The following is a 55,966-nucleotide window of genomic DNA, read 5'->3' as shown; positions in this document are numbered from 1 at the left end:
TCGATGCGCGCGTGGCCGCATCGCCACTGGGCTGGCGCATGGAGGGCGCGCTGGTGCCGCGCATCGCCGATACCGCGCTCACCCACCTCATCGCCCGTTTTGGCCCCGTGCGGCCGGACGGCTCCGTTTCCCTGGCCCGCAAGGCCGGGCTCGCCCCCGCGGTATCCCCATGACCGATACGCTCGACAAGGCCCTTTCCGCCGCCCGCGACGCCGCGGGCGCGGCAGCCGAGATCATCCAGCACTACTGGCGCGCCGGCGTCGATGTCATCACCAAGGGCGATGACACGCCGGTGACGGTGGCCGATCGCGAAAGCGAGCTGGCCATCCGCGGCATCCTCGCCGCGGCGCTGCCCGAGGCGGGCATCTATGGCGAGGAGTACGGCGCCGATGACACCACGCGCGAATGGCTCTGGCTGGTCGACCCGCTCGACGGCACCAAGAGCTTCGTGCGCCGCACGCCGTTCTTCTCGACGCAGATCGCGCTGATGCACCACGGTGAACTGGTGCTGGGCGTGTCGTCCGCGCCGGTGTACGGCGAGCGCATGTGGGCGGTGAAGGGCCGCGGCGCGTGGCTCGACGGCGAACGCGTGCAGGTGGCGGGCACGCAGGCGCTCGCGCAGGCCGCGCTCTCCACGGGCAACGTCAAGACGCTTACCGCCGATGCGCGCTGGGGCGTGCTGGGCGAACTCATCCGCGAGAGCAACCGTATCCGTGGCTATGGCGATTTCTGCCACTACCACCTGCTGGCACGCGGCGGCCTCGACCTGGTGCTGGAATCCGATGTCAGTATCCTCGACGTGGCCGCGCTGGCCGTCATCGTCCGCGAAGCGGGCGGCGTCTTCACGCAGCTCGACGGTGGCGCGCTGGGGCTCGCCAGCCGTGATGTGCTCGCCGGCACGCCCGCGATCCACGCCACGGCGCTCGAACGGCTGCGCGGCGCTACAATCGCGTGATGAACAAGCGCCCCACCATCCTCGCCACGCGCGACGCGCCCGATAGCCCCCTCCGCAAGGCGGAGCAGGTCGACCTCGAATTCTCCAACGGCGAGCGCCGCACGTACGAGCGCCTGAAGGGCAGCGGTTTCGGCGCGGTGCTCATCGTGGCCATGCGCGATGCCGACACCGTGCTGCTGGTGCGCGAGTACGGCGTCGGCGTCGATCGCTACGAGCTGGGGGTGCCCAAGGGCCGCCTCGACCAGGACGAGACCACCGAGCAGGGCGCCAACCGCGAACTGAAGGAAGAAGTGGGCTACGGTGCGCGCAAGCTGAAGATCCTCGGCACCTTGTCGCTGTCGCCGTCCTACATGACCCACCTGGCGCACGTGGTGCTGGCCGAAGATCTCTACCCCGAGCGCCTGCAGGGCGACGAGCCCGAGGAACTGGAAGTGGTGCCGTGGCGCCTGGATGCACTCCACGAGCTGCTGGCGCGCGACGATGTCACCGAGGGCCGCTCCATCGCCGCCCTCTTCATGGCCCGCGAGTACCTCGCCGGCCGCTACCAGCCCGCGTGAGCGCGCCGCGCCCGCAGGCCTGGCTCGACGACGTCTGCGCCATCGCGCGCGAGGCCGCCGGGGCCATCCTCGCCATCTACGCGCAGGATTTCGAAGTCATCCAGAAGGCCGATGCCTCGCCGGTCACGGCGGCCGACCTCGCCGCGCAGAAGGTCATCGCGCAGGGCCTGCAGGCCATCGCGCCGGGCGTCCCGGTCATCTCCGAGGAAGCGCTGGCCGCGCCCTGGGCCGAGCGCCGCACATGGCGCCGCTACTGGCTGGTCGATCCGCTCGACGGCACCCGCGAGTTCGTGAAGCGCAATGGCGAGTTCACGGTAAACATCGCGCTCATCGAAGACCACCGTGCGGTGCTCGGCGTGGTGCTCGCGCCCGTCACGGGCGATCTCTACGCCGCGGCGCAGGGGCACGGTGCATGGCGCGAGGCCACGCCTGGCGCGCCGCGCGAGGCGATCCACACCCGCCGGGCCAACGGCCTGCTGCGCGTCACGGGCAGCCGCTCGCACGCGGGCGTCCGCGCGGCCACGCTGCTGGGCCGGCTGGGCGAGCACGAGACCTTCGCGCTGGGTTCCTCGCTGAAGTTCTGCGTCATCGCCCGCGGCGACGCCGACGTGTACCTGCGCCTGGGCGCCACGTCCGAATGGGATACGGCCGCGGCGCAGTGCGTGCTGGAGGAGGCCGGCGGCGCCGTGCTCGATCTCGCCGGCCGGCCGTTCCGCTACAACACACGCGATTCGCTCATCAACCCCGAATTCATCGCCTGCGGCGACACCAGCATCGACTGGGCCGCACGGCTCATCGACCCGGACGCCTGACGCATGCCACGACCCATCGACGACCTCCTCGCGATCATGGCGCGCCTGCGCGATCCGACCGACGGTTGTCCCTGGGACGTGAAGCAGAGCTTCGCCACCATCGCGCCGTACACCATCGAAGAGGCGTACGAGGTGGCCGACGCCATCGACCGCCACGACATGCACGACCTGCGCGACGAACTGGGCGACCTGCTACTGCAGGTGGTGTTCCATGCGCGCATGGCGGAAGAAGCCGGCGAGTTCGCGTTCGCGGACGTGGTCGCGGCCATCTGCGACAAGATGGAGCGCCGGCACCCGCATGTGTTTGGCGACGTGACGCACGAAAGCGATGCCGCGCGCTCGCGCGACTGGGACCGGTTGAAGGCGGAAGAACGCCTTGCGAAGGGCGGAGACGACACCAGCGCGCTGGCCGGGATTTCGCGCGGCCTGCCCGAATGGCAGCGCGCGGTGAAGCTGCAGAAGCGCGCGGCGAACACGGGCTTCGACTGGCCCGACCACCGGCCTGTGCTGGCGAAGCTCGAAGAAGAGCTCGACGAGGTGCGCCACGAGTTCGAGCACGGGGCCGACGACGAGCGCCTCGCGGATGAAATCGGCGACCTGCTGTTTGTCGCCGCCAACCTCGCACGCCACGCGAAGGTCGATGTCTCGCGTGCGCTACGCGGTGCGAACCAGAAATTCGAACGCCGCTTCCGCGGCATGGAAGCCCTGGCCGAAAGCGAGGGGCGCACGCTGGCTTCTTACTCGCTGGAGGAGCAGGAAGCCCTTTGGCGAAAGGTCAAAGCGCAGGAACCGTAGGAGCCCACACCCGTGGGCGACAGCTTTTCGCGAAGAGGCAACGGGTGCGGTTACACCGCTTCGTTGGCTTTTCGCGCACGGGTGTGCGCTCCTACATTTTCTTATTGCGCGCTGGGTGCCGTCTGCGTGCGTTGCTGCATGCGGGCCTTGAACGCCGCCATTTCCTCGTGGCGCTTCTGGTCGTTGGCGAGGTTCTCGTCCAGGCTCTTCTTCATGGTGGCGATGGCGGCGTCGACATTGGCCGGTGCCATCTGCGCGCGGGCGAGGTGGCGGTAGGCGTAGTCGCGCACCATGGGGTTCTGCGACTTGGCCAGCACGCTGTTGTACAGCGCCGGCAGTTCCTTCTGGCGGCCGCTCATGATGTACAGGCGCTCGAGGCCGCGCAGGTCACCGATGACGCCGCTCATTTCGTGGCCGCGGCCGTGGCCCCACTGGCCGTGGTCGCCGCGCGGGCCGCCGTGGTCGTGGCCCCACTTCGGGCCGCCGTCACGCTGCTGCGGGGCCGGCTGGGTGGTGTTGGCCGCCGGGGCGGCGGGGGCCTTGGGGGCGGCGTCCTGCGCGAAAGCGAAGGCGGCCGAACCGGCAAGGAGGAGGGAGGCGGCGCTGGCGAGCAGGGTCTTGCGTTGCATGGGGTGTCTCTCCGGGTGGCTGTTGCACGGGAGAAAACGTGGCTGCCCGCCCGCGGTTGACTGCCCGGTTGCCGTCCGGTCAGTTTCGTGTGAAAACGCGCATTGCAACCTTCTGCGGGCGGGCTGCATCCATGACCGGCACACCGCATCATCACCGGAGGGCACCACCCATGCGTCACCTCATTTTCGCCGCGCTACTGCTCACGCCGCTGGCCGCCATGGCCGACAACCCCGAATGCAAGTTCCACGCGGACCGCAACCTCGATTTCGACCTGTCGTCGGTCAAGGCCGTCCGCTTTGTCGTGAACTCGTTCGACCTCAAGGTGAACGGCAGTGGCGGTGGCAAGCCGGGCGCGCATGGCCGCGCCTGTGGCTCCACCCAGGCCATCGCCGATAACCTCGAGGTCGTGCAGTCGAAGCAGGGCGATACGCTGGTCGTCGAGCTGCGCAACAAGGACAGCGGCTGGCACATGAACTGGGGCGGCTCCTACGCCGAGCTGAAGGTCGAGGCCAACGTGCCTGCCAACCTCCCCGTCATCGTCGAGGTCGGCTCGGGCGATGCCGAGGTGCGTGGCGTGGCGTCGCTCGAGAGCGCCGCCGGCTCGGGTGACCTCATCGTCGATGGCGTGCGCGGCCGCGTCAAAGCCAACGTGGGCTCCGGCGACGTCAAGGTCTCCAACAGCGGCCCCATCGAAGTGGGTAGCGTTGGTTCCGGCGATTTCACCGCCCGCACCATCAACGGCGGCGTCAGCATCGGCACCGTGGGCTCGGGTGACGCCAAGCTCACCGACATCACGGGCAACGTCGATGTCGGCACCATTGGCTCGGGCGACCTCGACGTGGACGGCGTGAAGGGCGACCTGCACGTCCGCACCGCCGGCAGCGGCGATGTCGACCACAAGGGCGTCACCGGCAAGGTCGATATCCCCGACAAGTTCCGCTGAGGGTGCCCGTAGGAGCCCGCTTGCGGGCGACATCTTTCGCGATACTGCTGCAGGGCCTGCTGCGTTTGGGCGAAAGATGTCGCGCGCAAGCGCGCTCCTACAGTTCGACGACATACCGGTTCGCTATGATCCACCTCACCTTGAGGTCGGATCCCCCGGATGACGTGGCTGCCTGAGTCGTTGCGCAACCTGCGCCGCGACGTGTTTTTCCTCGTGCTGCTCGGCGTGGCCATCCTCTTCGCGGTGGCCATGCCGGCGCGCATCGCCAGCTGGCCGTCGCTGGTCGACTGGCCCACCATCGCGGCGCTCGCCGGCCTGCTCATCCTCACCAAGGCCGTGGAGCAAAGCGGCGCCCTGGCGCATGCCGGCCGCTGGCTCATCGACCACACGCCCACGCGCCGGCTGGCCGCGCTGGGCCTCGTGGGCGCCACGGCGTTGCTGTCGATGCTGCTCACCAACGACGTGTCGCTGTTCGTGATGGTGCCGCTCACGCTCAGCATGTGCCGCATCGCCCGGATACCGGCCATGCGCCTGGTCATCTTCGAGGCCCTGGCCGTGAACGCCGGCTCCATGCTCACGCCCATAGGCAACCCGCAGAACCTGTTCCTTTGGCAGCAGTGGGGCATCGGCTTTGGCGGCTTCGTCTGGCAGATGCTGCCGGTGGTGGCCATCGCCATGGCGCTGCTGCTGGCGCTCACGGCCGTGGCGTTCCCGGGCACGCCGCTGGAGGTGCACGAGCACGTCGACAGCGGGCTCGACCGCGCCATGCTCATCGTGGGCGCCGTGCTTTACATCCCCTTCCTGTTCCTCGCCGACGCGCACCACGCCGCCTGGGGCCTGCTTGGCCTGTTCGTGGCATTCGCGCTGTTCCGCCGCAAGGTGCTCGCCGCCATCGACTGGGGCCTGCTGCTCACCTTCGTGCTGATGTTCATCGACCTGCGCATGCTGGCGGGCCTGGGCATCATCAGGCAATGGCTGGGCGCGCTTGACCTGCACCAGCCGCTGCACCTGTTCGCCACGGGAGCGCTGGCCTCGCAGGTGGTGAGCAACGTGCCCGCGGCGATCCTGCTGGCCGAGTATTCACACGACTGGCGCACGCTGGCGTGGGCCGTGAACGTCGGCGGCTTCGGCTTCATCCTGGGCTCGCTGGCCAACCTCATCGCGCTACGGCTGCTGGGCGAGAAGCGCGCCTGGGGCGCGTTCCACGCGTGGTCGGTGCCGTTCTTCGTGGTGATGGCCGCGATAGGCGCGCTGCTCTTGTAGGAGCGCGCTTGCGCGCGATCGCGCGCAAGCGCGCTCCCACATGGCGGCTTTTTCAGGCCTTGCGGGTGCCTTGCGCGCCGGTGTTGCTGTTGCCTTTGTCGTACTGCTTGATGAAGTCGCGCACGTGGGGGTACACCACGTCGCGCCAGCGGCGGCCGCTGAAGATGCCGTAGTGGCCGGCGCCTTCCACGGTAATGTGCTTCTTGCGCTTCTTGGTAATGCCCTTGCACAGGCCGTGCGCGGCTTCGGTCTGGCCCAGGCCCGAGATATCGTCGAGCTCGCCCTCGATGGTGAGCAGGGCGGTGTCCTTGATCTTCGCGGGCTTGACCAGCTCGCCGTGCACTTCCCACGTGCCCTTGGGCAGCCGGTGTTCCTGGAACACGGTTTCGATGGTGTCGAGGTAGTACTCGGCCGGCATGTCGAGCACGGCGTTGTACTCGTCGTAGAACTTGCGGTGCGCCTCGGCGTCGTCCAGGTCGCCCTTGCGCAGGTTCTCGTAGAAATCCCAGTGCGACATGACATGCCGGCTGGGGTTCATGGCAAGGAAGCCCGCGTGCTGCAGGAAGCCCGGGTACACCTCGCGGCCCGCGCCGGGGTACTGGTAGGGCACCTTGTGGATGAGCTGGTTGCGGAACCACGAGAGCGGCCGCGTGGTGGCCAGGTTATCGACGCTGGTGGGGCTCTCGCGGGTATCGATGGGCCCGCCCATGAGGGTGAGCGTGGCGGGCGTGGCCTCGCCGCGCGCGGCCATGAGCGATACCGCGGCCAGCACCGGCACGGTGGGCTGGCACACCGAGACCACGTGCGCGCGGTGGACGCCCACGTGGCGGATGAAGTCCTCGATGTACGACACGTAGTCGGCGAGGGAGAACGAGCCCTCCTGCAGCGGCACCATGCGGGCGTCGACCCAGTCGGTGATGTACACCTTGTGGTCGCGCAGCAGCGTGCGCACGGTATCGCGCAGCAGCGTGCTGTGGTGGCCGGAAAGCGGCGCCACGACGAGCACCGCCGGGTCGTGCTTCATCTTGTCGACGGTGGCCTGGTCGTCGCTGAAGCGCTTGAAGCGCTTGAGCGTGCAGAACGGCTTGCTCATCGCCACCTGCTCCACGATGGCCACGTCGTGGCCATGCGCGTGCACGCTGTGGATGTCGAACTCGGGCTTCTCGTAGGCCTTGCCCAGGCGGAACATCAGCTCGTAGCCGGCAGCGGCGCGGTCGGCGCCAGGCATGCGGGCAAAGGGGCTGGCGAGGTCACCGAACATCTTGGCGCCGGCTTCGGCCCAGTACGACAGCGGGCTGAGCATGGACCGCTGCCATTCGTGCATCAGGTAGAGCATGCCGCTTCAATCCGGGGGACGTGGAGGTGGCGCATCATAACCAGTTGCGCCGCGCCATATGTAAAGCCCCTGTTTTTGCTCGATTTAAGTAATTGCCTTGCGGCAGACCAGCAGGACCTCGTCGACGCCGGGGGCCGGGTCGAAGCCCGGTTTGAAGGCCAGCGGCTTCTGGAACCGCATGCCCAGCGGCATGAACACGCGGTTGTACCACCACATGGCGCGGGCCCGGTGGTGGGTGAGGAAATACTGGCCCAGGTCGAGCAGCTTCGACGACTTGGGCTGCATGCCGTAGACGGCGCTGCGCTCGATGGTGAAGCCATGGCGCGCGAGCAGGGCGCGGATGGCCTCGGGCTCGTAGCGGCGGTAGTGGCCCACGAAATCGTCGAACGGGGTCCAGGCGTCGGGGTGCAGCGGGGTGGACAGCAGCAGGCTGGCCCCTGGCACCGCCACGCGGGCCAGTTCACCGAGGGCACCGTCGTCGTCCACCACGTGCTCGAGGATGTCGAAGGCGCAGACGAAATCGAACGCGCCATCGCGGAACGGCAGGGCACCGATCATGGCGTTGGCCACCCGCGCGCCGGCCCGGCGCAGCTCGGACAGGGCCGGGCGCGACAGGTCGACGAACTGGGTATCGGCCAGCGGCAGGCGCGGGCGCAGGCCCGGCGCCACCTCCAGGCGGCTGGTGGCGCGGGCGGCCAGCTCCGAGACCAGCGGCCAGGTGTTGAAACGCTCGGGCGCGCACAGGCGGGCATCGGCCCACAGCGCATCGTAGAAGCGCTTGTTGCCGGCGATGAGGTCGGCGTCGGTGCGGCGTGGCGCGGCGGCTCCCGAGGTGAATGATGCGGTGGACATGCTTTACCCCGGGGACGTTCGTTGATTAACGCAGGCGAGCCAGCTCGCGCAGCAGGGGCAACCTGCGGACGCGGACGGCGGTGGCGCGGAACACGGCATTGGCCAGCGCCGGTGCCGCCGAGGGCATGCCGATGACGCTGGCGCCGGCAGGATCGGCCGTGGACGGCACGATCACGGTCTCCACCTCGTAAGGCATCGGCTGCGTGGCGGACACAGGGTAATCCTTGAACCCGGCCTGCTGCACCTTGCCGTCCTTCACGGTGATGGCGAGGTTCAGCGCGGTGGACAGCGCATCGAGCGTGGCGCCCTCGAGCTGGGCGGCCAGGCCCAGGGGGTTCACGGCGCGGCCCACGTCGGCGACGCACACCACGCGGTGGATATCGATGCCGTCCTGCGTGGGGGCCACCTCGATGGCATGCGCCACGTAGGTGCCGAACACGTAGGCGCAGGCGATGCCCAGGCCGTTTTCGCTGCGCAGCCAGCGGCTCCAGTCGAGCTTGTCGGCGGCGAGCTTCAGCACGTTGGCCATGCGGGCGGTATCGATGGGACCGCCGCGGCCGTTGTACGGCAGCTGGCGCGCGTCGCCCAGCATCTGCAGGCGGTAGTCGAGCGGGTTGGCGCCTACCGCGTGGGCCAGCTCGTCGATGAAGCTTTCGCTGGCGAACGTGGGGGTAACATGCGGCGAGCCGCGCCACTCGCCGCGCGCCAGCAGGGAATCGAGCGGGTAGTAGTCGCTGCGGTAGTTCGGCACGAGGCCGGCCGGCAGCGCATCGGGCACCAGCTCGGACTGCCAGAGGCGGTCGGGCGGGGTGGCGCGGCCGGCGAGCACGGAGGGGCTGGCCATGCGCTGGTGCCAGCCGACGATGGCCTTCTTCTTGTCGAGCGAGGCGTTGAGGCGGTGCACCGCGAACGGCCGGTAGTAGTCGTGGGCCAGGTCGTCGTCGCGGGTCCACAGCACGCGCACCGGGCGGTTCTGGATCTCCTGCGGCTTCTTGGCCTGGGCGATGGCCACGGCCTCGGCGATGTAATCGGATTCGAGCCGGCGGCCGAAGCCGCCGCCGCCGCGCGGCACGCGGATGTAGACCTGGTCGGGGCCGAAGCCGGTCATCCGCTGCACCACGGCGTAGACCTGGCGGGGCGATTGCGTGGCCGCGACGATGGTGATGCTCGTATCCGGGTCGAGGCGCACCAGGCAGTTGGGGGTCTCGGCGGTGGCATGCGCCACCCATGGCTGCACGTAGGTGGATTCGAGGGCGCGCGCGGCTTTCTTGCGTGCGGTGGCGACATCGCCATCGTTGCGCACCGTGCTGGGCGTGGCGGTGTCGTCGTCGAACAGCGCAAGCGCTTTCTTCTCGAGGTCGCCGGCGGAGGGCTCGGTGGCCTGGCCCGGTTTCCACGTGGCCTTGAGGGCCTCGCGGCCTTTCAGCGCGGCCCACGTATCGCGCGCGATGACGGCGATGGCGGGCGCCTGCGCGGCCATGCCGGGCGCCTGGCCCTGTTCGGGGGTGACGTCGACCACCGCGAACACGCCCTCGACCTTGCCGGCCGCGTCGCGGTCGGCGCCATCGAGCGAGCCCCCCGGGTAGGGGCAGCGGGCCAGCACGGCGATGAGCGGCTCGCCGATGGATTCGTCGGCCGCGTAGCGCAGCGCGCCGGTGACGACGGCGCGGGCGTCGATATCGCCGGCCGGCTGGCCGATGAGGGTGTAACGCTCGGCGGCCTTGACCGGGGGCGGCGTGGCGGGCGCGTCGATGCCCGCGGCGGCGCTGGCGAGGTCGCCGTAGGAGATGCGGCGGCCGTCGGCGGCGACGGCCATGCCGCCCTCGCCGCGCAGCTGCTCGGCCGGCACGCCGAGGCGGCGCGCGGCCGCCTGCAGCAGCAGCCAGCGGGCGAGCGCGCCGGCCTGGCGCAGGTCGGCCCACGCGGCGGGGATGCTGGTGGCATCGCCGCTGCGCTGGCGGCCGTAGGTGAATTTGGGTTCGCCGTTGCCCTTCTCGATGCCCAGGCCGAGGTACTCGACCACGACGCGGTTCCAGTCGGCGTCCATCTCGTCGGCGATGATGCGCGCCAGCGACGTGGCCGTGCCTTCGCCGTTATCCGGGTCGCGCACGCCGATGAACGTGCGCCCATCGGCCGCCACGCGGATATAGGGCCCGACCTGGGCCCAGGCATCGCCCAGCAGCGCAAGCGGCACGGGGCGCTCGGCGGCCTCGACGGTGCCGATGCCGATGACAAGGGCGCCCGCGGTGCCCGCGGCGTACTTCAGGAAGCGGCGGCGGGAGAGTTTGACCTCGCCGCTCATGCCTTCTTTTCCTTCATGGTGCCGGCGGCGCGCTTGATCGCCTTGCGGATGCGGCCGTAGCTGCCGCAGCGGCAAAGGTTGCCGATCTTGTCGATGTCGGCATCGGAGGGGTTTTTCTGGCGGTTGAGGAGATCCACGGCGGCCATGACCTGGCCCGGCTGGCAGAACCCGCACATGATGGCGTCCTCGTCGATCCACGCCTGCTGCACCGGATGCAGCGTGCCGTCCTTGCCGGCGAGGCCCTCGACGGTGGTGACGCGCTTGCCGGCCATGGTTTCCATCTTCGCCTGGCAGCTGGCGACGGCCTTGCCGTCGACGATCACGGTACAGAAGCCGCAATTGCCCTGGTCGCAGCCGTATTTCGCCCCCGTGAGGCGCAGCACGTCACGCAGGTACCACAGCAACGGCATGGCCTTGTCGCCGGTGTGGCGGTAGCGCTCATCGTTGACGATCAGGTCGATGCCTTCGCGTACGGGCTTGGGCGGCACCTCGGTGGCGCCCTGCGTGGGGGGAACGGGTACGGGCGACGTCGGGCCTTGCTGTGCCATCTGCTTTCCTCAAGCTGAACCGGGCCATTGTGGCATCCGGGCCCCCGTTCAGCGAGCGAGTTTACTGAACAGGCGTCGCCACACGGCGTACACGGGCAGCCCGGCAAGCACCACGCCGCACACGACGGCGGCGCTGAGCGGCTTCGACCATGCATAGGCCACCACCACCGCGACGACGGTGGCCATGAACACGAGGGGCAGCAGGGGGTAGGCCGGCGTGACGAAGCTGGGGCGCTCCTTCACGTGGCGGCGGTACCAGAACAGGGTGGCGATGGTGACGGCATAGGCGGCCCAGTCGCCGAACGTGGCGAAATCGAGCAGCTGGCCGTAGTTGGCGGCCAGCACCAGCAGGATGGCCCAGCCCGAGAGGGCGCCCAGGGCGATGTTGGGCGTGCGGTGCACCGGGTGCAGGCGGGCCACGCTGGCGAAGAACAGGCCGTCCTCGCCCATCACCTGCAGCACGCGGGCGCCCGCCACGAGCGTGATGTTGCAGAAGCCCAGCGTCGAGATGGCGATGCCGATGGCGATGACCTTGGCGCCGGCGTCGCCAAAGACGCGGCTCATCACGTCGGCGGCCGGGGCGCTGCTGGCGGCCAGGCCGTCGTGGCCCAGCACGGCCAGGTAGGCGTAGTTGGTGAGCACGTAGGCCGCGATGACGACGAGCATGCCCAGCACCAGGGCGCGTGGCAGCGTGCGCTGCGGGTCGCGCACCTCGCCGGCCAGGTTGTTGAGGTAGCTGAAGCCCGAGAACGCGAACAGCACGGGCAGCAGGGCACCCGCGATGCCGCCCGCCCCGGGCGGCATCGGCGAGCTGCTGAAGGCCTGCGTGGTGCCGGCGCCCGCGAACGCGAGGCCGGTGACGACCAGCACGGCGATGGCGGCCAGCTTGAGGATGGCGAACACGTTCTGGATGCGCGCGCCCAGCTTGATGCCGAACAGGTTGATGCCGGTGACGAAGACCAGGGCGCCGACGGCCAGCGGCTTCACGAGGTTCGCGGGCAGGCCGAACACCGACGTGGCGTAGGTGCCGAAGATGGTGGCCACCGCGGCGGCGCTGCCGCTGTAGATCACCAGCAGCATCGTCCACCCGAACAGGAACCCGGCCAGCTCGCCGAAGGCCTCGCGCAGGTAGACGTAGCTGCCGCCGGCCTGCGGGCGGCGGGCGCCGAGCTCGGAGTAGCACAGGCAGCCCACCAGGGTGAGCAGGCCGGCCCCCACCCAGAGACCAAGCAGCACCAGCCCCGAGGAGGTGCGCTGCGCCGCGATACCCGGGTTCAGGAAGATGCCCCCGCCGATGATGCCGCCGACGACGATCAGCGCGGCGTCGAAGAGGGTGAGGCGGCGGGCGTATCCGGGGTTTTCCATGGGGCGCTTGGGTCGCGAGGTGGGTTGGGAGGGTGAGGATGGCCGGGATGGGGGGTGATGGGAAGAGGGGGATTGGGTCGGTCGCTCTAAGGGAGGTTGCCTCGTCGCCGCTTCGTTGGCTTTTCGCGCACGGGTGTGCGCTCCTACGGACGCCGCTTCGTCAGGTTGACGCCGCTTCGTAGGGGCGTTGCGTTTTGTGCGTTGCGGCGCAACACTCGGTCGGATTTTTCTTTGATTTCCCCAACCAACGCAAAGAGAACCGTGAGCGAGAACGCAAACGCGCCGTTGCCTGACAACGCGCCCTGGATCGTCATGAAGTTCGGCGGCACCTCCGTGGCCACCGCCGCGCGCTGGCGCAATATCCTCGAGCTGGCCGCCAGCCGCCGCGCCGAAGGCGCGCGCGTGCTGATCGTGGTCTCGGCCCTGTCCGGTATCACCGACGGCCTGAAACAGCTTTGCACGCACACGGAATCGAAACGCCGCTCGGATGCGGCCGCCGCACTGGCCGATCGCCACCATGCCCTGCTGGGCGAGATGTCGCTGGCCCTGCCGGAGACCCTGGGCGCGCGGCTCGACGGCCTCGCGGTGCTGGCCGAGGCCGGCCCGGCGGCGCTGGGCGAGCTGGCCTGGCAGGCCGCGGTGCAGGCGCACGGCGAGCTCATGTCCAGCGCGCTGGGCGCCGCGTTCCTCACCGCCAATGGCCTGCCCACCCAGTGGCTGGATGCGCGCGAGTGCCTCAACGCGGTGGCGCTGCCGAACCAGAACGAGCGCACCCGCCTGCTTTCGGCCATGGTCGAACCGCACCCCGACCCGGCGCTTTCCGCCGCCCTGGCCGCGCGTGGCGAGGTCTTCATCACGCAGGGTTTCATCGCCCGCGACGAAGAAGGCCGCACGGTGCTGCTCGGCCGCGGTGGCTCGGATACCTCGGCGGCGTACTTCGGTGCGCTGCTGGCGGCGGCGCGCGTGGAGATCTGGACCGACGTGGCCGGCATGTTCAGCGCCAACCCGCGCCAGGTGGCCAGTGCACGCCTGTTGCAGCGCCTGGACTATGAAGAAGCCCAGGAAATCGCCTCCACGGGCGCGAAGGTGCTGCACCCGCGCTGCCTGTCGCCGCTGCGCGAGCCGCGCGTGCCGCTGCTGGTGAAAGACACCAACCGCCCCGAGCTCGAGGGCACGGTCATCGGCCCCGAGGTGCGCGAGCACGCGCCCAGCATCAAGGCGATCAGCGCGCGCAAGGGCATCACGCTGGTGTCGATGGAATCGGTGGGCATGTGGCAGCAGGTGGGCTTCCTCGCCGACGTGTTCGATGCGTTCAAGCGCCACGGCCTGTCGGTGGACCTCATTGGCTCGGCTGAAACCAACGTCACGGTCTCGCTCGACCCGACCGAGAACCTGCTCGATTCGGACGCCATCGCCGCGCTCGCGGCCGACCTGGCGCGCGTGTGCCGGGTGAAGGTCATCGCGCCGTGCGCCGCCATCACGCTGGTGGGGCGTGGCATGCGTTCGATGCTGCACAAGCTTTCCGCGGTGCTCGCCGAGTTCGGCCAGCTGCGCGTGCACCTCATCTCGCAGTCGTCGAACAACCTCAACCTCACCTTCGTGGTGGACGAGGACGTGGTGGACGATATCCTGCCGCGCCTGCACGAGATGCTCATCGGCGCCGGCGCGCTGCGCACCGACGACAGCATGGTGTTCGGCCCGGCGTGGCAGGCGCTCTACGGCAGTGGCGAGGCCGCGCTGCCCGCCGCCGCGTGGTGGCAGGGCGAGCGCCCGCGCTTGCTCGAGCTGGCCGCGCAGCGCAGCCCGCGTTACGTCTACCACCTGCCCACCGTGCGTGCGCAGGCGCGCAAGGTGAAGTTGCTGCAGGCGGTGGACCGCGCGCACTACGCGGTAAAGGCCAATACCCACCCCGGCATCCTCAAGGTGCTGGCGGAGGAGGGCTTCGCGTTCGAATGCGTCTCGCCGGGTGAACTCGAGGCGGTCGCGGCCGTCGTGCCCGAAAGCGCGCCGTTGCTGTTCACGCCCAACTTCGCCGCGCGCCGCGATTTCGAGGCCGCGCTGGCCACCCGCGCCACCATCACCATCGATGCGCTGCACCCCATCGAGCACTGGGGCGAGCTGTTCCGCGGCCGCGCCATCGTGTTGCGCGTGGACCTGGGCCGTGGCCTGGGCCACCACCAGAAAGTGAAGACGGGCGGCACGGGCAGCAAGTTCGGCGTGCCCATCGAGCACGTGGACCGCTTCCTGCGCCTGGCCGACGATGCCGGCGCGCGGGTCATCGGCCTGCATGCGCACCTGGGCTCGGGCATCCTCGACGCGGCGCACTGGGGCGAGGTGTACTCGCAGCTGGCGGCGCTGGCCGAGCGCATCGGCACCATCGAGGTGCTGAACATCGGTGGCGGCCTCGGCGTGCCCTCGCACCCGGGCGAGGCGCCGCTCGACATGATCGCGCTCGATCGCGTGCTCACCTCGGTGCGCCAGGCCTACCCACAGTTCCAGCTGTGGATGGAGCCGGGCCGGTTCCTCGTGGCCGACGCCGGCGTGCTGCTGGCGCGCGTCACGCAGGAGAAGGAAAAGGGCGCGAACATCCGCTACCTGGGGCTGGACACGGGCATGAACAGCCTCATCCGGCCCGCGCTTTACGATGCGCGGCACGAGATCGCCAACCTGACGCGCTTCGGCGCGCCCGCCACCACGATGTACCAGGTGGTTGGCCCGATCTGCGAGACAGGCGATATCCTTGGCTCCGACCGGCGCCTGCCCGAATCGTTCGAGGATGACGTGATACTTATTGCACAGGGGGGCGCCTACGGCGCCGTGATGGCGTCGCGGTACAACCTGCGCGACGCCGCTGACGAGGTGCTCCTGCCGTGACCGACGTGCAAGCCGACCCGCGCGAAAGCCAGCGCTTCCGTTTCGTGCGCCATGCCTATGCCGATGGCGTGGCGGAACTGGCCTATGCGTTCGACGATGGCCCGGAACTGGTGGAGCGCATCACGTTCCCCGGCGCCCCGGCCATCCCGGCCGGCCGCGAGGCCGCGTTCGCCGCGGCCCTGCGCCTGCTGCACCTGGTCGCGGGCGTCAGCTACTACAAGGCCGGCATCCCGCCGGCCATCGTGGTGGAAGGCGCGCCGCTGGATGACGAAGGCGCGGCGATGTTCGATGCGCTGTACGTGCACGGCCTGGCCGAGTTCGCGTACCGCAACCGCCTCGACCTGCGCGGCCGCATCCGCTTCCCGTCCAGCGCGGCGAAACCGGTGGCGGCGCCGGCCATCGGCCTGCCGAAGCGCTCGTTGCTGCCCATCGGCGGTGGCAAGGATTCGGTGGTGGCGGTGGAGGCGGTCAAATCCATCGGTGCCGACGCCACGGCCGCGTGGGTGGGCAATTCGCCGCTCATCGCCGAGTGCGCCGCGCGCACGGGTCTCTCCACGCTCAACATCTCGCGCGAGCTGGCGCCGGGCCTGTTCGAACTGAACCGGCTGGGCGCGTGGAACGGGCACATTCCGGTCACCGCCATCAACTCCGCCATCCTCGTCGTCGCGGCCGTGCTCTACGGGTACGACTCCATCGTGTTCGCCAACGAGCGTTCGGCGTCGGTGGCCACGCTGGAATACGACGGCCAGGAAGTGAACCACCAGTGGAGCAAGGGCTTCGGCTTCGAGAAGACCTTCCACGATTACGTGCACTCGCACGTCGCCGCCGACCTCGATTACTGCTCGCTGCTGCGGCCGTGGTCCGAGCTGGCCGTCACCAGCGCGTTCGCCCGCCTGGGCGGCGAGTACTTCGGCGTGTTCTCCAGCTGCAACCGCAACTTCCGCATCCTCGGCCCCAAGCCGGCGGACCGCTGGTGCGGGCAGTGCCCTAAGTGCCACTTCGTGTTCCTCGCGCTGGCGCCGTTCATGCCCAAGCCGCGGCTCACGTCCATCTTCGGGCGCAACCTGCTCGACGATCCCGACCTGGCCGCTGCGTTCGACGCACTGCTCGAATTCCACGACCACAAGCCGTTCGAATGCGTGGGCGAGGGCGCGGAAGCGCGCGCCGCCATGTTCGCCCTCGCCAACCGGCCGGAATGGCAGGAGGACGCCCTGGTGGCGCGCTTCCGCCGCGAGATCCTGCCGCAACTGGATCCGTCCGAGCTGGCGCTGGAACCCTGGCTGCAGCCGGGTGCCTCGCACCTGGTGCCGGCGCGCCTGCTCGGAGCCCTGGATGCGCTGGGCTGATCTCGCGGGCAAACGCGTCGCCGTCTGGGGTTTCGGTCGCGAAGGCCGCGCCGCGCTCGATGCGCTGGCGCGGCGGCTGCCGGGGCAGGGCGTCGATATCTACCTGGGTGCCGATGAAGCCGAGGCCGCCCGCGCGGCGTACCCGCATGCGCGGGTGCACGCCACGCCGCCCGATACGGCCGCGCTGGCACGCTACGACGTCGTCATCAAATCGCCCGGCATCTCCGCGTACAAACCCGAGCTGCTGGGCGCGCAGGCGGCCGGCACGCGTTTCACCTCCGGCACCGCGCTGTGGTTCGGTGGGCATACGGGCGCGCGCACCATCGCCGTCACCGGCACGAAGGGCAAGAGCACCACGTCGGCGTTCCTCGCGCACCTTGCGCGTTCGCTCGGCGTGCGTACGGCGCTGGCCGGCAATATCGGCCTGCCACTGCTCGAGCTCGACGACGGCGACGCCGCGCTGTGGGTCATCGAGCTGTCGAGCTTCCAGACCGGCGAAGCCATGGGTGTCGACCTGGGCGTCGTCACCAGCCTCTACGAAGAACACCTCGACTGGCACGGCTCGCGCGAGCGCTATGTCGACGACAAGCTCAAGCTGCTGTGCGCCTCGGCGCGCGTGCTGGTGAATGGCATGCAGCCGGCGCTGGTGGAACGCGCCGCCAGCCATCCGGGCCTGCATATGTTTGGCGATGCTGCGGGCTGGCATGTCGCGGACGGCTGGATCCGCCGTGGCGACGACGACGTGATCCGCGCCGACCGCGTCGCGGCGCCGGGCCTGCACAACGCGATCAACGCATGTGCCGCGCTGGCGGCGCTCGAACTCATGGGGCTGGATGCGCGCGCGGCCGCGCCCGCGCTGGCCACCTTCGTGCCCCTGCCGCACCGCCTGCAGCCGCTGGGCGTGCGCGACGGCCTGCGCTGGGTGAACGATTCGATCAGCACCACGCCACTGGCCAGCCTCGCCGCGCTGGAAGCCGTGCACGACGAGCATGTCGCGCTCATCGTCGGCGGCCACGATCGCGGCCTCGACTGGTCGGTGTTCGTGCAGGCCATGCGCCAGCAGGGCTGCGACGCGATCATCTGCCAGGGCGCCAACGGCACGCGCATCGCCGACCAGCTCGAAGCGGCGGGCATTTCCAACGTCTACCGCGCCATCGACGTGGCGTCGGCCGTCGGTGCCGCGCGCCGCGTGCTCAACGGCCGCGGCACGGTGGTGCTGTCACCCGGTGCGCCGAGTTTCGACCAGTTCAAGGATTACGCCGACCGCGGGCGCCGCTTCGCGGAGATGGCGGGCTTCGAGGCCGATGCGGCGAGCATCCAGGGGCTGGGTATCCGGTAATCGCCGAACCCCTAATCGTGCGACGCCTCAAGCAACGTCCCCACCACGGCCGCCAGCGCGGCGTAAAGCTCCGCCGGCACATCCTCGCGCAGGCGCACCGCCGCCAGTAGCGTCGCGATCTGCGGATCCAGCTGGGGCGCCAGGCCAAGCGACTGCGCACGCTCGAGCAGGGCCTTCACCCCATCAGCGTCGATGCGCTGCGTGTTGCCGTTGCTGGTGGGCGTGGCCAGCCGCAGCGTGACGCTGCGGCGCGGGGAGGGTAGCGACTGACTCATGCGCGCGCTTCGAGCAGGACGGCGCTATACGCGCTGGTCGGCACGGGCAGGCCATGCATGCACGCGAAATGGTCGAGCTGCAGGTTGCTCTTCTCGAGCACCCGGCGCAGCGTCGTGAACGCGTTCTCGAGGCGGCCCACCGTTTCGGGGTACTGCGCCCACAGGCGCACCGACACGCGCAGCCCGCGCAGCTGGATCTCGCCCTGCACCGCGCCGAGCGTCGGCGGGTCGATGGCGAAGCCCACGGTCCACGTGCCCTCGGGTTCGCCCGGTGACGGTTTGCCTTCTTCGATGCGCAGCTGCAGCACGTCGTAGCCGCGCACGCCGGCCAGCGGGATCTCGACCATCCACAAGCCGGCCTGCGGCTGCGATTCGAGCTGGGTGATCTCCACGCGGGCGAGCGCTGCGCGCACGTCGGTACGCAGGTGCGAGACCAGGCCGTCGGCGTTGGTTTCGTCCGCCAGCAGCTCGGCCGCGCGCGGCTGCGCCACCAGCGCGCGCTGGGCAAGCGGCGGCGGGGTATCGGTGAACGGGCGGGACGGCGCCTGGATCATCGCCTGGCGGGTCTGCGGTATATCGGCCAGCGTGCGGCGCAGCGCCAGCAGCGCCGCCTTGAAGTCGTCGTTCGCCGGTGCCGGGTCGTGCGGGGCGGCAAGGTGGGCTTCGAGGAACGCACCGCTCTTGGCGATGGCCTGCTTCATGCCCTCGGGCGTGCCGAGCTCGGCGGGCTTGCTGATCGAGGCCTCGAGCGTGGCCAGCGCGGTGCGCAGCGGTTCCGGCAGCACCCGCGCCACCGGGCGGCGGGCGAGGGCGGAGAGCACGCTGAGTAGCTGCGAGTAGCCGTTCTGCTGGGGCAGGCGCTCGCGCAGGCCCTGCATGGCCACGCGCTCGTCAGTGTTCCCCGCCACGACTTCCAGCTGCGGCTGGGCGCCCTGGGTCATCACGCGCACCTGGAACTGCTGCGGCAACGGCGTACCCGCCGCGTCGGCCTCGACGGCCATGCCGCCGATGTCGAGGAGCACCTTGCCCACGTCCGTCTGGCCCAGCACGCGGGCGGCCAGCAGCGTGCCCACCGCCCAGGACTGGGCGGCGGCGGCCGTGGTACCCGCGGCCGCGCCGGCCCAGAGCTGGGCGGCGAGGCTGGTTGGCTGGATGATCAAGGGCAGGTCCTCCGAGGGCCTGGGCCCGCCCCGCATGGGCGAGCTCCTGTTGGGCGTAAGAATCGGCTGAGACGGGGAAAGCTTTAGAAGCGGCTCCCCGGCTAAACTAAGCGGCTATGAGTACTCTCCCCTTCGAACTCCTCGCCACCGACGGCGCGGCGCGGCGCGGCCGCCTGCGCTTCGGCCGTGGCACTGTCGAGACCCCGGCCTTCATGCCCGTGGGCACCTATGGCTCGGTCAAGGCCATGACCCCGCGCGATGTCCGCGATACCGGGGCCGAGATCATCCTCGGCAACACGTTCCACCTGTTCCTGCGCCCCGGCCTCGATATCGTCGGGGCCTTTGGTGGCCTGCATAAGTTCATCGGCTGGGACCGGCCCATCCTCACCGACTCGGGCGGTTTCCAGGTGTTCTCGCTGGCGCACAAGCGCAAGATCACCGAGGAGGGTGTCACCTTCGCCTCGCCCGTCGATGGCTCGAAGGTATTCCTCTCCCCCGAGGTCTCCATGCAGATCCAGACGGTGCTGGATTCCGACGTGGCCATGATCTTCGACGAGTGCACGCCGTACCCGGCCACCGAGAAGGTGGCCTCCGATTCGATGGAACTCAGCCTGCGCTGGGCCGAACGCTCGCGCCGGGCCTTCGACGACCTGAAAAACCCCAACAACCTGTTCGGTATCGTCCAGGGCAGCACCTTTGAGAACCTGCGCCGCCGTTCGGCCGCGCAGCTGATCGACATCGGCTTCGACGGCTATGCGGTGGGCGGCCTGGCCGTGGGCGAACCCGAAGCCGAGCGCAACCACACGCTCGATTTCACGCTGCCCCTGCTGCCGCCCGACCGCCCGCGCTACCTCATGGGCGTGGGCCGCCCCGAGGACATCGTGGAGGCCGTGCGCCGGGGCATCGACATGTTCGATTGCGTCATGCCCACCCGCAACGCCCGCAACGGCTTCCTGTTCACGGCCGAGGGCACCTTGCGCATCCGCAACGCGAAGTTCGCCACCGATACCCGCGTGATCGAAGAGGGTTGCGACTGCTACGCCTGCGCCAACGGCTTCAGCCGGGCCTACCTGCGCCACCTCGACCGCTGCAACGAGATCCTGGGCAGCCAGCTGGCCACGATGCACAACCTCCGCCACTACCAGCGCCTGATGGCCGGCCTGCGCGGCGCGATCGAGGCGGGGACCCTCGACGACTTCGTGGCCGCCTTCTACGAAGCGCGTGAGAAAGGGAAGCGTGAAGCGTGAAGCGGGGCGGGGCGGGTGCTTTTACGCTTCACCCTTGGCTGTTTCACGCTTCGCCCCCAAGCTTCTGATCGGCGTGGCATAATCCACGATCTTTTTACGCGAATGGCCGCTTTTCCTTGGCCGTTCCATGACTTGCGAGAAACCTGATGAGCACTCTCCCGTTCGCCGCCCTTGCACAGGCCGCCCCGGCCGCCGCCCCCCAGCAGGGTGCCCTCGGTTTTTCGCCGCTCATCATGATGGCGGTGCTGTTCGCCATCTTCTATTTCATGATGATCCGTCCGCAGATGAAGCGCCAGAAAGAGCACCGCGCCCTGCTGGCCGGCCTCGCCAAGGGCGATGAAGTGGTCATGAGCGGTGGCCTCGCCGGCCGCGTCGAGGAAGTGGGCGATGCCTTCGTCAAGGTCGAGATCGCCCCGGGCGTGGTCGTCCAGATGCAGAAGGGTGCCGTCACCCAGGTGCTGCCCAAGGGCAGCCTCAAGAAGAACTGAGCCAAACCTCAGACCCACGGAATCAAGGCATGAGTGATTTTCCACGCTGGAAGTACGCGCTGGTCGTTGTCGTGTTGCTGGTCGGCCTCGTCTATGCGCTGCCGAACGTCTTCCCGCCGCAGCCGGCGGTGCAGATCTCGGGCAACCGCGGCGCCGCCGTCGATGCAACGCTGAAGGCCAAGGTCGATACCCTCCTGGCCACCGCCAAGGTGCCGGCCAAGAGCATCGACGTCAATGAAAAGGATGGCCGCCTGCTCGCGCGTTTCAATGACGCCGACCAGCAGGCCCATGCCTCCGACGCGCTGCGCGTCGGGCTTGGCGATAACTACACGGTGGCGCTGAACCAGGCCTCCACCGTGCCGGCGTGGCTGCGTGGCATCAATGCCAACTCCATGCCGCTCGGCCTCGACCTGCAGGGCGGCGTGCACTTCCTCATGGAAGTGGACCAGAACGCCGTCGTCGACGCACAGGAAACGCGCTACACCGACGACATCCGTTCGCTGCTGCACGACAAGGGCGTGGCGTTCGACGCGGTGAACCGCAACGCGCGCGGGCAGGGCGTGGGCGTGGTGCTGCGCACCGATGCCGACCGGCAGAAGGCCGCGTCGCTCATCGGCGCCGACTACCCGGACCTCACGGTGGCGGACGGCACGGCCACGGGCAACCGCTTCATCCTCAATGCCACCATCAAGCCCACCAAGCTGCGCGAACTGTCGCAGGGCATGATCACGCAGAACCTCAGCACGCTGCGCCAGCGCGTCAACGCGCTGGGCGTGTCCGAGCCGCTGATCCAGCAGCAGGGTGCCAACCAGATCGTGGTGGAGCTCGCCGGCGTGCAGGATACGGCCGAGGCCAAGAAGATCATCGGTGCCGTCGCCACGCTGCAGTACCGCGCCGGCCTCTACACGCCGCAACAGGCCATGGACGCCGCCCGTTCGGGCAGCGTGCCGCCCGATGCCAAGCTGTACTTCGGCCGCGATGGCCGGCCGTACCTGCTCAGCAAGAAGGTCATCGCCAGCGGCGACGAACTCGTCAGCGCCACCTCGGGCCGCGACCAGCAGAACGGCACGCCCAACGTCAGCGTCACGCTGAACTCGGCGGGCGCGCGCAAGATGCAGGAGTTCACCAACGATAACGTCGGCAAGCCGATGGCGGTGCTCTACATCACGCGCACGACCGAGACCAAGATCGTCGACGGCAAGGAAGTGAAGACGCCGAAGACCACCGAAGAGGTCATCAACTACGCCAACATCAGCGGTCCGTTCGGCAAGACCTTCTCCACCAACGGCCTGCCGTCGGATTCGGAAGCCTCCGAGCTGGCCCTGCTGCTGCGCGGTGGTTCGCTGGCGGTGCCCATCGATATCGTCGGTGAAAGCGTCATCGGCCCGAGCCTGGGCGCCGACAACATCGACAAGGGCTTCAAGGCGGTGATGCTGGGCCTCGGCCTGGTGCTGCTTGCCGCGGCCATCTACTACAAGCTCTTCGGCCTGGTGGCCGATATCGCGCTGTTCTTCAACCTCGTGCTGCTCGTCGCCGTCATGTCGGCCATCGGCGTCACCCTCACCATGCCAGGCATCGCCGGTATCGTGCTGACGCTGGGCATGGCCATCGACGCCAACGTGCTCATCTGCGAACGCATCCGCGAGGAACTGCGCAACGGCTCGTCGCCGCACGCCGCCATCCGCACGGGTTACGACAAGGCGTGGGCCACCATCCTCGACGCCAACGTCACCCACCTGCTGGCCGCGCTTGGCCTCATGACCATGGGTTCGGGCCCGATCAAGGGCTTCGGCGTCACGCTGTTCATCGGTATCCTCACGTCGATGTTCACGTCGGTGACGCTCACGCATGCCATCACCGCGCTGATCCACGGCGGCCGCAAGCTCAAGACCCTGTCGGTCTGAAGGGGGGAACGCCATGGAAATCTTCAACCACAACGCCAACTTCAACTTCCTCGGCCTGCGCCGGTTCAGTATCGGCCTCGCCGTCCTGCTCATGCTGGCCTCCATCGGCCTGATCGTCACCAAGGGCTTCAACTACGGCCAGGACTTCCTGGGCGGCGTGTCGGTCTCGGTGGCCTTCCAGAACCCGGTCGATACCAACGAGGTGCGCGACGCGCTCGAGAAGCACGGCATCGCCGAGCCGCTGGTGCAGGCCGTCGGCGGCACCCGCGAGGTGGCCGTGCGCCTGCTGCCCAAGGATGACGCGAAAGACCCGGGCGCCGCCGCCGCGCCCAAGGGCGACGAGGCCGCCGCGCGCATCGCCAAGGATGTCGTCGCCGCCATCCAGGTCACCCGCCCCGATGCGTCCATGAAGGAATACTCCTTCGTCGGCCCGCAGGTGGGCGAGGAGCTGCGCTCGGACGGCATCTACGCCGTCATCTTCGTCATCGTCGGCATCATGGGTTACCTGTGGATCCGCTTCGAGAAGCGCTTCGCCATCGCGGCGCTCGCCACCGAAGTCCACGACGTGCTGGTCACCCTGGGCATCTTCGCCATCACCCAGCGCCAGTTCGACCTGACGGTGCTGGCCTCGGTCCTCGCCGTGGTGGGCTATTCCATCAACGACAAGGTGGTGGTGTTCGACCGCGTCCGCGAGCTGTTCCGCTCCAGCCGCAACGCCACCCCCGAGGAAGTGTTGAACCGCTCCATCAACAGCACGCTGTCGCGAACCATCATCACCTCGCTGTTCACGGGCATCACCATGGCCGCCCTGTTCTTCATCGGTGGCCCGGTGGTGCATGGCTTCGCCATCACCATGCTCATCGGCATCGTGGTGGGTACGCTGTCCTCGATCTTCGTGGCCAGCCCCATCCTGCTGTGGCTGGGTGTGTCCAAGCAGGACCTGATGCCCCGCGCCAAGGAAGACCCGGAGCTGGCGCGCCGCCCCTGAGGGCGTCGCCGCCGGCCCATGAAAAAACCCGCCTCACGGCGGGTTTTTTTTCGTCCATGAACGTCCCGGCCGTGGGATCAGAAATCTTCACTGTCCTCGATGGCACCCTCGGCGTCGTTCGCAAGCGAGACGACGACGTAGGCCGAGCCCACGAGCGAGCAGCAGAGCCACGCGTAGACCATCTGGATCGCCGTGTGGGGGATGGCGGCCGCGACGCGCGGTGCCAGTGCCAGGCCAACGATGCCTGCCACGCCCAAAACGGTAGCCATGGTCCACGCGAGGCGCCGAGGCGGCGTCGCGGTGGTGATGACGTTCAACATGATCTTGCCCCTGTACCCCTGTGTCGCGGTCTTCGTGAAAAGTATGTGAGGCCGCTTGGTTGTAGGAAATACCCTACAAGATTCTGCGGGGCAAGTGCCTCTTTGCTGAACGGGTTCCTTGCCTTTTCAGACCAAGCATGCAAGACGATCCACAAGCCCCGGGGTACGCTAAGATTTCCCGCCCAACCAGGCCCACGCCCATGGCAGAACGCGAGTTCCCCCACTTCACCCTGCGCAGCGGTGCCACCCGCGAGGGCTCCCGGTTCACGGCCTTGCTGTCGTCGCACCCGGCCGGGGGCGGGTACCCCACCTACTTCGCCGTTTACGAGAACCGCAGCTTCCGCGACGAGGCCAGCGCGGCCGCGGCCGCCGAGAAGGCGCTGGGCCTCGTCATGGGCGTGGAGGACGACGGCGCCCCCGTGTTCGCCGAGGGCGAGACGGGGTTCGACGACGAGCCGGCCAGCGAAGCCGGCTAGGCCGCCAGGGCGTCGCCCACGGCCTGCAGCAGCGAGCGGCGGTCGTAGGGCTTGGCGAGGAAGGGCGCCAGGTCGCCCAGCCTGTCGCAGGCATGCAGCGCGTCGCCGGATACCACGACGCAGCGCACGGGGTTGCCCGCGCGATGCAGCTCCCGCACAAGGTCGATGCCATCCATCTTGCCGGGCATGTTCACGTCCGTGAGCACCAGGCCCACCTCCGGGTGGCCCGAGAGCACGAGCAGGGCTTCGTCGGCATTCATCGCCGTCAGCACGGTGTACCCCGCCGTCTCCAGCACGAAGCTCGTGATGTCGAGGACGTTGCGATCATCCTCAACCACGAGGACGGGTGCGATGGCTGGGGTCACGGGCGGATCCGTCGTTGCACACGCTTTCACTGTAGGCCGGGGCCCCGTCGCGGCGGCGTGACAGTTCCGCCTTGACAGACGGCGCCCGCGCGGCGCGTCATAAGGGGGTCCGAGGGGCGTCAGACAAGGCCAGGGGCGCGGTGGCGATGAGTGAAGGGGAAGGGCGGTACCGACAATTCGTCGAGGCCTCCGCCGACTGCATGAAGGAGCTGGACCGCGACGGCGTCATCCGTTTCGTGGCCGGCCTGGGGTGCATGTCGCTGGCGCCCGGCGGTGGCGAGCAGCTCATCGGCACGAGGTGGCTCGACGTGTGGCCGCCCGAGGCCCGGGACATGGTCGCCCGCGTGCTCGAGCGCGCCCGCGCCGGCGAGCGCGTCGATTTCGTCGGCCCCCGTCGCACCGCGGCAGGCACGTCGCGCTGGTGGGAGGTCATGGTCGCCCCGGTCGTGGCCAACGACGCCATCGACCATTTCATCGTCATCAGCCGCGACGTGACCGAGCGCGTCGAGCTGCAGGCCGCCCTCGAGTCGATCAACGAGCTGCTCCAGGAGCGCCTCAACGAATCGGTGGCACGCTCGGCCAGCGCCAGCACGCAGTACGGCACCCTCATGGAGCGCTTCGAGGGCGAGCACTTCGCCCGCCGCGACGCCGAGAGCCGCCTGGCTGGCGTCAGCGAGCAGCTGGAAATGGCCGGCCGTGCCCGCGACCTGGCCGAGGCGGCGGCCCACCAGGCGCAGAAGCAGCAGGCCATCGGCCAGCTGGTGAGCGGCATCGCCCACGATTTCAACAACATGCTGCAGACCGTCATCGTCAGCCTCTCGGGCCTGCAGGACGAGGCCGACGAGCTCAGCCCCCAGCAGCGCCGCATGCTCACCTACGCGGTGGAGGGCGCGCGGCATGCCACGGCGCTCACCCGGCGGCTGCTGGCGTTCGCCCGCAACCAGCCCACGCGGCCGGAGCCGATCGACCTGGGCGACCTGGTCGAGAACTTCGCCGATTTCGCCCGGCACGGCATGGGCGGCCGCGTCGGCATCGACGTGCTGCGCCAGCCCGGGCCGTTGCCCATATGGATCGACCGCCACGGCCTGGAGCAGGCCCTGATGAATGTGTGCCTCAATGCCCGCGATGCCATGGCCGGCATGGGCACGCTCACCATCCAGGTCGGCGACCGGCTGCTCGAGGCGCACGCCGCCGAGAGCCTGCGCGAGCACCCGCCCGCCCGCCAGGTCTTCGTGTGTATCGCCGATACCGGCGGCGGCATGTCGGAGGAGGTGCGCCAGCGCCTGTTCGAGCCGTACTTCACGACGAAGGAGGGTGGCTCCGGCCTGGGCCTGGCCCAGGTCTACGGCACCGTGGCCCAGGCCGGTGGTGGCGTGGAGATCGAGAGCGATGCCGGAATCGGTACGCGTATTCGGCTGGTTTTCCCAAGGTACGCCGGAGCGCTCTACAGCGCGGTTTAAACCGTGTAGAAAACGTGACGACACCCCTCAACTTCGCGCCCCATCGGCCGATAAGGAACCCGACTGGGAGGAAGTGAAGTCATGCTCGTCATTATTGGTTCAATCATCGTCCTGGTCTCGGTGCTGGGCGGCTACGTCCTCTCACACGGCACCATCGGCGCGCTGTGGCAGCCCTATGAGCTGCTGATCATCTTTGGCGCGGCCATGGGCGCGTTCATCAGCGCGAACTCGATGGAGATCGTGAAGGGCTCCGCGCGCGACATGCTCGCCCTGTTCAAGGGCCCGAAGTACAAGAAGCAGGATTACGTCGACCTGCTGTCCCTGCTCTATGACATCTTCACCAAGATGCGCAAGGACGGCCAGCTGGCCATGGAAGAGCACATCGAGAACCCCGAGGCCAGCGCCCTGTTCTCGGCCTACCCGCGCCTGGTCGCGGAGCACCACCTCATCGATTTCATCACCGATTGCCTGCGCCTCATCGTGGGCGGCAGCATGGATCCGCACGAGCTCGAGGCCCTGCTCGACGTGGAACTGGAAACCCACCACCACGAGGCGCTCGCGCCGGCGCAGGCCGTGCAGAAGATGGCCGACGCGCTGCCGGGCTTCGGCATCGTGGCCGCGGTGCTGGGCATCGTCATCACCATGAAAAGCATCGACGGCGATGCCGCCGTCATCGGCGAGCACATCGCCGGCGCGCTCGTGGGCACCTTCCTCGGCATCCTGCTGTCGTACGGTTTCATCGGCCCGCTCTCGGCCGCCATGGAGGCCCGTGTCAACGCCGACGGCCGCGCGTTCGAGTGCGTGAAGGTGGGCCTGCTGGCCAACCTGCGCGGCTACAACCCCATGGTCTCGGTGGAGTTCGCCCGCAAGTCGCTCACCTCGTCCAGCCGGCCGTCGTTCCAGGACCTGGAAGGCCACCTCAAGGCGGCCCGGTAAACGACGATGACCGAGCTCAAGCAAGTCATCATCGTCCGCAAGAAGAAGGCCGGCGGCCACGGGCACCATGGCGGTGCCTGGAAGGTCGCGTACGCCGACTTCGTCACGGCGATGATGGCCTTCTTCCTCGTCATGTGGCTCGTAGGTGCCGGCACCAAGCAGCAGCGCGCGGCCATCTCCGAGTACTTCAAGAACCCCAGCATGACCGCCGGGCAGAGCACCATGGCGCCCAGCGGCAAGATGGGCCCGGGTGGCGCCAGCACCAGCATGATCAAGCTCGGCGGCGCGATGGACCTGCCAAAGGGCCCGGGCGACCAGGAGAAGTTCGCCAAGCCGGCCACCGCGCAGGATGCGGAAAAAATGGCCAAGGCGCAGGAGAAGAAACGCCTCGAGCAGCTGATGAAGGACCTGGACAAGGCCATCGCCGACAGCCCGGCCATGGCGCCCTACAAAGACCAGTTGCTGCTCGACATCACCTCCGAAGGCCTGCGCATCCAGATCGTGGACAAGCAGAACCGCCCCATGTTCGACACGGGCAGCGGCGCGCTTAAGGCCTACACGGTGCAGATCCTCCACGAGCTCGCCGGCTTCATCAACCAGGTGCCGAACCAGATCAGCATCTCGGGCCATACCGACAGCGCGCCGTATATCCGCGCCGATAGCCAGTACGGCAACTGGGAGCTCTCCGCCGACCGCGCCAACGCTGCGCGCCGCACGCTTGTCGATGGCGGCATGCTGCCGGCGAAAGTGGCGCGCGTGGTGGGCCTGGCGGCATCCATTCCGTTCGACAAGGCCGACCCGGCCGCGCCGATCAACCGACGCATCAGCATCGTGGTCATGACCCACGATGCCGCGAAAGCCGCCCTGTCCGAAGTGGCCATGGCGGGCACGCCCGAGTAACCGTGTTCCGTTTTCATCGCACGATGTGATCCACCTACGTCATCCGTCCTTCAGCGGTTGGTGCTCGCATCGTGCGATGAATCTCCTTGATGTCACTTGAAACGGTCACGATTGCGGGGCAGTATCAGAGACTCCCAGGGGGGGAGGAACTCAGTGGAAAATCACAGCAAGTTCAGGGTCGTCGCCCGCGCGGTGAAACATCACGATGCCGCGGGTGAGCAGTTCTACCGGTCGAGCTACCGCATCCTCGACCACGTTGGTGACGAGATCGACGCCGGCAACGGCTCCATCGATTTCAGCGACGTCACCAGCGCCTACAACGAAGCCTTCGCGCTGGGCCGCGAGCGGCTCCGCGAGATCGCTTCGGAAACCATCCAGTAAGAGCATCGCCGTAGGAGCCCACATCCGTGGGCGACATCTTTTCGCCTCACCCGGACAAAAGCTGTCGCCCACGGGTGTGGGCTCCTACACGCGATCAGCCCTTCACCTCACCCCGCAACTGCTCCAGCTGCGCCGGGGTGCCCACGTTGCGCCAGAACCCGTCGTAGCGTTCGCCGGCCAGGCGCCCCTGCGCGATGGCGCGGCGGTACATCGGCGCGAGCTTGAAGGCGCCAGGGGCCTCGTTCGCCACGATGCCGGGCCGGTACACGCCCACGTTGCCGAACGTCAGCCGCTCGGCACCCGCGGGCGCGCCGTCGTCGTAAAGCCTGCCATCGCGCAGCGCGAAATCACCCTGCGGATGGAAATCGGGGTTCGGCACCATCACCAGGTGGGCCTCGCCCGCGGGTTCCGCCGGCAGCGCGGCGTAATCGATGTCGCTCCAGATATCCGCACTGACCACGATGAAGGGCTCCGGCCCCAGCAAGGGCAGCGCCTTCAACATGCCGCCGCCGGTCTCCAGCGGGGTGGGGCCCTCGTATGAATAACGGATGCGCACGCCCCAGCGTGCGCCATCGCCCAGCACCTCGGGGAACTGGGCGGCCAGGTGCGAGGTATTGATGACGATGTAGTGCACGCCGGCGGCCACGAGCTTCTCGATGTGGTGCACGATGAGCGGCTTGCCATGCACCTCGAGCAGCGGCTTGGGTGTCACGTCGGTGAGCGGCCGCATGCGTTGGCCCAGGCCCGCGGCCAGGATCAGCGCATGCTTCATGCGGCCACCGGCACGCGGATATCGCGGTCGCCGATCTTCGCCACGATGTAGTCGGCGAGCGGTGCCACGTCGGCATGGCGCCGGGCGATACCCAGCACGTAATCGAGTACGCGCGGCATGTCACCGAGGTAGCCCGCCTTGCCATCGCGGTAATACAGGCGGCAGAACAGGCCCAGGATCTTGATGTGCCGCTGCAGGCTCGTCATGTCGAACCAGCCGCGGAAACGGTCGGCATCCACCGTTTCATCCAGCAGGCGGGCGTCGAGCAGGCGCAGGCGGTAGGCCTCCACCCAGCCTTCCACGCGGTCGTTTTCCCACACCACGTAGGCATCACGCAGCAGCGAGGCCAGATCGTACGTGATCGGCCCCGCCATCGCGCCCTGGAAATCGATGATGCCCGGCGATCGTTCTTGCGTGATGAGCAGGTTGCGGCTGTGGTAGTCGCGGTGCATGAAAGCGCGTGGTTGTTCCGCGATGCCATGCAGGATGGCGCTGAAGGCCCCTTCGACGATATCCCACGCTTCGCATGCCACGTCGACGCCGAGGTGCTTCTGCAGGAACCACGTCGGCATGATTTCCATTTCCATGACCTGCCATTCGCGGTTGAAGGCGGGCAGGCCAGTGGTGTCGACGTCTTTCTGCATGCGCAGCAGGGCATCGAGCGCATCGCCATACAACGCGTCGGCCGTCGTCGCGTCCAGTTCGGGCAGGTAGGTGCGCGTGCCGAGGTCTTCGATCAGCAGGAAGCCTTGCGCCAGGTCGGCAACCATCACGGTGGGCGTGTGCAGGCCGGCATCGTGCAGGCGCTTGCCGATCTCCACCCACGGTGCCGGGTTTTCCTTCTCCGGCGGCGAATCCATGATGATCACGGGCTGGCCGTCGACATACCCGCGCCAGTAACTGCGGAAGCTGGCGTCGGCGGAGGCGGGCTCGAGGGCCAGGTCGGCCTGGCCGGTGGCGTGGCGTGCCCAGGCGAGGCGGGCGGCGGCGCGGTCGTCGATAGTCGTCATGCGCGGCAGCTTAACGCACCATGCCGGTGCTATGGCTTAAGACCCGTTGTTGTGCGCTGCAACGTGTGGTTAATTGGAGGCTCGGGGTAGCCAATACGGGGTGTGGCCATGGGGAGTGAAAACCCGGCCGCGTCGATGTCTAGACGCGACCTGTTGCGCATGATTGGCGTCGCCGGAGGGGGCGCGCTGATGTACCAGGCGATGGCGAACCTGGGGTTCGCCGCGGAATCCACCTACCGGCGCCCACCGCCGCTGCAAGGCACGGGCAAGGGCAGCGTGCTCGTGCTCGGCGCGGGGCTCGCCGGCCTTGTCGCCGCCTATGAGCTGGGCAAGGCCGGCTACAAGGTGCAGGTGCTCGAGTACAACACCCGCGCGGGCGGCCGCAACTGGACGCTGCGCGGTGGCGACGAATACACCGAGCTGGGCGGCCACAAACAGACCTGCCAGTTCGACAAGGGGCTGTACTTCAATCCCGGGCCGTGGCGCATCCCCTACCACCACACCGGCGTGCTCGATTACTGCCACCAGTTCGGCGTGCAGCTCGAATCCTTCGTGCAGGTGAACCACAACGCCTACATGCACAGCCCCGACTACGCGGGCGGCAAGCCGATGCGCCAGCGCGAGTTGGTGGCCGACTGGCACGGCGGCATCGCCGAGCTGCTGGCCAAGGCCTCGGGCAAGGGAGCGCTCGACGACATGGCCACGAAGGAGGATCGCGAGATCCTCCTCGAATCGCTGCGCCAGTTCGGCGGCCTCGACAACCAGTTCCGCTACGTCATGGGCAGCGCCAGCAGCGAGCATCGCGGCTACGCGAAAGAGCCGGGCGGCGGCCCCGACGGCAAGCCGGGCTTTTCCAAGCCGGTAGGCATTTCCGAGATCCTCAACTCGCGGCTGTGGAAGCAGCTCGGCATGAGTTCGCTCTACGAATACCAGACCACGCTGATGCAGCCCGTCGGGGGCATGGATGCGATCGGCAAGGCGTTTGTCCGCGAACTCGGCCCCCAGGCCATCACCTACAACAGCAAGGTCACCGCCATCGCCCAGGACGACCACGGGGTGACCGTGACCTACGAGGACACCACCAGGCCCGGGCAGGCGAAGCAGGCGAAGGCCGACTGGTGCGTCTGTACCATCCCGCTCTCGATCCTCAGCCAGATCCCCATCCAGGTCTCCGCCGAAAAGGCCGCGGCGATCTCCGCCGTGCCGTACATGTCATCGGCGAAGGTGGGCCTGCAGTTCAAGCGGCGCTTCTGGGAAACGGACGAGCGCATCTACGGTGGCATCAGCACCACCGACCTGCCCATCGGCATGATTGGCTACCCCACCCACGGCATTGGCTCGGCCAAGGGCGTGCTGCTGGGTGCGTACGCGTTCTTCATGGAAGCCTACGAGTTCACCGCGCTCGACCCGGCCACGCGCGTGGCCAAGGCCGTGGAATACGGCGCGCAGCTGCATCCGCAATACAAGAAGGAATTCGAGAACGGCATCTCGGTGGCATGGCACCGCGTGCCCTCCACGCTGGGGTGTTTCGGCTGGTGGACCGACGAGGCACGCGAGAAGCACTACGCCAACCTGTGCTCGCTCGACGGCCGCATCGTCCTCGCCGGCGAGCACGCGTCGTACCTGCCTGCGTGGCAGGAGGGCGCCATCCTTTCCTCGCTCGCGGCGATCGGCCAGCTGCACCGCAAGGCCGTGGCGGGAGGTAAGGCATGAAACGCGCCGCCGTGTTCGCCATGCTCGTCGTCGCTGCCGGCACGGCCGCCGCGCAAAACAACGACGCCGCTTTCCTCTCGCAGAAAGACGCCGCCCACGTCACGGGCGAACAGCTGTTCACGCATATCTGCCAGGGCTGCCACATGCCCGATGCGAAAGGCGCCGTGGGCGCGGGCCATTACCCCGCGCTGGCGGCGAACGCGAAACTCGCCTCCGCTGCGTATCCGATCGTCATGGTCATGAACGGCCGCGGCGGCATGCCTGCGTTCTCGATGATCCTCAACGACCAGCAGGCCGCCGACGTGGTGAATTACGTCCGCACGCATTTCGGCAACCATTACACCGACGCGGTGACGGCCGAGCAGGTCAAGGCCTTCCGCCCACCCGCACCCAAGCCCGAGGATGCCCGATGAAACCCTTCCGCCCCCTGTTCGCCCTTGCCGCTGCCACCGGCTGCCTGCTGGCCACGCCGGCCTTCGCCGCCGATGTCGTCCGCCACAAGATTCCCAATAGCACGTTCCCCATCTCCGCCGCGGTGGAAATACCGGCCGGCAAGTCGCTGGTGTTCCTCAGCGGCGTGGTGCCGCCGGTGGCCGATACCAGCGCGCCGAAGGATAGCCCGCAGGCCTACGGCGATACGAAGACGCAGACGGTCGGCGTGCTCACGGCGATCGACAAGCAGCTGAAGGGCATGGGCATGTCGATGGGTGACGTGGTGAAGATGCAGGTGTTCCTCGTGGGTGACCCGGCGAAGGGCGGGAAGATGGATTTCGCGGGCTTCATGGCGGGGTATACGCAGTTTTTTGGGACGAAGGAGCAGCCGAATCTGCCGTCGCGTAGTGCGTTCCAGGTGGCGGCTTTGGCTAGTCCTAATTTTCTTATCGAGATCGAGGTGACGGCTGTTCGGCCTTGATGGCTGGGTTGCTTTAGCGGTTCATTCGCTATCGCGAATGCATGTCTTCAGCGGCGTTCGCCGCCTATTGCGTGCGGGGTTGAGGCGAAGAGCCCTTGGTGCCCACCCTCGCTGCTCAGACAGGTCCTCCGCGTTCGATAAGGAAATGCGCCTGCCGGCGCACGACGTTATTTAATTGGCCTACGGCCGCTCTCTTGTGCGGAACTCGCCTCGAGGGTGGGCACCAAGGACTCTTTGCGGCGCGGAGGCAGTTTGGTGGCCGAGCTACGCCTATGCGCGTGAACGACTCGGGGCCTCGCGCACGGGTGGCGGCCTGCAGGGTGCGCGTGCGCGGGGCGATGGGCCGACCGCGACGTACTAGGCATCAGGAGGAGGGTGGTGGGTGATGGGTGTTGCGACTTGGGGCGTCGAGGATTAATGGGCCGAGGCGATGAGCGTGGCGGCCGCGTGGGCCGGGTCGGTCGTCACCATCGCGCCCATCGTCAGCATGCAGGTCAGCACGGCGGCGACGAAGAAGGTCTTAAGCAGGAAGGTTTCGGTTTTCATGGTGGTCTCCTTGGCTTAGCGGGTGGGCGTGTTTGCCCTTTCGCCAGAAGAGTTGCATCGGTCGTGCCAACTGCTAAAAGAGCCCGCAAAGCCCGGTTTCAAGCCATTCTCACCATGACCCGCGAGTTGCGCTTCGCTGTCCGCGGACAACCGGCTGTCCGCGCCGCTTGTCCGGGCGGGCACCCCACGCCGCGGGCGTGGCTCGACCCCATGTCGCCTCCGTGTTGCAAAGAGTCCTTGGTGCCCACCCTCGAGGCGAGTTCCGCACAAGAGAGCGGCCGTAGGCCCGTAGGAGCGCACACCCGTGCGCGAATGGAAAACATGGCGGCGTAGCCGCAACCTTGGACGCGAGGGTGGGCACCAAGGGCTCTTCGCCTCGACCCCCAACCTAATAGGCGGCGAACGCCGCTTAAGACACGCATTCGCGCTAGCGAATGCACCGATAAAAAAACCCGGCTGCACAGCCGGGTCGAGAAGAATCTCGGAATCGGGGAGTTGCGCCACGCGGGTGGGAGGGGGCCCGCGTGGCGCGATTTGCGATTACAGGTCGTAGCGGACCGAGAAGCGGAAATACCGCGGCTGGGTGTACGAATTGGCACGCTTATAAGTAGCTACGGGGACGCCGGCGGCGTTCTCGCCGACTTCGATGACGCTGGTTTCGCGCTGCTGGCTGAAGACATTGAAGATGTCGACGTTGAAACCCAGCTTGTGGTCGGCGAAGGCCGGGCGCCACTCGGTGCCCACGTTCAGCTGCTGCGTCCACGGCAGGCGGCCCCGCGAGCCGCGCGGCGAGAGCTTGCCGTCGCAGTAGAAGTACGACGCGCCGTACTGGATCGGGTCGCCGGGGGCGAGGCCGATGCAGTTCACCGGGCGGCCCGAGGCCACCGACAGGTTCGCGCTGAACAGCCACTCGGGCGTCATCTGGTAGAAGCCGTAGGCCTTCAGCTGGTGCGTGCGGTCGTTCGGTAGCGGGCCGTTGGCACCGACCATGATTTCGGGTGCGTCCCAGTCCTGGGTCACCGACGGGTCGCGCTGGCCGATGTCGGACTTCAGCATGCCCTCGGAGTTGCCGTAGCTGCGCGAGAACACGTAGTCGAACTTCGCGTACCACTTCTCGTTGAACTGCTTCTCGGCGTACAGGTTCAGCGCGTAGTACTTGCGCTTCAGGTCGGGGAAGCCGATGCCGTCGTTGGTGAAGTCGTCCTTCGTCAGGGTCACGTCACGGAACGTGCCGTTGCCGTCCATGTCGACCTGGAACGTGTTGCTCTTGCCCGGGTTGAACAGGTAGCAGCCCGAGATGTTGGCGTTGCTCATGTCCACGCCGTTGCGCTCGCCCCAGTTCTCGAACGGGCGTGAATCGCAGAAGTCGTCGATCGAGCTCTTCAGCTTGCGCAGGGTGGCCTTGGCACCCACCACCCAGTCGTTGCCCAGCTGCTTGTCGAAGCCGAGGATGTATTCGTCCTGGTAGTACGCGTCCATGCCCTTGGCGGCGATGGTGCGCGGGTCGGGGCTGGTGCCGTCGGCACCGTTGGAGGCGTATTCGCTGCCGTTGGGCACGAAGCCGATGGGCATGCCGGTGACCGGGTCGATGCTGTCGAACGTGCCGAACTGGCGGAGGAAGTACGAGCCCGATGCGGCGCGCACGGCTACGTTCGAGGGAATGGCCAGGTGGTAGCGGCCGGCGTTGCCGTAGATCTTCAGCGACGAATCACCGAACACATCCCACGTGAGGCCCAGGCGCGGGGCCAGCTGGTGGCGCTGCTTCACGTAGACGTCGCCGCCGCCGTTGAGGTTCTTGAACTGCTCGTTGCGCAGGCCGATGTACGCGAGCCAGCGGTCGTTGACCTGCCAGCGGTCTTCAATGAACTGCGCTTCCTGCACGGTCTTCACGTTTGATGCCGCGTAGAAGTACACGCGCTGCACGTAACGCGAGGTGCCGGGTTCGAAGAACACATCGGGGTAGCCGGTGATGGTGCCGCTGGCCGGCGTGTTGCCGTAGCTCCAGTAGTAGGCGCCGCCGTTGGGCCGGCCGGAATCCGGGCCCTCGTACGAGTTGCCCGAGAACGATTCCAGCGTCTGGTTATCGACGCCCGCGCGCAGGTCGTGGTCGCCAAGGCGGTATTCGATGTCGAAGCGCCAGCCGTGGGTCTTGTCTTGCGCACCCGGTGCCAGCAGCTGGCCCTGCAGGTAGCAGTTCGGCGGGAACACGGTGGTGCCGTTCTCGTTGAAGTTGCCGGTGATGAGCGGGCACTCGCCGCCGACGGAGTTCACCGTCTGTGTGTGCTGGGTCTTGGTGTGGCCGTACAGCGCGTTGATCGTCAGGTTATCGGTGAGGTAGCCGGTGTACTTGCCGATGTACACATCGCCGCCCGGCGTGGCGCCGGCCGTGCCGTAATTCTTGGTGTACAGCGAGCCACGGTAGGCCCCGCGGTTGCCCGTCGCGTAGCTGTAGCCGGAGATGCGGCTCTCGTCCGTCGTCTTGTCGCTGAAGCCGGTGAGCTCGAGCAGGTGGTTGTCGCTGATGTTCCAGTCGATCTTGGCGAGGTAGCGGTTGGTCTTCGTCGTGTAGTCGGTATCGGTCGCGGCGGCGGTGGAGCCGCGAGTGAAGCCTTCCGTGCGGATGAAGTCGCCGGTGGCGTAGAAGAACAGCTTGTCCTTGATCAGCGGGCCGCTGATGTAGGCGGAGTATTCGGTGCTCCAGCTCTTGTTCTTGTGGCGGTCCTGGTACAGCTGGCCGTTGCGCAGGTAAAGGTTGCGCGGGTCGTCGCGCAGCGCTTCGGGCGTGTAGATGACCTGGCCGCCGGCCTTCCAGGTGTTTCCGCCGCGCTTGGTGATCATGTTCACCACGCCGCCGGTGGAGCGGCCGTACTCGGCGCCGTAGCCGCCGGTGAAGATCTGCTGCTGGTCGATCGCGTCGTAGGGCAGGCTTATCAGGCCCAGGCCGGTCAGGGCGTTGGTTACGGCGTAGCCGTTGACGTAGTACTGGTTCTCCGCCGCCGAGGCACCGCCAAACGAAGCGACGTTGCCATAGCGCGCATCGCCGCCGATGGCGCCGGGCGCGAGCAGCGCGGCCGAGGTGACATCGCGCGCGATGGGCAGCTTCTGCAGCTGCTCCGCCGTGAGCACCGTGCGCGAATCCACCGACGAGACGTCGATCGAGGGCAGGGCGGTGCCGGTCACCTGGATGCCTTCCAGCGTCGCGGCGTTGGCAGCGGTGGCGGCTTCGGTGAGGAACGACACATCCGTGCCCGAGCCGACCTGCACGTTGACGTTCTCGCGCGTGGCGACGGTGGCGCCGTCGCGCTTCACGCTGACGCTGTAGCGGCCCACGGGTAGCGACGATGCGCGGTAGCGGCCGTCGGCATCCACGGTGATGTCGCGGGCCAGGCCGGTATCGACATTTTGCAGGTGGACGACGGTGCCCTGGTCGGCCGAGACGCGGCCGAAGACGACGCCGGAGGCGTTCGACTGCGCGAAGGCGCTGCCCGTGGCGGCGAGGCCGAGCGCCAGTGCGAGCGCGGTGTGGCGCGGCGACAGGCGGGCGGAGTGGTTTTTCGACATACAAAGCCCCTACCGGGCCTTCGAAGGAAGGCCCCTTGGTTGATTTCTGGTTGAGGCGGGCCCTGGGGGAATCCCGCGCGGAGCACCCGTCGAACGGCGTGTCGCGCTACCCCCGCGACGTGCCGCCCTGGAGCGGGCGCCCACCGGTTCTAGGTGGCGGTTTTTGTGCTGTCAAACGTTGGTTAAGCGCGAATGACAATGCTGCGATCGCATTAAACGTGGCCATTCCCAGGTGGGCCAACGCCTACAGGCGTCTGGACGGCCATGTCCGTTTTTCTCATCGCGCAAAACGAAGGCCCGGCTTGCGCCGGGCCTTCGGTAGCAAAACTGTGAGATGAATCTCACGAAAGGTTGTAACCCTTCTCCTCGTGCAGCGCGATGTCCAGGCCGATCTGTTCCTGCTCTTCGTCCACGCGCAGGCCCATCGTCACGGCGATGCCCTTGAAGATCACCCAGCTCAGCACGGCGCTGTACACGACGGTGAAGGCCACGCCCTTGAACTGGATCCACAGCTGCAGGCCCAGGTCGGTGACCGTGCCGAAGCCGCCCAGTGCCGGTGCGGCCAGCGGGCCGGTCAGCAGGGCGCCGAGGATGCCGGCGACGGCGTGCACGCCGAACACATCGAGCGAATCGTCGTAGCCGAGCTTGCGCTTCAGGCGCGTGGCGCAGAAGAAACAAACGATGCCCGCGGCGAGGCCGAGCACCAGCGCGCCACCGGGGCCGCAGGTGCCCGCGGCCGGTGTGATGGCGACGAGGCCGGCCACCGCGCCCGAGGCGATGCCGAGCACGCTGGGCCGGCGGTGCGTAAGCCACTCGACGAAGGTCCAGCCGATGGCCGCCGCGGCCGTCGCGATCTGCGTCACCAGCATGGCCATGCCCGCGCTGCCGTTGGCGGCGACGGCCGAGCCGGCGTTGAAGCCGAACCAGCCCAGCCACAGCATGCTCGCGCCCACTAGCGTGTAGCCGAGGTTGTGCGGCGGCATGGGCGTGGTGGGGTAGCCGCGGCGCTTGCCGATGACAAGGCAACCGACGAGGCCGGCGATGCCCGCGTTGATGTGCACGACCGTGCCGCCGGCGAAGTCGAGCACGCCCAGGTCGCCCAGGAACGAGCCCGGGCCGCTCCACACCATGTGCGCGATGGGCAGGTACACCACGGTGAACCACACGGCGGTGAACACCAGCAGGGCGGAGAACTTCATGCGCTCGGCGATCGCGCCGATGATCAGGGCGGGCGTGATGATGGCGAACGTCATCTGGAACATGACGAACACGGCCTCGGGCACGGTGTTGTAGAGGCTGCCCGGCGTGAGGCCCGCGAGCATGGCGTGGCCGAAGCCGCCGACGAACGCGTGCCAGCCGGTGGTGCCGGCCGCCATGCCTTCGGTGTCGAAGGCGAGCGAGTAGCCGTAGACCACCCACAGCACGGTGACCAGCGCCGTGATGGCGAAGCACTGCATGAGCACGGAGAGCAGGTTCTTCGCCCGCACCATGCCGCCGTAGAACAGGGCGAGGCCGGGGATGGTCATCAGCAGCACCAGCATGGTGGCCGTGAGCATCCAGGCGGTGTCGCCGCTATCGAGCTTGGCGGGTGCGGCGGCCTGGGCGAAGGCGAGGGCGGGGCTGGCGGCCGCGAGCGCGGCGAGGGTGCGGAACTTAGAGCGCATCGCCGTCCACCTCCTGGGTGCGGATGCGGATGGCCTGCTCGAGGTCGATGACGAAGATCTTGCCGTCGCCGATCTTGCCCGTGCGTGCCGCGGTGCTGATGGCCTCGACGGCCCGCTCGAGCTGCTCGTCCGTGACGGCGATTTCGATCTTCAGCTTGGGCAGGAAATCCACGACGTACTCGGCGCCGCGGTAGAGCTCGGTGTGGCCGTGCTGGCGGCCGAAGCCCTTCACCTCGGTCACGGTCATGCCTTGCACGCCGACTTCGGCGAGGGCCTCCCGTACATCGTCCAACGTAAAGGGCTTGATGATCGCGTTGATCCATTTCACTGGGGCGCTTCCTCTGGGTGGACTCAGAGGGGGTAGGGCAGGTTTTGTGCCAGTTTCGTAAAGCGTTAAGAGTCAGTGGGTTAGTTGGGTGATGTGCATGGGATTGCGCCAATGTGGTGCGTGAGTTCCACCCTCGCTGGTGCTATAGGGAGGGGTTTGGCTTACAGGGGATGGCGGGCGCGGATTGCGCGGTGCAGCGGAAAACAGTACCATTTTGGTCCGGTTTCCACGCATCCCCCTCCCCACGATGCTCAGAGTCAGCCGCCTGACCGACTACGCCACCGTGGTGATGACCGTCATCGCCACGCACCCCGCCGACGTTCTGAGCACCGCCCAGATCGCCGACGAGGCGCGCCTGGAATTGCCCACGGTGAGCAAGCTGCTGAAGCTGCTGGGCCATGCCGGCCTGGTGGAGTCGTTCCGCGGCGTCAACGGCGGCTACCGCCTGGCGCGGCCGGCCGAGGCCATCAGCCTCGCCGACATCGTCGAGGCGCTGGAGGGCCCCATCGGCCTCACCGAGTGCAGCATCGCCCAGGGCCATTGCGATCGGCACGCCCAGTGCGGCGTCAGCGGCAGCTGGCAGTCGGTCTCCGGTGCCATCGATGGCGTGCTGCGTGGGATGACCCTTGCACAAATGCTGGCCGGGCGCCCCGCGGCGCCGGCGAAGGGCGCGGCCAACCCCGCGCAGGCAAACGCATGAACGAGAGCGAAAACATGACACGCGAAGTGGCCGCGCCGGTGCGCGATAACGCCGAAGTCGTCGAGGCGCTGAACCGCCGCTACGAAGCCGGCTTCGTCACCGACATCGAATCCACCAGCCTGCCGCCGGGCCTCAACGAGGACATCGTCCGCCAGTTGTCGGCCATCAAGGGCGAGCCGGAGTGGATGACCGAATGGCGCCTTGCCGCGTACCGCCACTGGCTGACCATGCCCGAGCCGGACTGGGCGAAGCTCGACATCGGCCCCATCGATTACCAGTCAGTGAGCTACTACTCCGCGCCCAAGGCCGGCCCGAAGTCGTTGGATGAGGTGGACCCCAAGCTGCTCGAAACCTACGAGAAGCTCGGCGTGCCGCTGCACGAGCGCGCCAAGCTCGCCGGCGTGGCCGTGGATGCCGTGTTCGACTCGGTCTCCGTCGGCACCACGTTCCGCAAGGAACTGGCCGAGGCGGGCGTCATCTTCTGTTCCATGTCCGAAGCCATCCGCGAGCACGGCGACCTGGTGCGCCAGTACCTGGGCAGCGTGGTGCCGGTGGGCGATAACTACTTCGCCGCGCTGAACTCGGCGGTCTTCTCCGATGGCAGCTTCGTCTTCATCCCCAAGGGCGTGCGTTGCCCGATGGAGCTGTCGACGTACTTCCGCATCAACGCCATGAACACCGGGCAGTTCGAGCGCACGCTCATCGTGGCCGAAGACGATAGCCACGTGTCGTACCTCGAGGGCTGCACCGCGCCCATGCGCGACGAGAACCAGCTGCACGCGGCCGTCGTCGAGCTGGTGGCGCTCGACCGCGCGCAGATCAAGTACTCCACCGTGCAGAACTGGTACCCCGGCGACGAGAATGGCGTCGGCGGCATCTACAACTTCGTCACCAAGCGCGGCGATTGCCGCGGCGTGTCGTCGAAGATCAGCTGGACCCAGGTGGAAACCGGCTCGGCCATCACCTGGAAGTACCCCAGCTGCGTGCTGCGCGGCGACCACTCGGTGGGCGAGTTCTACTCGGTGGCGCTCACGCACCACCGCCAGCAGGCCGATACCGGCACCAAGATGATCCACATCGGCAAGGGCACGAAGTCGAAGATCGTGGCCAAGGGCATCAGCGCCGGCCGCAGCTCGAACAGCTACCGTGGCCTAGTGAAGATCGAGAAGGGTGCCGACGGCGCGCGCAACTACACCCAGTGCGATTCGCTGCTCATCGGCAAGAAGTGCGGCGCGCACACCTTCCCGTACATGGAAGTGAAGAACCCCGGCGCCATCGTCGAGCACGAGGCCACCACCTCGAAGATCTCGGACGACCAGCTCTTCTATTGCCTCTCGCGCGGCATCGGCGAGGAAGACGCCGTGTCGATGATCGTCGACGGCTTCTGCAAGCAGGTGTTCCGCGAGCTGCCCATGGAGTTCGCCGTGGAAGCCAAGAAGCTGCTGGAAGTGTCGCTCGAAGGCGCGGTGGGCTAGGCCGTGGGCATCGCCGGTTCCGCCGCGTCCACCTCCGACCTGCGCGCGCTGCTCGCCGCGCTCGACCCGGCCGTCGACCCGGTGCCAAAACGTTTCATCCATGTCTCGCACGAGCGCGCCCGCGAGCGCATGGGCGAGGCGCTCATGATGTTCCGCGAGGACGAGGGCACCACGCTCATCGTCGATGTCACCGAAGACGACCTGAGCGGCGATCGCATGCTGTGGGCTTGCATCACCCTGCGCGTGCAATCCAGCCTTACCGCCGTGGGCATGATGGCCGCCGTTTCCGCCGCCTTCGCCAAGCGCGGCATCCCCTGCAACCCCGTTTCCGCGTTCCTGCACGATCACCTCTTCGTGCCCTGGGACCGCCGTGAAGACGCGCTCGACGCGCTCTCGCACCTCACGCCCTGATGGACAGCACCGCCATGCACATGCTCAAGATCGATAACCTCCACGCCCGCGTCGAAGGCAAGGAGATCCTTAAAGGCCTCTCGCTCACCGTGAACCCGGGCGAGGTGCACGCCATCATGGGCCCGAACGGCGCGGGCAAGTCCACGCTGGGCAACGTGCTCTCCGGCCGCGAAGGCTACGAGGTCACCGAGGGCACCGTCTCGTTCGGCGGGCAGGACCTGCTGGCGCTGGAGCCGGAAGAACGCGCGGCGGTCGGCGTGTTCCTCGCCTTCCAGTACCCGGTGGAAATCCCCGGCGTGAACAACACCTACTTCCTGCGTGCCGCGCTCAACGCGCAGCGGAAGTTCCGCGGCGAGGACGAGCTCGATTCCATGCGCTTCCTCAAGCTGGTGCGCGAGAAGCTGAAGATCATGCAGATCAGCGACGAGCTGCTGCACCGCGCGGTCAACGAAGGCTTCTCGGGCGGCGAGAAGAAGCGCAATGAAATTTTCCAGATGGCCGTGCTCGAGCCGAAGCTCGCCATCCTGGACGAAACCGATTCCGGCCTCGACATCGATGCGCTGAAGCAGGTGGCCGAGGGCGTCAACGCCCTGCGTTCGCCGGCGCGCTCGTTCCTCGTCGTCACGCATTACCAGCGCCTGCTCGACTACATCGAGCCCGATTTCGTCCACGTGCTGGCCGGTGGCCGCATCGTCGAGAGTGGTGACAAGAACCTCGCGCTGAAGCTCGAAGCCGAAGGCTACGCGTGGCTCGCCGACAAGCACCCGCACCTGCGCAAGGCCGACCTGGCCGGGGAAGCCGCATGACCAGCGCGCCGTCCCCGTTCGTGCGGGCGGCGCTGGATGCCGCCGCCGGCGTGCCCGCCACGGGCATCGCGTGGCTCGACGCCGCGCGCCGCGAGAACCTCGAGGCCTTCGCTGAAACCGGCCTGCCGGAAGGCCGCAACGAGGCGTGGAAATACACCCCGCTGCGCGCGCTCTCGCAGCGCGCGCTCGCGCTGGCCGATGCCGCCATGGCCGCAGGCGCCGACGTGCCGGGCGCGCTGTTTGCGCTGCCAGGCGTCGACGGTGGCCGTGCCGTCTTCGTCGATGGCGTGTTCCGCGCGGATCTTTCCTCGCTCGATGCCGGCACCGGTGTCGAGCTGGCGCCGCTGGCCGTGGCGCTGGCCGCGCAGCCAGAGCCGCTGCGCTTCGCCCTGGCCAACCGCTACCGCCGCGGTGCCGCCGATGCGTTCGCGCACCTCAACGCCGCGCTCGCCACCGATGGCGTGGTGCTGCGCGTGGCGGATAACGCGAAGGTCGCGAAGCCGCTGCAGATCGTCCATGTGACGAGTGGTGCGCAGGCCGATACGGCATGGCATGCCCGTGTTCTCGTGGAAGTGGGTAAGGGCGCCTCGGTCGATATCGTCGAACACTTCGTGTCGGCGGGAGCCGCCACGCAGCTGGGCACCGTCGTCGCCGACTACACCGTGCGCGAAGGCGCCACGCTGGGCCTCGCCATCCTGCAGGATGCCTCGCCCGCTACCACGCTCATCCGCCGTGGCCAGGTGCGGCTCGACGCCGATGCCCAGGCGACCGTGCATGCCCTGGAACTGGGCGGTGCGCTGGTGCGCCACGAACTGACCGCGGAAGTGGTGGGCGACCGTGCCCGCTTCGATACCCGCGGCGTATTCGCCCTCGCCGGCCGCCAGCACCTCGATACCCAGCTGGAAGTGCACCACAAGGCGCGCGATACCGCCTCCGATGCCTTGTGGCGCGGTATCGCGGACGGCCGCTCGCGCGGCGTGTTCCGTGGTGCCATCGTCGTCGCCGAAGGTGCCGACGGCACCGATGCCTCGCTGAGCAACAAGAACCTGCTGCTCTCCGGCTCGGCCGAGATCGATACGAAACCCGAGCTCGAGATCTACGCCGATGAGGTGAAGGCCGCGCACGGCGCCACCATCGGCCAGCTCGACGAACGCTCGCTGTTCTACCTGCGCTCGCGCGGCATTCCCCTGGTGGAAGCGCGCAGCCTCCTCACGCTGGCCTTCTGCCGCGCGGCGCTCGAGTCGCTGCCCAACGAGGCCCTGCGCGAACACCTGGGTGATCTGCTGGTGGCGCGCCTGCCGGCCAGCACCGCCGCCGAATAACGTCCGGAGCCAAGCCATGAACGCCAGGGCCGAGACCGCCCCCCTCCCGCTCGACGTCGAGCGCATCCGCGCCGATTTCCCGCTGCTCTCGCGCACCGTGCACGGCAAGCCGCTGGTGTATTTCGACAGCGCCAACACCTCGCAGAAGCCGCTGTCGGTCATCGAGGCGGTGGATCGCCACTACCGCGAACACAATGCCAACGTGGCGCGCGCGGTGCACACGCTTGGCGAGGAAGCCACGGCCGCCTATGAGGGCGCGCGCGACGCGCTGGCGCGTTTCATCAACGCGCCTTCGCGCGATGAAGTGATCCTCACCTCGGGCACCACCCAGGCCATCAACCTCGTGGCGTACAGCTATGCGCTGCCGCGCCTGAAGCCCGGCGACGCCATCGTCACCACCGTGATGGAGCACCACGCCAACATCGTGCCGTGGCAGCTCGTGGCCGAGCGCACCGGCGCCACGGTGAAGGCCGCGCCGATCGACGCGAACGGCGAGCTTATCCTCGAGGAGTACTTCAAGCTGCTGACGCCGGAGGTGAAGCTGGCCTGCGTGGGCCATGTTTCGAACGTGCTCGGCACCGTGAACCCCGTGCGCGAGATCGCCCGCGAGTGCCGCAAGCGTGGCATCCCGCTGCTGGTCGACGGCTCGCAGGCCGCGCCGCACCGCCGGGTGGACGTGCAGGCCCTGGGTTGCGATTTCTACGCCGTCACCGGCCACAAGATGCTGGCGCCCACCGGCACCGGCGCGCTGTGGGCGAAGCGCGAGCACCTCATGGCCATGCCGCCGTTCTTCGGCGGCGGCGAGATGATCCGCGAGGTGCGCTTCGAAGGCACCGTGTTCGCCGACCCGCCGCACCGCTTCGAGGCGGGCACGCCGAACATCGCGGGCTTCGCCGGTGTCACGGCCGCCATCGACTACCTCGAGGGCATCGGCTTCGACCGCCTGAAGGCCCACGAACAGGACCTGCTCGCCTACGCCACCGACGCCATCGCGGCCCTGCCGGGCGTGCGGATCTTCGGCCAGGCGAAAGAGAAGGAGCCGGTGGTGTCATTCCTGCTCGAGGGTGCCCACGCTGCCCACGCTAACGACATGGCCACGCTGCTCGACCTGCAGGGCGTCGCCGTGCGCTCGGGCCACCACTGCGCCCACCCGCTGATGCAGTTCTTCGGCGTGCCGGCCACCCTACGCGCCTCGCTGGCCTTCTACAACACGAAGGCCGAGGTGGATGAATTCATCGCGGCGATCGGGCGGGTGCGTAAACTGCTGCTTTGAGGCAGCCCCATCGCGCGCAAGCGCGCTCCCACAAAGGGTCCACCCTTCCCTGTGGAGCACACCTCCCTGTGGGACATCCCTTCCTGTGGGACATCCCTTCCTTTGGGACATCCCTTGCTGTGGGAGCGCGCTTGCGCGCGATGCTTTCAGCGGGCTTAGAATTCTCCCCATGACCCCGACACACACCTTCCGCGCCGCCACCCCCGCCGATGCCGCGACCATCGCCGCGCTGGTGGAATCCGCCTACCGCGGCGACGCCAGCCGCGCCGGCTGGACCACCGAGGCCGATTTCCTCCACGGCCGCCGCACCGACATCACCGAGATCGAAGAACTGCTGACGGGCCCTAACGGGCGTTTCGTGCTGTTCGAGCGCGATGGCGTGGTGGCGGCGTCGTGCTACATCGAGCGCCAGGACGGGGTCTGCTACTTCGGCATGTTCTCGGTGCACCCGCCGTTCCAGGGCACGGGCATCGGCCGCCTCGTCATCGAGGAAGTGGAGCGCATCGCCGTGCAGGAGTGGCAGTGCCAGCGCATCGAGATGACGGTGATCGACATCCGGGCCGAGCTCATCGCGTGGTACGAGCGCCGCGGCTACGTCCGCACCGGCCGCACCAAGCCCTTCCCGTATGGCGACGAGCGCTTCGGCCTGCCCCAGCGCGACGACCTCCGCTTCGAGTACCTGGTGAAGGAGCTCGGCGCATGAGCGACTGGGTGAAAGTGGGCACGCGCAGCGAGCTGCTGCCCGGCGAGTTCCGCGTGGCCTGGGATGGCGATACCGCCATCGCGGTCTACAACATCGACGGCGAGCTCCATGCCATCGAAGACGTGTGCACCCATGATGGCGGCGAGCTGGCGGGCGGCCCGGTCATCGGCCACGAGGTGGAGTGCGTCCGCCACGGCGCCCGTTTCGACCTGCGCACGGGCGGGGTCACCTGCCCGCCGGCCTACGAGCCGGTGGCGGTCTTCCCCGTGAAGGAAGAGGGCGGCTTCATCTGGACCCGCGACGACCGTTGAGCCGGTTGTCTCGCTTCGGTTGCGCCTGGCCTATGGCGTCCGGGCCGGCGCGGCCCTAAGCTGGGCCCCGCACCACCGTTCCCGGGGAATCCATGCCTGCCGTCGACCGCAAGCGCGTCGTCATCGCGTTCGCCTTCCTGTTTGCCCTGTACAGCGCGGCGGAAGGCATCGGCGTGCGCGTTTTCCACAGCATGGGGGTGGCTGCGCTGTTCCTCGTGGCGATGCTCGCGCTGGCATGGCCCATCGGCCGCTGGCTGGGTTTCCGTGGCTACGACGCCTACGCGCTGGAGTGGCGCCGAAGCACGCCGCTGCGGGTATCCGGCGGCCTCGTGCTGGCACTGCTGCTGAAGTACGTGGCGGTATGCGTCGGCATGGCCCTGGGGGTGTACCTTGCCCGGCCGCCCGAGACGGCCGCCGCGGCGGCCATGTCGTTCGCGTACACGCTGCCGCTGGCGCTGGTCGTGACCTTCCTGCCATCGCTTTCCGAAGACCTGCTCACGCGGGGCTTCATTTACCGCGCGAAGCGATCGCCCTGGGCCCCATGGGCCTTCGTGCTGGTATCGGCGCTGGCCTACCTGCTCAACCACGTCTTCCACCTGCCGGGTGGCCCCGCCGAGGCCCTCATGCTGCTGTGCTTCGGGCTGGCCTACGCCACCGCCGTGGTTCGCACCGGCAACCTCTGGCTGGCGGTGGGCCTGCACTGGGGCTGGAACCTGGCGAACCGGCTCATCGACACCGTGCTGCCCTATGACGTCGCGCTACCCGTGTGGGCCTCGCTTCTGTCTGGCGTGGCGCACATCGTCATGCTGGGCGTGCTGTTCGCGATCCCCACGCATCTTGAAGGCGACGACCTGCATCCCGACCTGGCGTGATGCCGCGGGCGCCCTAGAAGTGGACCACGAACGCCAGCGTGGTGGTCGGCTGGCGGCGTGAGCCGAATTCGCGCACGAGCGGGCTGCCTGCCGCGTTGCCATACAGCCGCGCGTACGAAAGCGCCAACGCGAAACCGGTATGCAACGACGTCGGCACGAAAGCGTCATATTCGAGGTTGGCGGAATGCCAGCCGGCGCCGGGCTGGTACGGCGCCGTGCCGATGGCCTGCGCCTCGGCCGGCGTGACGCCGAAGAACCGGTCCATGCCCGCGCCGTTCATGCCTTCCACCTGCAGTTCCAGCGAGTGCTGGATGTACCACACGTCGGGTAGCTTCCAGTCGGCATACAGCGCGGCATACGCGCCCGCGCCAGCGGTGTCGTGCGCGAGGTGGCCGCCAAGGCTGAAACGCTCGTTGAACGCGTACTCGAGGTAACCACCGCCCTGCCAGCGCGGCGAAAGCGACGCCACCTTGCCGCCAAGGCGCGGCCCGAGTTCATCATGCGTGCGGCCCCACAACCAGTTTCCGTAGAAACCACCGTGCCAGTGCGCGCCACCGATGACATCGAGCGTCAGGCCATCGGTGGTGGAAAGCTCGCCCACGCCTGGCAGCTCGATGTCGATGTAGGGCACCGGCTGGTTGCGCGTGTTTTTCGAACCCTGCCACCCTGGCATGCGCTGCACGCCCGCGCCGAACGCATAGGTGGGGGTATCGTCTTCGGCATGCGCGGCGTGGCAAAGGGCGAGCGCGATGGGCAGGGCGAGGCATGTGCGGCGCATGCGTAATCGTGACGAAGATGGGTACGTCAGCCTGCCACAAAGTGCTTACAAACGCCTTTCGTAAAAGGGAAAGGGGCTCGAAAGGATGTGCGCCTAGCCTTCGCGGCAACCTGACGAACGGCTGCTTGGCCCGTGCATACAACGCCCGCCTGGAACATCCTCTGCGACTTCGACGGCACCATCGCCGTGGAGGACGTCATCGACTCGCTGCTCGACCGCCATGGCCGCCCCGGTTGGGAAGTGCTGGAGCGCGACTGGCGAGCGGGCCGCATCGGTTCGGCCGTGTGCATGGCAGGCCAGGTGGCGTTGCTCGACATGAGCCGCGACGAACTCGCGACGCACCTGGGTCGCCTGCACATCGACCACGGCTTCGCCGATTTCGTGAGGGCGACGATCGAGCAGGGCATACCGCTTGAAATCGTGAGCGATGGCCTTGACCACGCCATCCACGCCATCCTCGCCAACCACGGCATCGACACGCTGCCCACGGTGGCGAACCACCTCGAGCAGGCCGGCCCGCGCCAGTGGAAACTCACCTCGCCGTTCAGTGCACGTGGCTGCCGCAGCGGCACCTGCAAGTGCGCGCGCGTGGACGTGGCCCGGCAGCGTGGTGGCAAGACGCTGCTCATTGGCGATGGCGCCTCCGATTTCTGCGCCGCCGATCGCGTCGACTTCGTGTTCGCGAAGAACCGCCTTATAGAACACTGCCGCGCCGCCGGCATCCCGTATGCGCCGATCGCCAGCTTCGACGAAGCGCTGGCGCTGCTGCCCGAACTGCTCGCCGGCGGCCTGCCGCCGAGGACTGTCCTGCCCACTACCGTGCCGAACACCGTGGAAACGCCCGCATGAACCTGAAATCCCTTTCCCCCGATATCGTCATCGACGACGCGGCGCTGCTGGCCGATGAAGCGAAGTACTGCTCGTTCGGCGATACCGTGCACTACGTCGACCCGCCGAAGATCTTCCGCCACGCGGAGGGAAGCTATATCTACGACAGCGAGAACATCCCGTTCCTCGACCTGCAGATGTGGTACTCGGCCGTCAACTTCGGTTACGGCAACAAACGCCTCAACGACCGGCTCAAGGCGCAGATCGACCTGCTGCCGCAGGTGGCCAGCCAGTACCTGCACCAGGGCAAGATCGAGCTCGCCAAGACCATCGCCGTCGACGCGAAGAAGAAGTTCGGCCTCGATGGCCGCTGCCACTTCAACGTGGGCGGCGCGCAGGCCGTGGAAGACTCGCTCAAGCTGGTGCGCAACGCGCGCGGCGGCAAGAGCCTCATGTTCGCTTTCGAGGGCGGGTACCACGGCCGCACGCTGGGCGCATCGTCCATCACCTCGAGCTATCGTTATCGCCGCCGCTTCGGCCACTTTGGCGAGCGTGCGCAGTTCATCCCGTTCCCTTACCCGTTCCGCCGCCCGAAGGGCATGACGCCGGAGGAATACTCCGACGCGTGCGTGCGCCAGTTCGAGCGCCTGTTCGAAACCGAATACAACGGCGTGTGGGATCCGAAAGTGGGCGAGGCCGAGTACGCCGCGTTCTATGTCGAGCCCATCCAGGGCACGGGCGGTTACGTCATCCCGCCGAAGAACTTCTTCATCGACCTCAAGAAGGTGCTCGACAAGTACGGCATCCTCATGGTCGTGGACGAGATCCAGATGGGCTTCTGGCGCACCGGCAAGCTCTGGTCGATCGAGCACTTCGGCGTCACGCCCGATGTCCTCGTGTTCGGCAAGGCGCTTACCAACGGCCTGAACCCGTTATCGGGCATCTGGGCGCGCGAAGAGCTGATCAACCCCACGGTGTTCCCGCCTGGCTCCACGCACAGCACGTTCAACTCAAACCCCCTGGGCACCGCCCTTGGCCTGGAAGTCATCCAGATGGGTTACGAGCTGGATTATGAAACCCGGGTGGCCGAGAAGGGCAGGCACTTCCTTGACGGCCTGCGCGACCTGCAGAAGCGGCACAAGGAAATCGGTGATGTCGATGGCCTTGGCCTCGCCCTGCGCGCCGAGATCTGCACCGACGATGGTTTCACGCCGAACAAGGCGCTGCTTGATCGCATGGTCGACATCGGCCTGGCCGGCGGCCTGACTCACGAAGGCAAGAAGATCGGTCTCGTGCTTGATGTGGGCGGCTGGTACAAGAACGTGATCACGTTCGCGCCGTCGCTCGACATCAGCCACGACGAAATCGACCTGGCCATCGCGTTGCTCGACCAGCTGCTTACGCTGGCCAAGCGCGGCTGACAAACCGGGTTGGCCTGCCGGTGGCGTTCGTGAACCAGCTCGAGCCGGATGCGCTGCTCGGGCATTTCGAGCGCCATCCACCCCACGGGTTCACCCCAGCCCGGGCGGTGGATGGTGCTCCGCTTTTCACCACGCGTTTCGATGTGCTCACGACGGCGGACGAAGGCCTGCGCCGCCGCGTGGCCGCCTTGCCCTTCCAGGCCCTGTTGAAGCGGCTGCTGGGCGTGCGCACGTGCTTCGCGGGCACCACGGTGTCGGAGTACGCACTGTTCCATGGTGGCAGCCAGCCCGCGAAAGTGGCCGCCGACTGGGCCCGCTGCCACGGGCGCACGCAGCCGTTGTTCATCGTCAAAGACCTTGCCGTCGACTCGCCGCTTACCTCGGCCGTGGAACGGGCGTGGACGCGGCGGTTCATGGACGCGGCGCGCGAGCATGGCTATGTCATCGTCGAAGGCCAGGCCCTGGCGTACGTGGCCATCGATTTCGCGTCCATCGACGAGTACCTGTCGCGGCTCTCGCACTCGCGCCGGAAGAACCTGCGACGCAAGTTGCGCAGCCGTGCGCGGCTGGAGATCGCCACTGTGCGCACCGGCGAGGCGTTCGCCAGCGATGCCGTCGTCGATGCGTTCTATGCCCTTTTCGAGAACGTGCATGCGCAGGGCGAGGTGCAGTTCGACAAGCTTTCCCGCGCGTTTTTCGCGGCCGCCCTGCGTGAACCTGGCGGGGTGGTTTTTACCTACCGGCACGCGGGCCAGCTCGTCGGCTGGAACCTGTGCTACGAGCATGGCGGCAAGCTGCTCGACAAGTACGTGGGCTTTGCCTATCCGCAAGCGCGCGAGCTCGACCTGTACTTCGTCAGCTGGTTCGTGAACCTGGAATACGCCCTGGCGCGCCAGCTCACGCACTACGTCGCTGGCTGGACCGATCCAGCGGTGAAGGCGAGCCTGGGCGCATCGTTCCACCTGACGCGCCATGCCGTCTACCTACGCAACCCCGTGCTGCGCGCCGTGCTCTCGCGGTTCGCTCGCCATTTCGAAGCCGACAGCGAATGGGCCGCCCATGACGCCGCAACCCATCGTCCTTGATTTCGACGGCTCCGTCGGCCCCGTTCCCGGGCGGCTGGTGTTGCCGCTGCGCGCCTACGAGGAGCGCATCCGCTTCGGCTGTTCGCTGGGCAAGCTGCGCCGGCTGGCCTACATGCTCGATGCCTCGCTGCCGCGCGAGCACGGCACGGTGTTCCTCGGCAGTGGCGATTTCCACCACCTCACGTGGCCGCTCGTCGAGCGCGTGCCGGGCAGGCAGGCGTTCCAGGTGGTGGTGCTCGACAACCACCCCGACAACATGCGCTTCCCGTTCGGCGTGCACTGCGGCTCGTGGGTGCGGCGCGTGGCCATGCTCCCGCGCGTCAGCCATGTGCATGTCATCGGCATCACGTCCGCGGACATCGGCCGCGGGCATGCCTGGGAAAACTACCTGGCGCCGCTGCGGGCCGGCAAGCTCACGTACTGGTCGAATGGCGTGGATACGTCATGGGCCTCGAAGATCGGCCTGCAGGGTGCGTTCCGTTCCTTCAGCGATACGCATGCCATGGTCGATGCTTTCGTCGATGCGCAGACACGCGCGGGCCAGCCGGTGTACCTCTCCATCGACAAGGATGCCTACGCGCCCGACGTGGCCATGACCAACTGGGACCAGGGCACGCTGACCGAGGCCGGTGGCCTCGCCATCCTGCGTAGCCTGCGCGGCCGCATCATGGGCAGTGATATCACCGGCGATATTTCGCGCTACACCTACCGTAGCTGGTGGAAGCGCAAGCTCAGCGCGATGGACGAGCAACCCGAGGTCGATGCCGGCAAACTGGCCGGCTGGCAGGCACAGCAGCATGCGCTGAACCTGCGGCTGCTCGACGCCATCCATGGTGGCAGCGCCGCTTAGGCGCGCCGCACGGCCAGCACGGCGTTCAGGCCACCGAACGCGAAGGAGTTCGAGAGGGCGGCGCGGACGGCCATGCGCCGGGCGCCGCCTGTCACGATGTCGAGATCGCAGGCCCCGTCGCGGTCGAGGAAGTTGGCGGTGGGCGGCACGATGCCGTCGCGCAGCGCGCCCAGGGTAGCGACAAGCTCAAGGGCACCGGCGGCGCCGAGGGCGTGCCCGTGCATGGATTTGGTGGAGGTCACGGCGATGCGCGCCGCGTGGGTGCCAAAGGCGTCATGGATGGCGCGTGTTTCCGTCACGTCGTTGGCCACCGTGCCCGTGCCGTGGGCATTGATGTGGTCGACATCGCTGGGGCGCATGCCGGCGTCGGCCAGCGCGGCCCGCATCGCCGCCGCGGAACCATCGGCCGACGGCGCGACGATATCGCCCGCGTCGGAGCTCATGCCGATGCCGGCGAGCTCAGCCAGCGGCGTGGCCCCGCGTGCCGCGGCATGCGTGGCCGATTCGAGCACGAACATGCCGGCGCCTTCGCCCAGCACCAGGCCCTTGCGTTGCGCACAGAACGGCCGGCACGTGTCGTCGGCCAGCACGCGCATCGCTTCCCACGCGCGCAGCACGCTGTAGCTCATGGACGCCTCCGCGCCGCCGGTGACGGCCACGTCGACGACACCGGCGCGAAGCAGGAGCACGGCCTGCGCGATCGCATGGTTCGATGATGCACAAGCGCTGGTCACCGCGAACACCGGGCCCATGGCATGGCATGCCGATGCGACATGGCTGGCGGGCGCGCTGGCCATCGCCCGCACGATACTGAAAGGGTGCACGCGCGCGGCGCCCTCCGCATAGAGCTTGCGGCATTCGTCGTCGCGGCTTGTCTCGCCGCCAATGCCCGTCCCGATGATCACGGCGATGCGTGGGCCGGGCGTTGTCTCGGGGTCCCATCCGGCCGCCGTGACCGCTTCGCGCGCCGCTAGCAGGGCGAACTGCGAGACGCGATCCAGCAAGGGCAGCGTGCGGTCGTCGACATGCCGCGCCGGTTCAAAGGCGCGCACCTGTGCGGCAATCTTTACCCGCAGCTCGGCGGCCCGTGGGTGGTCCAGGGCCGCGATGCCGCTTTGGCCTGCCAGCAGCGCTCGCCAGTGGGCATGGGCGTCGTGGCCAAGGGCGCTGATGGCGCCCATGCCTGTGACCACCACGCGGGGCATGGCCGTGCGGTCGACGGCGTGCATGGCGCCGTGGCGTGGTCAGGCGGCCCGGGCGGGGCCGGCCGCGTGCCCTGCATGGGCCAGGGCGATGTGGACGGCGTCCACGAGGCCCTGCAGCGTCTCGGTGCCATCGCGGGCCTGGTCGTCCGCGAGCTGGACCCCAAACGCTTCCTCGATCTCGAACACCATCTCGATGGCTTCGAGCGAGTCGACGCCGAGGTCTTTCAGGGTGGTCTCGGTGGTAACGGCGGCGCGGTCTTTTCCGCTCTGCCTGGCGACGATATCCAGCACCCGCGATTCAACGTCATCGTTCATGGCGGCCTCCCAGTCGCGACGGGCCCGGCGCCGGGAGGTGCCACGACAGCCCGCGGTATCACTCTAGGCCGGCTGCCTTTGGCGGGGCTTTCATGTGCCCGGAGGTCGCCCCGCCGTGGACAGTGCGATAGCTCGCGCTGCCAGGGTCGTGGCTTCGGTATCGCTTCCCAACACAAAGAGCTTCGGTTGGGCGATGACCTCACGCAGGAATCCATCGCCGGAAGCGAGCTTCGCGTGGAATTCGGCGTGGTTGTATAGGCTTGGGTTGATCTCTCGCACGCTACACCATCACCACCGCCCGATCAGGTGCTGCACCAGCAGGCTCACGAGTGCCACGGCCGCCCAAGTGCCCAGGCCCAGCAGGATGGGGCGGGGGCCGGTCTTCGCCATGCGGCGCAGGTCGGCCGAGAGGCCGATGGCGGTGAGGGCCACGATGATCAGGCACTCGGCGATGAAATGGATGGCGGGCAGGATCGCTTCGGGGACAAGGCCGGCGGTGCGGATGCCCGAGGCCACGAGGAACCACAGGATGAACCAGGGGAAGATCTTCGCCAGGCTGAAATCGCTGGCCCCGCTGCGCTTCTCGCGATACGCGACGATGAAGGCGATGGCCAGGCTGATGGGGATGATGAGCGTGGCGCGGGTGAGTTTCACGATGGTGGCGTAGTCGCCCGCCGCATGGCTGTAGCTGTAGCCCGCGGCCACCACCGACGAGGTGTCGTTGATCGCCGTGCCGGCCCACAGGCCGAAGCCGAGGTCGGAGAGGCCCATCCAGTGCCCGAGCACCGGGAACAGCAGCACGGCGAGCAGGTTGAACAGGAAGATGGTGCTGATGGCGAAGGCGGTGTCGTGGTCGTCGGGCTTGATGATGGGCACCACGGCGGCGATGGCCGAGCCGCCGCAGATGGCGGTGCCGACGCCGATGAGCACCTGCAGTTTGTCGTGCACGCGCAGCACGCGGCCGAGGATCCACGCGGTGAGGCCGGCGGCGGCCACGGTGGCGAGGGTCACCGAGAGCGACTCAAGGCCGGTCTTCGCCACCTGCGTGAGGCTGAGGCCGAAGCCCAGCGCGATGATCGACCACTGCAGCACCTGCTTGCTGGCGTAGCGCAGGCCCGGCTGGAACGTGGCCGACGGCGCGGCGAAGTGGCGGACAAGGATGCCCAGCACGATGCCGCACACCGCGCCGCCCACCAGCGGCATGAGGCGGCCGAGGCCGAACGCCACGGCGGCGACGGCGAACGCCAGCAGCATGCCGGGGAGGCGGGATTCGGGGGCGGGTGCGGCGGCGACGGCAGGCATGGGGGCTTGGCCTTGGGTTTCTGAATGCAGCTATTTTCCGCTGCCGTCGTCAATAAGGATATTGAAAATGCTTGATGGCATGCATAAGGTCTACTTATGCATAACTTCAGCCCCCGCCAGCTCGCTGTGTTCGTCGACATCGCCACGACCGGCAGCGTGCGCGCCGCCAGCGAGCGGCTGTACCTGAGCCAGCCAGCCGCCTCGATGGCGCTGGCGGAGCTCGAGCGCCAGATCGGCGAGCCGCTGTTCGACAGGGAGCGCGGGCGCCTGCGCCTCAACGACCGTGGCCGCGACCTGCTGCCCCTGGCGCGCGAGCTGGTGGAGCGGCATGCGGAGTTCGGGCGCCGGGCGACAGGCGCGGTGACGGCCTTGGGCGGCGAACTGCGGGTGGGGGCGAGCAACACGGTCGGCAACTACCTCGTCGGCGACCTCGTCGGGCCGTTCGTGGACGCGCACCCCTCGGTGGCGTTGCGGCTCACGGTGGCCAACACCGATCGCATCGCGCAGGGGGTGCTCGACCATGACGTGGATATCGGCTGCGTCGAGGGCCCCGTCGCACACCCCATGCTGGAGGCGCGGCCGTGGCGCGAGGATCGGCTGGTGGTGTGCGCGCGGCCCGGGCATCCGCTCGCCCGCCGCAAGCGGTTGAAGCCTGGCGACTTCGCCGGGGAGCGGTGGGTGTTGCGCGAGCGCGGGTCGGCCACCCGTGCCTTGAGCGAGCGCGCGCTGGCGGCGCTGCCCGCGGGGCGGACGGTGCTGGAGCTGGATCAGTCGGAGGCGATCAAGCAGGCGGTGATCGCGGGGCTGGGCATCGCGTGCCTGCCTGAGGTGGCGGTGGCGGATGCCGTCGCCACCGGGCGGCTGGCGGTGCTGGTGACGCCGTTCCTCGATCTCAGGCGGGGGCTTTCCGTCTTGTTGCACAGGCAGCGGTATCGGGGGGCTGTGCTGGAGGCGTTCTTGGGGGCTTTGGGGGAGTAGGAGGGTA

General features: G+C 68.0%; 55 protein-coding genes and 1 pseudogene (1 of these 56 cut by a window edge). 36 read left to right on the top strand and 20 right to left on the bottom strand.

All coding sequences use genetic code 11. From position 1 onward, the window contains the following. The 5 genes in view from gspN to mazG are tightly spaced (at most 3 nt apart) and all read left to right on the top strand, a layout consistent with a single transcriptional unit that may run on beyond the window. A protein-coding gene (gene gspN / locus VI08_RS15870) for a type II secretion system protein N (protein ID WP_052698009.1) crosses the window boundary here: on the top strand, positions 1-173 show its 3' portion. It extends 601 nt beyond the left edge of the window; 173 of the gene's 774 nt are visible here — the last part of the coding sequence; its start codon lies beyond the left edge, outside the window; its stop codon occupies positions 171-173. Beyond that, positions 170-955 carry an inositol monophosphatase family protein gene (locus VI08_RS15865; protein ID WP_045830582.1) on the top strand — a complete coding sequence of 262 codons (786 nt, stop codon included), beginning with the start codon at positions 170-172 and terminating at the stop codon, positions 953-955. The genes gspN and VI08_RS15865 overlap by 4 nt, the downstream gene beginning before the upstream one ends. After that, on the top strand, positions 955-1,512 hold the full coding sequence (nudE, locus tag VI08_RS15860; RefSeq protein WP_045830581.1) for an ADP compounds hydrolase NudE: 558 nt from the start codon (positions 955-957) through the stop codon (positions 1,510-1,512). The genes VI08_RS15865 and nudE overlap by 1 nt, the downstream gene beginning before the upstream one ends. Next, positions 1,509-2,324, top strand: a complete 816-nt coding sequence (cysQ, locus tag VI08_RS15855) for a 3'(2'),5'-bisphosphate nucleotidase CysQ (protein ID WP_045830580.1) — start codon at positions 1,509-1,511, stop codon at positions 2,322-2,324. Before nudE ends, cysQ begins: the two co-directional genes overlap by 4 nt. Positions 2,325-2,327: 3 nt before the next feature. Beyond that, on the top strand, positions 2,328-3,119 hold the full coding sequence (mazG, locus tag VI08_RS15850) for a nucleoside triphosphate pyrophosphohydrolase (RefSeq protein WP_045830579.1): 792 nt from the start codon (positions 2,328-2,330) through the stop codon (positions 3,117-3,119). Positions 3,120-3,220: 101 nt separating this feature from the next. On the opposite strand, the gene VI08_RS15845 is transcribed toward mazG, so the two are convergent. Next, on the bottom strand, positions 3,221-3,748 hold the full coding sequence (locus VI08_RS15845) for a hypothetical protein (protein ID WP_045830578.1): 528 nt from the start codon (positions 3,746-3,748) through the stop codon (positions 3,221-3,223). Positions 3,749-3,918: 170 nt separating this feature from the next. On the opposite strand from VI08_RS15845, the gene VI08_RS15840 reads away from it, so the two are divergent. Together VI08_RS15840 and VI08_RS15835 are read left to right on the top strand one after the other, a co-directional pair. After that, positions 3,919-4,692: a DUF4097 family beta strand repeat-containing protein gene (locus tag VI08_RS15840; protein ID WP_045830577.1), complete on the top strand. Its 774-nt coding sequence runs from the start codon at positions 3,919-3,921 to the stop codon at positions 4,690-4,692. 159 nt (positions 4,693-4,851) lie between these two features. Further along, a complete protein-coding gene (locus tag VI08_RS15835; protein WP_045830576.1) occupies positions 4,852-5,955 on the top strand; it encodes an SLC13 family permease in 1,104 nt (367 codons plus the stop codon). Positions 5,956-6,007: 52 nt separating this feature from the next. On the opposite strand, the gene VI08_RS15830 is transcribed toward VI08_RS15835, so the two are convergent. The 5 genes from VI08_RS15830 to VI08_RS15810 form a co-directional block, all read right to left on the bottom strand. Further along, on the bottom strand, positions 6,008-7,291 hold the full coding sequence (locus VI08_RS15830; protein WP_045830575.1) for a polyhydroxyalkanoate depolymerase: 1,284 nt from the start codon (positions 7,289-7,291) through the stop codon (positions 6,008-6,010). Positions 7,292-7,375: 84 nt separating this feature from the next. Beyond that, on the bottom strand, positions 7,376-8,143 hold the full coding sequence (locus tag VI08_RS15825) for a class I SAM-dependent methyltransferase (RefSeq protein ID WP_084621564.1): 768 nt from the start codon (positions 8,141-8,143) through the stop codon (positions 7,376-7,378). Positions 8,144-8,168: 25 nt separating this feature from the next. After that, a complete protein-coding gene (locus tag VI08_RS15820; protein WP_045830574.1) occupies positions 8,169-10,445 on the bottom strand; it encodes a xanthine dehydrogenase family protein molybdopterin-binding subunit in 2,277 nt (758 codons plus the stop codon). After that, positions 10,442-10,993, bottom strand: coding sequence for a (2Fe-2S)-binding protein (locus tag VI08_RS15815; RefSeq protein ID WP_045830573.1), 552 nt, complete (start codon positions 10,991-10,993; stop codon positions 10,442-10,444). The genes VI08_RS15820 and VI08_RS15815 overlap by 4 nt, the downstream gene beginning before the upstream one ends. A 48-nt stretch (positions 10,994-11,041) precedes the next feature. Beyond that, positions 11,042-12,358 (bottom strand): APC family permease, encoded by a 1,317-nt coding sequence (locus VI08_RS15810; RefSeq protein ID WP_045830572.1) that lies wholly within the window; start codon positions 12,356-12,358, stop codon positions 11,042-11,044. A gap of 261 nt (positions 12,359-12,619) precedes the next feature. Between VI08_RS15810 and VI08_RS15805 the strand changes: the two genes are divergently transcribed. Genes VI08_RS15805 through murD form a run of 3 tightly spaced genes read left to right on the top strand, consistent with a single transcriptional unit; the run spans position 12,620 to position 17,917 of the window. After that, positions 12,620-15,232 carry a bifunctional aspartate kinase/diaminopimelate decarboxylase gene (locus tag VI08_RS15805; protein ID WP_269745850.1) on the top strand — a complete coding sequence of 871 codons (2,613 nt, stop codon included), beginning with the start codon at positions 12,620-12,622 and terminating at the stop codon, positions 15,230-15,232. Then, the gene (murL, locus tag VI08_RS15800; protein WP_232309567.1) at positions 15,229-16,578 is read left to right on the top strand and encodes a UDP-N-acetyl-alpha-D-muramoyl-L-alanyl-L-glutamate epimerase; all 1,350 of its coding nucleotides are present in this window, start codon (positions 15,229-15,231) and stop codon (positions 16,576-16,578) included. Before VI08_RS15805 ends, murL begins: the two co-directional genes overlap by 4 nt. After that, positions 16,565-17,917 (top strand): UDP-N-acetylmuramoyl-L-alanine--D-glutamate ligase, encoded by a 1,353-nt coding sequence (gene murD, locus VI08_RS15795; protein WP_045830571.1) that lies wholly within the window; start codon positions 16,565-16,567, stop codon positions 17,915-17,917. The genes murL and murD overlap by 14 nt, the downstream gene beginning before the upstream one ends. Positions 17,918-17,928: 11 nt before the next feature. Here murD and VI08_RS15790 read toward each other — a convergent pair whose 3' ends face one another. Further along, positions 17,929-18,192, bottom strand: coding sequence for a hypothetical protein (locus VI08_RS15790; protein WP_045830570.1), 264 nt, complete (start codon positions 18,190-18,192; stop codon positions 17,929-17,931). After that, positions 18,189-19,352 (bottom strand): flagellar hook-length control protein FliK, encoded by a 1,164-nt coding sequence (locus VI08_RS15785; protein ID WP_045830626.1) that lies wholly within the window; start codon positions 19,350-19,352, stop codon positions 18,189-18,191. Before VI08_RS15785 ends, VI08_RS15790 begins: the two co-directional genes overlap by 4 nt. A 116-nt stretch (positions 19,353-19,468) precedes the next feature. Here VI08_RS15785 and tgt point away from each other — a divergent pair, with 116 nt between their 5' ends. From tgt to secF, 4 genes are all read left to right on the top strand, one after another. Then, the gene (tgt, locus tag VI08_RS15780; RefSeq protein WP_045830569.1) at positions 19,469-20,599 is read left to right on the top strand and encodes a tRNA guanosine(34) transglycosylase Tgt; all 1,131 of its coding nucleotides are present in this window, start codon (positions 19,469-19,471) and stop codon (positions 20,597-20,599) included. Between the two features lie 146 nt (positions 20,600-20,745). After that, positions 20,746-21,087 carry a preprotein translocase subunit YajC gene (yajC, locus tag VI08_RS15775; protein ID WP_045830568.1) on the top strand — a complete coding sequence of 114 codons (342 nt, stop codon included), beginning with the start codon at positions 20,746-20,748 and terminating at the stop codon, positions 21,085-21,087. A gap of 29 nt (positions 21,088-21,116) precedes the next feature. Continuing rightward, positions 21,117-22,991, top strand: coding sequence for a protein translocase subunit SecD (secD, locus tag VI08_RS15770; RefSeq protein ID WP_045830567.1), 1,875 nt, complete (start codon positions 21,117-21,119; stop codon positions 22,989-22,991). 13 nt (positions 22,992-23,004) lie between these two features. Further along, positions 23,005-23,979, top strand: a complete 975-nt coding sequence (gene secF, locus VI08_RS15765) for a protein translocase subunit SecF (protein WP_045830566.1) — start codon at positions 23,005-23,007, stop codon at positions 23,977-23,979. A gap of 77 nt (positions 23,980-24,056) precedes the next feature. Here secF and VI08_RS15760 read toward each other — a convergent pair whose 3' ends face one another. Further along, entirely contained in the window at positions 24,057-24,299 is a 243-nt protein-coding gene (locus VI08_RS15760; RefSeq protein WP_045830565.1) for a hypothetical protein, read from the bottom strand. A 200-nt stretch (positions 24,300-24,499) separates the two neighbouring features. On the opposite strand from VI08_RS15760, the gene VI08_RS15755 reads away from it, so the two are divergent. Further along, the gene (locus VI08_RS15755) at positions 24,500-24,775 is read left to right on the top strand and encodes a hypothetical protein (RefSeq protein WP_045830564.1); all 276 of its coding nucleotides are present in this window, start codon (positions 24,500-24,502) and stop codon (positions 24,773-24,775) included. On the opposite strand, the gene VI08_RS15750 is transcribed toward VI08_RS15755, so the two are convergent. After that, a complete protein-coding gene (locus tag VI08_RS15750) occupies positions 24,772-25,140 on the bottom strand; it encodes a response regulator (RefSeq protein ID WP_045830563.1) in 369 nt (122 codons plus the stop codon). The genes VI08_RS15755 and VI08_RS15750 overlap by 4 nt on opposite strands. Before the next feature lie 146 nt (positions 25,141-25,286). Here VI08_RS15750 and VI08_RS15745 point away from each other — a divergent pair, with 146 nt between their 5' ends. The 4 genes and pseudogenes from VI08_RS15745 to VI08_RS15730 all read left to right on the top strand — a co-directional run bounded on the left by VI08_RS15745 (position 25,287) and on the right by VI08_RS15730 (position 28,817). Beyond that, positions 25,287-26,600, top strand: a complete 1,314-nt coding sequence (locus VI08_RS15745) for a two-component system sensor histidine kinase NtrB (RefSeq protein ID WP_045830562.1) — start codon at positions 25,287-25,289, stop codon at positions 26,598-26,600. A gap of 81 nt (positions 26,601-26,681) precedes the next feature. Further along, complete coding sequence (motA, locus tag VI08_RS15740) at positions 26,682-27,536, top strand: flagellar motor stator protein MotA (RefSeq protein ID WP_045830561.1); 855 nt, start codon at positions 26,682-26,684, stop codon at positions 27,534-27,536. 6 nt (positions 27,537-27,542) lie between these two features. After that, a pseudogene (gene motB, locus VI08_RS15735) lies at positions 27,543-28,406 on the top strand (flagellar motor protein MotB); the annotation flags it as partial. A 183-nt stretch (positions 28,407-28,589) separates the two neighbouring features. Continuing rightward, positions 28,590-28,817 carry a hypothetical protein gene (locus VI08_RS15730; protein WP_045830560.1) on the top strand — a complete coding sequence of 76 codons (228 nt, stop codon included), beginning with the start codon at positions 28,590-28,592 and terminating at the stop codon, positions 28,815-28,817. 94 nt (positions 28,818-28,911) lie between these two features. On the opposite strand, the gene murU is transcribed toward VI08_RS15730, so the two are convergent. Together murU and VI08_RS15720 are read right to left on the bottom strand one after the other, a co-directional pair. Next, positions 28,912-29,589: an N-acetylmuramate alpha-1-phosphate uridylyltransferase MurU gene (gene murU, locus VI08_RS15725; RefSeq protein WP_045830559.1), complete on the bottom strand. Its 678-nt coding sequence runs from the start codon at positions 29,587-29,589 to the stop codon at positions 28,912-28,914. After that, a complete protein-coding gene (locus tag VI08_RS15720; protein WP_045830558.1) occupies positions 29,586-30,599 on the bottom strand; it encodes an aminoglycoside phosphotransferase family protein in 1,014 nt (337 codons plus the stop codon). Before VI08_RS15720 ends, murU begins: the two co-directional genes overlap by 4 nt. 135 nt (positions 30,600-30,734) lie before the next feature. On the opposite strand from VI08_RS15720, the gene VI08_RS15715 reads away from it, so the two are divergent. The 3 genes from VI08_RS15715 to VI08_RS15705 are packed head-to-tail and all read left to right on the top strand — an operon-like array spanning position 30,735 to position 33,225. After that, on the top strand, positions 30,735-32,312 hold the full coding sequence (locus VI08_RS15715) for a flavin monoamine oxidase family protein (RefSeq protein WP_045830557.1): 1,578 nt from the start codon (positions 30,735-30,737) through the stop codon (positions 32,310-32,312). Then, on the top strand, positions 32,309-32,725 hold the full coding sequence (locus tag VI08_RS15710; RefSeq protein WP_045830556.1) for a c-type cytochrome: 417 nt from the start codon (positions 32,309-32,311) through the stop codon (positions 32,723-32,725). The genes VI08_RS15715 and VI08_RS15710 overlap by 4 nt, the downstream gene beginning before the upstream one ends. Continuing rightward, positions 32,722-33,225 (top strand): RidA family protein, encoded by a 504-nt coding sequence (locus VI08_RS15705; RefSeq protein WP_084621561.1) that lies wholly within the window; start codon positions 32,722-32,724, stop codon positions 33,223-33,225. Before VI08_RS15710 ends, VI08_RS15705 begins: the two co-directional genes overlap by 4 nt. A 414-nt stretch (positions 33,226-33,639) precedes the next feature. On the opposite strand, the gene VI08_RS22400 is transcribed toward VI08_RS15705, so the two are convergent. The 4 genes from VI08_RS22400 to VI08_RS15690 form a co-directional block, all read right to left on the bottom strand. Next, on the bottom strand, positions 33,640-33,771 hold the full coding sequence (locus VI08_RS22400) for a hypothetical protein (protein WP_269745849.1): 132 nt from the start codon (positions 33,769-33,771) through the stop codon (positions 33,640-33,642). 540 nt (positions 33,772-34,311) lie between these two features. Continuing rightward, on the bottom strand, positions 34,312-37,332 hold the full coding sequence (locus VI08_RS15700) for a TonB-dependent receptor (RefSeq protein ID WP_045830555.1): 3,021 nt from the start codon (positions 37,330-37,332) through the stop codon (positions 34,312-34,314). A 341-nt stretch (positions 37,333-37,673) separates the two neighbouring features. Next, positions 37,674-38,996: an ammonium transporter gene (locus VI08_RS15695; RefSeq protein ID WP_045830554.1), complete on the bottom strand. Its 1,323-nt coding sequence runs from the start codon at positions 38,994-38,996 to the stop codon at positions 37,674-37,676. Then, complete coding sequence (locus VI08_RS15690; protein ID WP_036110894.1) at positions 38,986-39,324, bottom strand: P-II family nitrogen regulator; 339 nt, start codon at positions 39,322-39,324, stop codon at positions 38,986-38,988. Before VI08_RS15690 ends, VI08_RS15695 begins: the two co-directional genes overlap by 11 nt. A 247-nt stretch (positions 39,325-39,571) precedes the next feature. On the opposite strand from VI08_RS15690, the gene VI08_RS15685 reads away from it, so the two are divergent. The 9 genes from VI08_RS15685 to VI08_RS15645 all read left to right on the top strand — a co-directional run bounded on the left by VI08_RS15685 (position 39,572) and on the right by VI08_RS15645 (position 47,197). After that, complete coding sequence (locus tag VI08_RS15685) at positions 39,572-40,024, top strand: SUF system Fe-S cluster assembly regulator (protein WP_045830553.1); 453 nt, start codon at positions 39,572-39,574, stop codon at positions 40,022-40,024. 14 nt (positions 40,025-40,038) lie between these two features. Further along, a complete protein-coding gene (gene sufB, locus VI08_RS15680) occupies positions 40,039-41,499 on the top strand; it encodes a Fe-S cluster assembly protein SufB (RefSeq protein WP_157006852.1) in 1,461 nt (486 codons plus the stop codon). A gap of 3 nt (positions 41,500-41,502) precedes the next feature. Continuing rightward, on the top strand, positions 41,503-41,910 hold the full coding sequence (locus VI08_RS15675) for an ACT domain-containing protein (RefSeq protein ID WP_052698007.1): 408 nt from the start codon (positions 41,503-41,505) through the stop codon (positions 41,908-41,910). A gap of 20 nt (positions 41,911-41,930) precedes the next feature. Beyond that, positions 41,931-42,716, top strand: a complete 786-nt coding sequence (gene sufC, locus VI08_RS15670) for a Fe-S cluster assembly ATPase SufC (RefSeq protein ID WP_045830622.1) — start codon at positions 41,931-41,933, stop codon at positions 42,714-42,716. After that, entirely contained in the window at positions 42,713-44,038 is a 1,326-nt protein-coding gene (gene sufD / locus VI08_RS15665; RefSeq protein WP_084621560.1) for a Fe-S cluster assembly protein SufD, read from the top strand. Before sufC ends, sufD begins: the two co-directional genes overlap by 4 nt. Positions 44,039-44,054: 16 nt before the next feature. Next, positions 44,055-45,311: an aminotransferase class V-fold PLP-dependent enzyme gene (locus VI08_RS15660; RefSeq protein ID WP_045830551.1), complete on the top strand. Its 1,257-nt coding sequence runs from the start codon at positions 44,055-44,057 to the stop codon at positions 45,309-45,311. A gap of 169 nt (positions 45,312-45,480) precedes the next feature. Further along, positions 45,481-46,014 (top strand): GNAT family N-acetyltransferase, encoded by a 534-nt coding sequence (locus VI08_RS15655; RefSeq protein WP_045830550.1) that lies wholly within the window; start codon positions 45,481-45,483, stop codon positions 46,012-46,014. Beyond that, entirely contained in the window at positions 46,011-46,325 is a 315-nt protein-coding gene (locus VI08_RS15650) for a non-heme iron oxygenase ferredoxin subunit (protein WP_045830549.1), read from the top strand. Before VI08_RS15655 ends, VI08_RS15650 begins: the two co-directional genes overlap by 4 nt. Before the next feature lie 92 nt (positions 46,326-46,417). Further along, positions 46,418-47,197 (top strand): CPBP family intramembrane glutamic endopeptidase, encoded by a 780-nt coding sequence (locus tag VI08_RS15645; protein WP_045830548.1) that lies wholly within the window; start codon positions 46,418-46,420, stop codon positions 47,195-47,197. A 13-nt stretch (positions 47,198-47,210) separates the two neighbouring features. Here VI08_RS15645 and VI08_RS15640 read toward each other — a convergent pair whose 3' ends face one another. Next, a complete protein-coding gene (locus VI08_RS15640) occupies positions 47,211-47,975 on the bottom strand; it encodes a MipA/OmpV family protein (protein ID WP_052698006.1) in 765 nt (254 codons plus the stop codon). A 132-nt stretch (positions 47,976-48,107) separates the two neighbouring features. Here VI08_RS15640 and VI08_RS15635 point away from each other — a divergent pair, with 132 nt between their 5' ends. Genes VI08_RS15635 through VI08_RS15620 form a run of 4 tightly spaced genes read left to right on the top strand, consistent with a single transcriptional unit; the run spans position 48,108 to position 52,159 of the window. After that, positions 48,108-48,824, top strand: a complete 717-nt coding sequence (locus tag VI08_RS15635; RefSeq protein ID WP_045830547.1) for an MtnX-like HAD-IB family phosphatase — start codon at positions 48,108-48,110, stop codon at positions 48,822-48,824. Continuing rightward, complete coding sequence (locus VI08_RS15630; RefSeq protein WP_045830546.1) at positions 48,821-50,224, top strand: aspartate aminotransferase family protein; 1,404 nt, start codon at positions 48,821-48,823, stop codon at positions 50,222-50,224. The genes VI08_RS15635 and VI08_RS15630 overlap by 4 nt, the downstream gene beginning before the upstream one ends. A gap of 20 nt (positions 50,225-50,244) precedes the next feature. Beyond that, complete coding sequence (locus VI08_RS15625; protein WP_045830545.1) at positions 50,245-51,309, top strand: GNAT family N-acetyltransferase; 1,065 nt, start codon at positions 50,245-50,247, stop codon at positions 51,307-51,309. Continuing rightward, positions 51,284-52,159, top strand: coding sequence for an arginase family protein (locus tag VI08_RS15620; RefSeq protein WP_045830544.1), 876 nt, complete (start codon positions 51,284-51,286; stop codon positions 52,157-52,159). Before VI08_RS15625 ends, VI08_RS15620 begins: the two co-directional genes overlap by 26 nt. Here the strand turns inward: VI08_RS15620 and VI08_RS15615 are convergent. From VI08_RS15615 to VI08_RS15605, 3 genes are all read right to left on the bottom strand, one after another. Further along, entirely contained in the window at positions 52,156-53,388 is a 1,233-nt protein-coding gene (locus VI08_RS15615; RefSeq protein WP_084621559.1) for a beta-ketoacyl-[acyl-carrier-protein] synthase family protein, read from the bottom strand. The genes VI08_RS15620 and VI08_RS15615 overlap by 4 nt on opposite strands. 15 nt (positions 53,389-53,403) lie before the next feature. Further along, positions 53,404-53,679, bottom strand: a complete 276-nt coding sequence (locus VI08_RS15610; protein WP_045830543.1) for an acyl carrier protein — start codon at positions 53,677-53,679, stop codon at positions 53,404-53,406. A 288-nt stretch (positions 53,680-53,967) separates the two neighbouring features. Next, entirely contained in the window at positions 53,968-54,981 is a 1,014-nt protein-coding gene (locus VI08_RS15605) for a YeiH family protein (protein WP_045830542.1), read from the bottom strand. Between the two features lie 96 nt (positions 54,982-55,077). Between VI08_RS15605 and VI08_RS15600 the strand changes: the two genes are divergently transcribed. Continuing rightward, entirely contained in the window at positions 55,078-55,959 is an 882-nt protein-coding gene (locus VI08_RS15600; RefSeq protein ID WP_045830541.1) for a LysR substrate-binding domain-containing protein, read from the top strand. Positions 55,960-55,966 lie beyond the last annotated feature (7 nt).

Source organism: Luteibacter yeojuensis (assembly GCF_000964085.1).
Classification (GTDB): Bacteria; Pseudomonadota; Gammaproteobacteria; order Xanthomonadales; family Rhodanobacteraceae; genus Luteibacter; species Luteibacter yeojuensis_A.
This window is presented reverse-complemented; position numbering and strand designations above follow the sequence as displayed.

Bases quoted from the DNA above. Each gene is read 5' to 3' on its own strand.
- VI08_RS15865 (WP_045830582.1), top strand. From the start codon at position 170: ATGACCGATACGCTCGACAAGGCCCTTTCCGCCGCCCGCGACGCCGCG.
- nudE (WP_045830581.1), top strand. From the start codon at position 955: ATGAACAAGCGCCCCACCATCCTCGCCACGCGCGACGCGCCCGATAGC.
- mazG (WP_045830579.1), top strand. From the start codon at position 2,328: ATGCCACGACCCATCGACGACCTCCTCGCGATCATGGCGCGCCTGCGC.
- VI08_RS15845 (WP_045830578.1), bottom strand. From the start codon at position 3,748: ATGCAACGCAAGACCCTGCTCGCCAGCGCCGCCTCCCTCCTCCTTGCC.
- VI08_RS15840 (WP_045830577.1), top strand. From the start codon at position 3,919: ATGCGTCACCTCATTTTCGCCGCGCTACTGCTCACGCCGCTGGCCGCC.
- VI08_RS15835 (WP_045830576.1), top strand. From the start codon at position 4,852: ATGACGTGGCTGCCTGAGTCGTTGCGCAACCTGCGCCGCGACGTGTTT.
- VI08_RS15830 (WP_045830575.1), bottom strand. From the start codon at position 7,291: ATGCTCTACCTGATGCACGAATGGCAGCGGTCCATGCTCAGCCCGCTG.
- VI08_RS15825 (WP_084621564.1), bottom strand. From the start codon at position 8,143: ATGTCCACCGCATCATTCACCTCGGGAGCCGCCGCGCCACGCCGCACC.
- VI08_RS15820 (WP_045830574.1), bottom strand. From the start codon at position 10,445: ATGAGCGGCGAGGTCAAACTCTCCCGCCGCCGCTTCCTGAAGTACGCC.
- VI08_RS15815 (WP_045830573.1), bottom strand. From the start codon at position 10,993: ATGGCACAGCAAGGCCCGACGTCGCCCGTACCCGTTCCCCCCACGCAG.
- VI08_RS15810 (WP_045830572.1), bottom strand. From the start codon at position 12,358: ATGGAAAACCCCGGATACGCCCGCCGCCTCACCCTCTTCGACGCCGCG.
- murD (WP_045830571.1), top strand. From the start codon at position 16,565: ATGCGCTGGGCTGATCTCGCGGGCAAACGCGTCGCCGTCTGGGGTTTC.
- VI08_RS15790 (WP_045830570.1), bottom strand. From the start codon at position 18,192: ATGAGTCAGTCGCTACCCTCCCCGCGCCGCAGCGTCACGCTGCGGCTG.
- tgt (WP_045830569.1), top strand. From the start codon at position 19,469: ATGAGTACTCTCCCCTTCGAACTCCTCGCCACCGACGGCGCGGCGCGG.
- yajC (WP_045830568.1), top strand. From the start codon at position 20,746: ATGAGCACTCTCCCGTTCGCCGCCCTTGCACAGGCCGCCCCGGCCGCC.
- secD (WP_045830567.1), top strand. From the start codon at position 21,117: ATGAGTGATTTTCCACGCTGGAAGTACGCGCTGGTCGTTGTCGTGTTG.
- secF (WP_045830566.1), top strand. From the start codon at position 23,005: ATGGAAATCTTCAACCACAACGCCAACTTCAACTTCCTCGGCCTGCGC.
- VI08_RS15760 (WP_045830565.1), bottom strand. From the start codon at position 24,299: ATGTTGAACGTCATCACCACCGCGACGCCGCCTCGGCGCCTCGCGTGG.
- VI08_RS15755 (WP_045830564.1), top strand. From the start codon at position 24,500: ATGGCAGAACGCGAGTTCCCCCACTTCACCCTGCGCAGCGGTGCCACC.
- VI08_RS15745 (WP_045830562.1), top strand. From the start codon at position 25,287: ATGAGTGAAGGGGAAGGGCGGTACCGACAATTCGTCGAGGCCTCCGCC.
- motA (WP_045830561.1), top strand. From the start codon at position 26,682: ATGCTCGTCATTATTGGTTCAATCATCGTCCTGGTCTCGGTGCTGGGC.
- murU (WP_045830559.1), bottom strand. From the start codon at position 29,589: ATGAAGCATGCGCTGATCCTGGCCGCGGGCCTGGGCCAACGCATGCGG.
- VI08_RS15720 (WP_045830558.1), bottom strand. From the start codon at position 30,599: ATGACGACTATCGACGACCGCGCCGCCGCCCGCCTCGCCTGGGCACGC.
- VI08_RS15715 (WP_045830557.1), top strand. From the start codon at position 30,735: ATGTCTAGACGCGACCTGTTGCGCATGATTGGCGTCGCCGGAGGGGGC.
- VI08_RS15710 (WP_045830556.1), top strand. From the start codon at position 32,309: ATGAAACGCGCCGCCGTGTTCGCCATGCTCGTCGTCGCTGCCGGCACG.
- VI08_RS15705 (WP_084621561.1), top strand. From the start codon at position 32,722: ATGAAACCCTTCCGCCCCCTGTTCGCCCTTGCCGCTGCCACCGGCTGC.
- VI08_RS22400 (WP_269745849.1), bottom strand. From the start codon at position 33,771: ATGAAAACCGAAACCTTCCTGCTTAAGACCTTCTTCGTCGCCGCCGTG.
- VI08_RS15700 (WP_045830555.1), bottom strand. From the start codon at position 37,332: ATGTCGAAAAACCACTCCGCCCGCCTGTCGCCGCGCCACACCGCGCTC.
- VI08_RS15695 (WP_045830554.1), bottom strand. From the start codon at position 38,996: ATGCGCTCTAAGTTCCGCACCCTCGCCGCGCTCGCGGCCGCCAGCCCC.
- VI08_RS15685 (WP_045830553.1), top strand. From the start codon at position 39,572: ATGCTCAGAGTCAGCCGCCTGACCGACTACGCCACCGTGGTGATGACC.
- sufB (WP_157006852.1), top strand. From the start codon at position 40,039: ATGACACGCGAAGTGGCCGCGCCGGTGCGCGATAACGCCGAAGTCGTC.
- sufC (WP_045830622.1), top strand. From the start codon at position 41,931: ATGCTCAAGATCGATAACCTCCACGCCCGCGTCGAAGGCAAGGAGATC.
- sufD (WP_084621560.1), top strand. From the start codon at position 42,713: ATGACCAGCGCGCCGTCCCCGTTCGTGCGGGCGGCGCTGGATGCCGCC.
- VI08_RS15660 (WP_045830551.1), top strand. From the start codon at position 44,055: ATGAACGCCAGGGCCGAGACCGCCCCCCTCCCGCTCGACGTCGAGCGC.
- VI08_RS15655 (WP_045830550.1), top strand. From the start codon at position 45,481: ATGACCCCGACACACACCTTCCGCGCCGCCACCCCCGCCGATGCCGCG.
- VI08_RS15650 (WP_045830549.1), top strand. From the start codon at position 46,011: ATGAGCGACTGGGTGAAAGTGGGCACGCGCAGCGAGCTGCTGCCCGGC.
- VI08_RS15645 (WP_045830548.1), top strand. From the start codon at position 46,418: ATGCCTGCCGTCGACCGCAAGCGCGTCGTCATCGCGTTCGCCTTCCTG.
- VI08_RS15640 (WP_052698006.1), bottom strand. From the start codon at position 47,975: ATGCGCCGCACATGCCTCGCCCTGCCCATCGCGCTCGCCCTTTGCCAC.
- VI08_RS15630 (WP_045830546.1), top strand. From the start codon at position 48,821: ATGAACCTGAAATCCCTTTCCCCCGATATCGTCATCGACGACGCGGCG.
- VI08_RS15620 (WP_045830544.1), top strand. From the start codon at position 51,284: ATGACGCCGCAACCCATCGTCCTTGATTTCGACGGCTCCGTCGGCCCC.
- VI08_RS15615 (WP_084621559.1), bottom strand. From the start codon at position 53,388: ATGCACGCCGTCGACCGCACGGCCATGCCCCGCGTGGTGGTCACAGGC.
- VI08_RS15610 (WP_045830543.1), bottom strand. From the start codon at position 53,679: ATGAACGATGACGTTGAATCGCGGGTGCTGGATATCGTCGCCAGGCAG.
- VI08_RS15605 (WP_045830542.1), bottom strand. From the start codon at position 54,981: ATGCCTGCCGTCGCCGCCGCACCCGCCCCCGAATCCCGCCTCCCCGGC.
- VI08_RS15600 (WP_045830541.1), top strand. From the start codon at position 55,078: ATGCATAACTTCAGCCCCCGCCAGCTCGCTGTGTTCGTCGACATCGCC.